Source organism: Pantoea graminicola (assembly GCF_048452665.1).
Classification (GTDB): Bacteria; Pseudomonadota; Gammaproteobacteria; order Enterobacterales; family Enterobacteriaceae; genus Pantoea.
Map to the genome: position 1 here is coordinate 57,672 of NZ_JBLWSJ010000010.1, position 57,671 is coordinate 115,342.

Below are 57,671 nucleotides of genomic sequence, written 5' to 3' on the forward strand. Positions count from 1 at the left end.
CTCTGCAAAGCGCTGAATATGCTCCACCCAGAAGAAGTAGTGCCAGAAATCGGGTGCCTGATGATGGATAGCCAGCGCCCAGGGAGCGCTGATCGCCGCTGCCGAGAGCAGCGCCAGCGGACCATAGCAGAAGAGTTCCCGCAGCCGCTGCCGCCAGATTGTCCAGGGCAGAATCGCCAGAACCGGCACCACCAGCGCCAGAAAACCTTTGGTCATAAAGCCCATGCCGCAGGCGAGGCCCAGCAGCAGATACCCCCCCGCGCGCCGGGCGCGGCCGCTGGCCTCCGTCGCCAGCCAGAAGCTGCACATCGCCGCTGCCAGCCAGAGCATCAGCATGGGATCAAGCACCGCATAAGTGCCGACACCGTAGACCAGCAGCGAACTGAGGAATATCACGCTGCCGACTACGGCGGTGCGTGCAGAACCAAACAGCCGCCTGCCGAGCCAGTAAATCAGTAGCGCGGTGACCGTCGTGGAGACGATCGATCCCGCCCGCACACCAAAATTGTTATGGCCAAACAGCCATTGTCCCAGCGAGTTGATCCAGTAACCGGCCACCGGTTTTTCGAAGTAACGCAGGCCGAAGAAGTGTGGCGTGATCCAGTTTCCGCTTGCCAGCATCTCCCGGCTGATCTCCGCATAGCGGGTCTCATCGGGCTGCCAGAGATCGCGGAACATCGGCGGGAGCAGGTAATAAAGGATAAAAAAGCTGAAAAAAAGTAACCACGTCGTGTTGTTACGTATCCGCACTAGTTCGCCTCTTCAGTGAGTTTCTGACAACCCAGCCACCCTTCCCGGCCGGCGATTTCTCCTCTGACAACCCGGCCCAGCGGCAGGGTGTTCAGATCGGCGGGCAGCAGCTCGCTTAACGGGCAGAACTGAATGCCGTGGCGGGCCGCCGCCGTCAGCAGCCGGTCAAAGTCCGGGGCGCCGATAATGCCTTCCACTTCAGCATGGATGGTGTAAACCGCCCCCTCATCCGCAGCCAGCATCTTCGCCAGAATATAGTCGTTGTAGCCTTCTGCGCTGACCTCGCGGCCAACCACTTCATCCCATGTCGGCAGCGTCACCGGGATCTGAACAGTGCCGATCTGTCCGTCCGGCAGCAGGGGCCGGAAGGGGCCGGTGCCGCGACAGTCGCTGTTATAGTGGAAGCAGAAATCCTGCTTGGCCGCGAGCACCCGGCCATCGGCGCGCCAGCCGGCCACCGCCGAGCAGCTGACCGGATGGCCCAGGATCTCACTCAGCGTCTCCGTTCCACGCGCGATCTGCTCAACCAGCTTATCCTGCGGCCAGACACCCGCCCACGTCTGCCAGGCAAAATGGTCCCAGGCGTGCAGCCCCATCTCGTGATAGCGGGCGGTATCCTGAATGATATGCCGCAGGCCGCGTCCCATCTGCTTGCCTGGCCAGGCCGTTCCGGCGAGCAGAATGTCCCAGCCATAGAGCGATGCTGCGCGGGAGCGCAGCATCTTGATGAGGAAAGCCGGTTTGATCAGCCGCCAGAGATGGCGGCCCATGTTGTCCGGCCCGACGCTGAAGAAAAAGCTGGCCCGCACCGCATGACGCTGAAACAGCGCCAGCAGCGTCGGCACACCCTGCTGCGTGCCGCGCCAGGTATCTACGTCAATCCGCAGACCAATCTTTTTCATCACTTGTCAGCCTGTTGCTCAATGGTACGCAGGAAGAAGTCCAGCGTATTGTCGATCGTGACATCCATCGTGACGGTTGGCGTCCAGCCGAGTAAGCGGCGGGCGTTGCGGATAGCCGGTTTACGGTGCTCCACATCCTGGTAGCCTTTGCCGTAGTAGCTGCTGCTCTCCACTTCGCGGAAACCGGCAAACGGCGGGAACTGACTGCGCAGCGGATGACGCTCGAAGCTCGACAGAAGCTGCTCGGCCAGCTCTTTGATACTGGCTTCGTTGTCCGGATTACCGATGTTGATGATCTGTCCGTCACAGTTCTGCTGCTTGTTTTCGATGATGCGGAACAGCGCTTCCACGCCATCCCGGATATCGGTGAAGCAGCGCTTCTGTTTGCCGCCATCAATCAGCTTGATGGGTGAGCCTTCCACCAGGTTCAGGATCAGCTGCGTAATCGCGCGGGAACTGCCGATGCGCGCCGCATTGAGGTTGTCCAGACGCGGCCCCATCCAGTTGAAAGGACGGAACAGGGTAAAACGCAGCCCCTCTTTTTCGCCGTAGGCCCAGATGACGCGGTCCAGCAGCTGTTTGGAAACCGAATAGATCCAGCGCTGCTTGTTAATCGGCCCCACCACCAGGTTAGAGGTGTCCTCATCGAAGCTGTCGTCCGTACACATGCCGTACACCTCAGAGGTGGACGGGAAAATGATACGCTTCTGGTACTTCACACAGTCGCGGATGATTTTCAGGTTCTCTTCGAAGTCGAGCTCAAAGACGCGCAGCGGATTACGGGTGTATTCGATCGGCGTGGCGATCGCCACCAGCGGCAGAATGACGTCACATTTTTTGATGTGATACTCAATCCATTCTGAGTGGATCGCGATATCCCCTTCCACAAAGTGGAAGCGCGGGTGATCGAGGAAGCGGCTGATGGCGTCGGAGCTGATATCCAGCCCGTAGACCTCAAAATGCTCATCCTGCAGCAGTCGCTCTGTAAGATGGTTGCCGATAAAGCCGTTGACGCCCAGGATCAGAACACGGGTACGACGCTGCAGAACGGATTGCGGTTTGGAATAGAGCAGCGCGCCCGGCACCATGCCTAGGCTCTGCGCCAGCTGGCTGCCGTTCATGTACACGCCATGCTCAGACTGCCCGGTCAGGATTTCAAGCGCGCCCTCACCACAGGCGATCAGGAACGGCTGTTTAGAGATCACCGTGCCAGGCTTCGCCTGATGCTGCTGAGGATGAACCTGGCTCTTCCAGACGATAAATTTGACCGAACCGGCAAAGGCGAACGCGCCAGGCCAGGGATCGGTGACCGCTCTGACCAGATTGTGGATGGCTTCGGCGGGCTGATTCCAGTCGATACGGCCATCTTCTGCCGTACGACGGCCCACGCGGGTCGCCTGGCTCTCATCCTGCGCCCACTCTGCGACGTCTCCCTGACGCAGGCGAGGCAGCACGTCGTCCAGCAACTGCTCCGCAGCCTGGGTCAGTTTACGGTGCAGCGTCAGCGCGTTGTCCTGCTCCGCAATGTCAACCTTCTGCTGAGCCAGAATATTCCCGGCATCGGCACGCTTCACCATGCGATGCAGCGTCACGCCCGTTTCGCGCTCGCCGTTCACCAGCGCCCAGTTCAGCGGAGCGCGGCCACGGTATTTCGGCAGCAGCGAGCCGTGCAGGTTAAAGGCCCCTTTTTCAGCACATTGCAGGATCTCATCGCTCAGCAGATTGCGATAGTAAAAGGAGAAGATCATCTCTGGCGCCATCGTGCGGATGCGGTCGAGCCAGATCGGATGATTTGCCTCGTCCGGTGCGTAGACCGGAATGCCGTGCTCTGCCGCCAGACGCGCTACCGAGCCGAAGAACGGATTTTCGGTCGCCACATCGTTGTGCGTAAAAATGGCGGTGATCTCGTAGCCTGCTTTCAGCAGTGCATTGATGCCGACACAGCCCATGTCGTGATAGGCGAAAACGAGGGTCTTCATGATTGAGTATCCTGTACTGAAGGCTCTTCAGGAGCCTGAACAATGCGTTGAACGAAATAGCGCGGACGCGCGCGAACATCGTTATAAATGCGCCCGATGTACTCTCCGAGCAGTCCCATACCCACAAACTGGGCGCCGATAAACATGAACAGCACAGCGAACAGGACGAAGACACCATCCCCCGCCCACGCCGCACCAAAGAAGAGTCGCAGGACGAGCAGCACCAGCGAGAAAGCGAAACCGGAGAGGGCGATCAGGCTGCCGACCACGCTGAGCAATCGCAGCGGCGTGGTGGTCAGGCAGGTCACCAGGTCGTACATCAGGTTGATGAGCCGCATAAAACTGTATTTCGAGTCACCAAAGGCGCGCTCGGCATGGATCACCGGCAGCTCAATCGTGTGACGGGCGAAAGTGTTGGCCAGAATCGGGATGAAGGTGCTGCGTTCATGGCAGTTCAGCATCGCATCGACGATGTGGCGGCGATAGGCGCGCAGCATGCAGCCGTAATCACCCATCGCTTTGCCGGTCACGCGCTGAATTAACCGGTTGAGCGTGCGCGAGGCCTTACGACGGAACCAGGTGTCCTGGCGCTGCTGCCGGACAGTGCCCACCACGTCATACCCCTGACAGGCGGCCTCGACCAGACGCGGGATCTCTTCCGGCGGATTCTGCAGGTCGGCATCGAGCGTAATGATCAGATCGCCGCGAACCTGGCTGAATCCGGCCATGATGGCGGAGTGCTGACCGTAGTTACGGTTAAGCAGCACGCCCTTTATCCGGCTATCGGGTACAGTGGCAGCCTGTTCGATCAGTTCGGCTGAACGGTCGCTGCTGCCGTCATCCACCAGCAGAATTTCATACGCCAGGTCGAGGGTGTCGCAGGCGGCGCCGGTGCGCTGTAACAGCTCCGGCAGACTCTCTTCTTCGTTGTAGACCGGGATCACCACGGAAAGCATATTAATAGGTTGAATATCGCGCATCTCAGGCTCCGGCAATGTCATGCAGAGCCTGAATCACACGCTCAACATCCTGATCCGTCATGGACGGGAACAGCGGGATCGAACACATCTGCTGACTGTTGCGTTCACTGGCGGGCAGCGACAGATCCGGATAGTGGTTGCGGTAATATTTATGGGTATGAGCGGCACGGAAATGCAGACCGCTGCCGATGTTTCGCGCTTTCAGCGCCTGCATCAGCGCATCGCGTGACAGGCCGCAACGCTGTTCATCTGCCCGGATAATAAACAGATGCCACGCATGCTCATGGGGCCAGTCGGGCAGTGACAGCGGCGTAAACGGCAGCGTGCGCAGCGCAGCCAGATAGCGTTCCGCAATCTCGCGACGGCGGGCGATAAAGCCCGGCAGTTTCTGCAGCTGCACCAGCGCGATCGCCGCGCTGATATCCGGCAGATTGTATTTGAAGCCCGGCATCATCACTTCCGCCTGCGGCAGCCGTCCCTGAGTCTGGCGATCGAAGGCATCGACCGCCAGGCCATGAAATTTCAGACTGCGAATGCGATCGGCGAGCGCGGCGTTATCCGTCACCACTAGGCCGCCTTCTGCGCAGGTGATGTTTTTGATGGCGTGAAAAGAGAATATCGCCGTGCCGCGATAGCCTATCGGCTGGCCATGATAGGTGGTGCCCACGGCGTGGGCGGCATCCTCAATAATGGCGATGCCATGCTGTTCAGCCAGCGCATAAATCGGGTCGAGATCGGCGGGGGCACCGGCATAATGCACCGGAATAATGGCGCGCGTCCGGGGGGTAATTGCCTGTGCAATCTGTTCCGGCGTCACCATCAGGTTGTCAGGATCGACATCAATCATAACCGGTGTGGCGCCGAGTAGCGTAATCAGGTTCAGGGTAGAGACCCAGGTCATGGAGGGGGTGATCACTTCATCGCCCGGCCCGATTCCCATGGCCATCAGTGTGACATGCATCCCCGCCGTGGCAGAGCTCACCGCAATGGCGTGCTGATTGCCGGTCAGCAGAACAAAAGCCTGCTCCAGTTCGGCGCATTTTGCTCCGGTGGTAATCCATCCCGACTCAAATACGGCCTTAACCGCAGCCAGCTCTTCATCACCGAACGAAGGGCGGGAAAAGGGCAAAAAATCCATGCTAAAACTCCTGCAGATCAAACCTATAAACTGTCGCGCGTTTTAATCAGGCACAACGCCGGAAAAAGGATTCAAATAGCGGTTTATTTACGCCCGGCAATTGTGTTATCAAACTCATACATCCCCGTTATGGAATTGAGGTTACCGAACTGCTAATACAAACTACCGCACGAAAGTTAACTGAACATTAAATGGATAGCGTGTATAACAATAAAATCAATGGGAAGTACATCAGGGATTTTCGAAAAAGTTCACTCACAGATTGCAGATAATCCCGCTTATCACCACTCTTTTTGTTTTATTGATAATGTGTTTATAAATCAGCAGATTTTACCGGTAACAGCCGCCGGAAAGGTGGCAGACGAAAAAGACCGCACCCGATACCGTGTTTCAGGTCACTGATTTTTATACGCCTGTCTGTGCCGGTGAGTCGCAACATGAGCGCCGGAAAGCAGCAGCATCGTGTGTGCCCGAAAGCCCCCCTTTAATACGAACGTCTTAATATAATCTTAATATTTACGATTATTCTTTTTATGACCTCACATGCATCGTCATTTTCTGGTGAAATGAGATGTCTCTCAGTTAATATCTTTCCAGTAAAATGTACCCGCAACGTAAAAACAGTGCTAAAAAATTGAATAGAATCGCGGAGTCAGGCGTTAACGTTGGGTCTGCCAGAAAAAGAGAAAATAGTGATGATACGTGCCGCCTGTTTATGCGCTCTGCTTGCCCTGTTAAGCCCGGTGATTTATGCCGCACCGAGGACCTATGCCATTATTCCGGATAAAACAACCATTGGTCTTTCCTGGCGTGCTTTCGGTCACGATTTTTCGCAGGCCAGGCTGCAGGGTGTAACCGGAACCGTGATACTCAATCCGGATGACGACCGTGATAACCATGTCGAAGTGAGTATTCCGGTCGGCACGCTGGTGGCGTCTAACAGCCTGCTCACCTGGCAGCTGAAGAGCGATCTGTTTTTTGATGCGGAGCACTATCCGCAGATTCACTTCGTCAGCAGCCGCGTCGTCGCGCTGGGTGGCGGTCAGTACCGGATTTTTGGCGTGCTGACGGTGAAAGATGTCAGCCGGCCGGTGATGATGCTCGCCTCGCTCGACAGCGGTGAGGCGATCGATCCGGCTTTACGCGCACTGGCTCTGCACGCATCGACCGCGATCTCCCGCACCGCGTTCCGGGTAGATCGGCTGGTCGGGGTGGTCGATGACCGGGTGAACATTGCGCTGGCGATTGCCGCGCAGGTAAACGCCCCGCTCCGCTGAAGGCGCAGCCAGACTAGGCGAGCGCAGCCTGCAGGGTGGTAGCGATGGCCGCCAGCTGGTGAGCCGGATTGCGGCCAATCAGCACATACTGGAAGCCATTCCGGTTCCACCAGGCCAGCGCCATTCCATGCCGCTGTTCACGCGCAATCGCCTCCCGGCCATGCGGGGCCGGTGAGATACAGAGCGCCATCGGGCCGTAATCCGCGTGCAGCCAGGCGATCTGCGCGATTGATGTCCGTTCATAGCGCAGGATCCTGACCATTTTCAGTTCAGCCCCCGGCAGGCGCAGCTGCTGCGGGTGCAGCTGTAAGCCTAAATCGAGCCGGGTCCGGTCCAGCCCCTTCTGCAACAGGGCGCCATCATCCGGCAGATCGGCCAGCGTTTCAGCACTGTAAAGCGACATATAGCGCGCTTCCAGATCGCGGATATTCTGGCTTTCATCTTCCCTCTCTTCGCCCGGTCTGGCCAGCAGACCGATGCCGCTGCCCACCAGCAGAAAACTCAGTGAAGCGGCAATCAGGGCGCGGCGGCTATAGGTTCTGGCAGGTGCCGGTGGCATGATGGCCGCCAGTCGTTCGGCCATTCTGGCCTGTGGCGCCTGCTCCAGCAGCGGGGCAAATGCCTGCCCGAAGTCGAGGCTGCTTTGCCGGAACTGCTCAACCCGCCGGATCAGTTCGGGATCACCAGCCAGTGCCTGTTCAAACTGTCCGGCTTCCTGCGGCGTCATCTCACCATCCAGCCAGGCGACAATGGCTTCATCGCGCCAGGGTGGCGTAAACGTTTCTCTGCTCATCGCCGTTTCTCCAGCGGTGCGGGCGCGATCGACGGCTGCCTGGCCAGTGTGGCCCGGGCGGCGGCCAGACGGCTCATAATGGTGCCAATCGGGACGCAGAGCGTTTCTGCCGCCTCCTGATAGGTCAGTCCTTCAACGTAAACCAGAAACAGCGCATTACGCTGCGCCTCCGGTAAGGTGTTAACCTGCTGCATAATGCGCCTGAACTGGCGGTTATCATCGCTGAGAGCGTGGGTGTCACTGGCCAGCAGTACATCGGGGTCGGCAAATCCCTGCCCCTGGCGGACCTTTCGCGCCCGCAGATCGCTGATCCAGATGGAGTGAAGGATTGAGAAGAGCCATCGATCCATGCGGGTGCCTGGCGTGAACTGCGCGCTGCGTTCCAGCGCGCGTACGCAGGTTGACTGCACCAGCTCTTCTGCCAGGTCACGATCGTGTGACAGCACATAGCCGTAACGCCAGAGCCGGGTCAGGTGCTCTGCGAGATGGTGACGGATGTCGCTGTGAGTGATTTTACGCTCCTCCCTGCCGGATCAGACCTCAGGATGGCCCTGAATGGCGGCCTGCAGATCGCGATACTCCTCGCACTCTGTGCCACAGATGCCGGCAATCGTTTTCAGCTGCTCGCGCGCCAGATCCGGACGCCCTTTGATCAGCCAGGCTTCACCCAGATATTCACGCACCTTAGCGTAACGGGGATCGAGTGCAATTGCGCGCTGATAATAGCCTATTCCTTCATCCGTGCGCCCCAGCTTACGGGTGGCATAGCCACGATAGTTCCACGCTTCACGGGTATCGGGATTTTTCAGCGTATCCAGCAGGTTCAGCGCCGCCTGATACTCACCCTTTTTCGCCAGATGATACGCGTAGCGCGTTTTATCGCTGTCACTCAGCCTGCTGGTCTTTTCGGGCACGCAGCTTTTAGTCTGACTGTCATAGACCTGGCCTTTAGGGCAATCGGGCGTTTTTTTCTCGCTGTCGTTATCGCCCATCGCCATGCTCAGCGGCGCGTGCAGCATCAGTAACAGTGCCGGGACAGCAAACAGAGAAATACCAGAGCGCGTTGTCATCATTTATCCTCATCGGGGCTGTGGGGCAGACGCTGACGCCTGCCGGATACCGTGCGCGGTTGCAGCACTCTGTAGTAAACAGCTCAGCAGCGATTTCTATTCGATAAAAACAGCACTATTTTTTTCAGCCTGCCTGGCCCGACTGCAATTGCCCTTCTTCTGGCAGAAGGCCATGCGTGAGAAACCGCTTCAGTTCAACGACCTCAGGGCTGACGTATCCGTCCCTGCCGCAGGCTGAGCGCCGTTCAGCGTGTCGTTATACAGCGCCCTGACACCGCTCATTCAACATTTAAAACTAAATTATTTGTAAATTTCAAAATATAAATCTATATGCAGTCCCATTAATATTTTAAAGTTTCACCGTAAGTGCAGCCTGTTATTATTTTTCTGAATATGAGAGGACAAAGACGTGCAGATGCCTGAAGCGACGTTTGCCTGCCGTGCCGATTACCGATAAATCAGCCGACCAGGAACATGGCGTTGTGATTGCCCGGACGACGAAAGATTACTCCGTCATTAAAAATTGGCGGCTATAAAAGTTGATAAATACTAATCAGAATCGCGATTTTAAGGGCGATCCCCCCCGGCCTTTCACATTCAGAAAAGGCGATGCTACATTCTCACCGTTTTGAAACAACGGTATTCGGGGTGTCTGTACAGCGTCATGTGACCACCGGGTTATTCTGCAACGCCGGGCATCCGTCGCAGAACCTGACTGATTTTTGAGAGTCTGATTTGGAATACGAGTCATTGCCGGTGCGTACCCGAACGGAAAGAGTGCTGTACGCGGTTATTTTTGAAGTCGTCGCTAATATTCTGGTTTTTATTATTCTGATGATCTGGGCCTCGGCTGCGCCTGCACAGTCAGCACTATTAACCCTGGCCTCATCTACGCTGGCGATGGGATGGAACTATCTGTTCAACCTGATGTTTGACAGCGTTCAGTTGCGAGTCGGATTTAAAAAAAACGGCTGGATACGCTGCCTGCATGCCGTTTTGTTTGAGGCGGGGCTGCTATGGGTGTTAATCCCCTTTGCCGCATGGTGGCTGGATATTTCGCTGCTCGCTGCGCTGAAACTGGAATGTGGCCTTGTGATCTTTTTTCTGGTTTATACGTGGCTGTTTACTCTGTTATGGGACTATGGTCGTGCTGCGCGCAGCAGAAGCTAGCCGCTTCAGGCCTGCGAATTACGCTTAGCTTCGATGAGTAAATATGAATTCACACTCTTCCATCTGATCGTTTCATTGAGATCTAAAAGGCAATCACAGACATCTGATGCCTTAATGGTGAGAGTGAACAGAAATATCGGCTGTCAGGAGTCACATTATTTTCTGATGGTTTAGATATTACCGCGAGTCAGCTTAGCCAAAGTGAAGACCGCGCTTCAGCTCATTTCTACAGGTTAAATTCAGCAAAATTTTATGAATAAAGTCTATTATCTGAATAAATTAAGAAATTGCCCGTCAACCGATATTCTGGAGATCGTAACCAGTTACATGCGGAAAAAACTGCCTTCTGATGATCTCTCCTCTTTCGAAGGGGCGTATGATCATCGCAAAGCGGAACTGATTATGAATGAGACTTACAGCGAAGTGCCGGCTGAAGTATGGCGGCTGGTGTGCTGAGTAGGGGTTGCGCTGCATAAAAAAACAGAGCATCACGCTGAACAGCGGTGATGCTCTGTGTTTAAAGCGCGGTATCAGAAATGCCAGGCCAGACCGACCTGACCGCTGTAATCCGTCTTAAATGTTCCGCCAAAACTGCTCTCAATGCTGGTGATGAGCGAGAGGCCAGGCGCAATCGCTCCCTGCACTCTCACGCTGCTGCGATAACGGTTGTCAGACCAGGCGCTGTAGTGACGGGTTGATTGCCGGTCCGAGAGCGTGGTGGTCGAACCGTTTTTGCCCGGTGAATATTGATACTCAATACTCGCGCTCAGATTGATCGCTGGCATCCAGGAACCCAGTCCGTGTTTCTGCGCCATAATCCCGGTTGTGGTGAAATAAGGCGTTGATGAACTTAGCGAAACATCGGCATCTTTGCCTTTGAGCGTATAGCCGGACATCACACCGCCATTGACGCCCACGTAAGGTGAAATAAACAACGTATCGCCAGCCAGCCCGAACCGGTAGCCGCTGCGCAGACTGCCAGCGAGCATATGGCTCTCTTTCCTGATGCCGCTGATGTTCAGCGTCGGATCCAGCGATAACGTCTGGCCGAGATAGAGATAGCGACTGGCCGCATCGATAAATCCCCCGCTATCAGACTGCCAGGCATAATAGAGGCCGACTGTACCCAGCCGGTGTTTTTCATGGCCCTCCCCTTTCACCTCACCCTGGGTGTAGCTGGCGCTGATACCTGCAGTCTGCGTCTCACTGCGGGTATCCCAGCCGATATTCAGGGTCTGCTGAGGGGTTTCCAGCCCGAGAAAGCGGCCTTTCCGCTGTTCAATAGAAGCCCATGAACCTGGGCTGTCTGGTGAGGCGCGCAGAGTGTCGGTGCGTTTATGTAACTGGCTGACAGCTTCGCTAAATATGTACTGACGTGATGCCATCAGGGCACGCGTGCGCTGGATCAGTGGCTGATTATCGTAAATAGTGAACCAGTCATCCGGGTTAAAAGCCGCTTTCCGTGCTTCCTCTTCGGCTTTTTTCCGGGCTTCCGCTTCTGCTTTTGCTTTCTCATTAGCTTCGGCTTTTTCTTTTGTTTCTGCCTCACCTTTCGCCTTTTCTTCAGCGTTTACTGCAGCTCCGGCTTCGGTGTTTTCGGCGGCATTCGCATTCTCAGCCTCCTGGTTTTCTGCTGGTGAAGAGGGAGCGTCAGGATCAGCCGTGACGTCCGGTGCAGGGGTCGCTTCGGGCTCCGGTGCTGGCTCAGGGGTTACCTCAGGCACTGGCTCAGGCGCTGGTTCTGGTTCAGGCGCTGGCTCCGGGATCGGTTCGGGCGCGGGCGTTGGTTCCGGCGCTGGCTCTGGTACCGGGGTCGGTTCGGGCTCGGGGGCTGGCACTGGCTCAGGCGCGGGCGTCGGTTCCGGCGCTGGCTCTGGTAACGGAGTCGGTTCGGGCACGGGGGCTGGTTCAGGTTCTGCCGCTTTGTTACTTTTGAGCACCCACTTCACCCGGTCGCTTTCCTCTTTCACCTGATAATTGGGCGTGTAAATGCTAAAACCGCTGTAACGGTCTGCAAAAGCGAAGTAACTGTGCGGAGTGCCCGCCGGTGCATCGACCATCACCAAATCCTGCGTCAGTGCAACCTGCTCTTCGTTGCCAATCAGCAGACTGACATCCAGCAGATTGTCGCTGCCTGTCGCCTTATGGTTAATGGTGAGCCTGTCGCTTTCCAGCGCAGACGGTTTAACGCCTAACGCCAGGTTCATCCCGGTCGCATCCAGCGTGTCGACGTTCAGATTTTTAGCGTACCAGTTACCCTCAGGCACCATGGAAAGCGTCGACCCGCGCTTCGCCAGTAACGAGGTGACATGACTGTTGCCTGTCATCATCCAGTTGGCATTTGCATCCATTGTCATCATGCTACTGCTGGCACCGGTCACGGCACCCTGGTAGTTCACTTTACCCAGGTAGAGTGACGCGTTGTTGCCCAACGTAACATCGCCGTCGACTTCACTGGCGGGCAGCTTTGCCAGTGCATCTGCATGGCGGACTGGCTGACTACAGCTGACATCACTCGTATAAATCACGGAATAGCAGCGCCAGCTTTTCTCCACCTTCCGCTGACTGTCGTTATAACCAAAAGAGAGCGTGGCTGCGTCCGCCGCAGTGACATTCGCTTTAACCCCCGCATACTCTCCTACCTGAAGATGAGCGCCTGCCCCCACATTGATATGATCGGCGGCAAACAGGGAGGTGTCCCAGTCATCATCAATGACGACGCCGTTTGCATGCGGAACCGGCTGACCGGAGAGAATCACCGTGCCATTCTTAACATCAAGAATGCCATTCAAATTCATCCCGCCCGTCAGCGCCAGAAGCGCGGTAGTATTGCGCGGCATGATATTAACGTTCATGACGCCATTAAGCCTCTTTTTCAGCGTCTCACCCAGAAAGCCGCGGAATACCTGAACATTCAACTGTGTCAGCCGATGATCGATGGCCTTATCAGGATCGGTGCCGAGATAAGTCCAGGTAGACGTCGACGATTTATCCGTGGGGTAATACCAGTATGATGTTTTATTTAACTGAAAATACTCGGTTTCTTTGGTGTAGGGATTGTTATACACATAGATGGAACCGGGTGTACCTTTAGGATTACTACTCTGAAAGGTGTTAAAGGGGACGTCTGCCGCGCTGTATCCCGTAATGTTTAGGGTGGATGAGGAATCGCGATGGTTAACCAGCCTGGCGCCATCATCGGTATGGTTGATTTTTTTAACGCTGACTGTGTTGCCGTTCAAATCCAGGCGGCCACCACGATAACCAAAATAGATTTTATCGACAGAAATCTGACCCGGATCATTCAGCACAACAGTAGGCCGACCGCTGACCACGGTTATCGAAGAGAAAGCCCTTTTTTTGCCTTTGGCATCGGCACGCTGATCCAGAATCACGGTCCCATCACCCACGTTCAGCGAGCCCGGGTTTATTCCTTCGGCATTCACATGCAGAGTGCCCGCGCCGATTTTATGCAGGGAGTCGCCGGCTAATCCATTAACCTGCCACAGAACTTTTTTATCCTTATCCACGTCCACACCACCGCCTGCCCAGGTAGCATTGATGCCTTCGGCTGAGGTCAGCGTGTAATCATTCGAAAACTGTAATTTACCCGCACCCAGGTTTACCGGCGTGTTCAGTGAAATCACGCCACCTGCCCCATTGAACCGGAGATCTTTAGTCGCATCCAGTTCACTGAGGGTGGCGACAGAAGGCGCTGAACTTTCATACTTCTTAGCCAGTCCCTGCCATGTCCAGCTCTTCGCGTCCTGCGTAATAGCATCGCTGCCCCAGTTGATGAGCGCGTGGGGATCGCTGTCCGTCACATCTGGTGAGGTATTAGCGGTCTGAACGGAATTGACAAAATCTCCCTGAATATAAATGGCTGTTGCACGCTTTAAGTAGAGGCCGGCATCTCTGTCATAGCCCTGATGCACCGCGACAAGCTTCCACTGCTTTTCAACAGAATCGTACGCAAAAACCGGGCTGCCGCTATCGCCGCCATTGGCACCGATAGAGAGCGGTGTCGTGTCGGGATCGTCAGGTCCCAGATTGTAGTAGCGCAACACGCTGTTATTAGAAGTTTCGCGTACGCTCTCCGGGCTGATTGTGCCGCCTGACTTCCATTTATAGGCATTAGCCAGATGCACACGTTCTGTCTGGTCATCGTTAATCTGTTCCTGTGTTCCTGTGCCCAGGCGTGTATACCAGGCGTAGCGTGATTTGAAATCGGTCCGAAAGTCCGCTTCTGCGGCATAGTTATAGGGAACCGCCTCCGTTACCACCTTATTCAGACGCGGTACATGAAAATCTTTTGCACTGTCCTCATTGCGATTGATTAGCTTATATGTGGTGCTGTACGAAGCTCCATTGCCAAATGATACCGTTTTATAGCCGGTATTATGTTTCACACTGACGATATAAGAAGGAGAGATCAGGGTGGCATACCCTAAACTGGCGACCCCGCCAAAGTCCGGCATGGGAAAATCAAGAGTGCCAGAGAGAGAGCCCTTCTTGTTGTAGACGGGAATATTCTCCATGCCGACTCTATATTTCCCCAGGTTTTCAGCAAAATCACGATACTGCTGAACATCAATATTGTTGAGCATGATGCCAGCATAAGATTTGGTGCAGATAAAGAAGGTGCAGCAGATCGCTGCGCTTCCAAAGTGTCTCAATGGTTCGCCCCCATAAAAATCTTATCTTTTAAGAAATCCCTTAATTAATTGAATTCTTAATTCGGGGCAATGCTTAAATTATCGCAAACGCTCTTTATAAATTGATGCAAATCAAAGAACACACTTTCAGCCCTTTAAAAGAGCAACTAAAATATTGTTTTACAAGCAAATATAAATAAAAAATCAAATCGGCACGGATATAAATATTTAATAAAAAATCAAAAGCAGTACTTATAAGGCAATGTCAGATGAGCTTTAAATAAATCAGAGAAAACATCTGATGCTAAAAAAATTATTATTATTCGGTGTAAATGTCCTGGCCCACCCGGAGCTTATATCCCGGAGGATGAGTCTGAATCTGATCAGACAAAAAAGCGCCAGCCTTCATCATCAGGTTACGCTGGCATCAGGCCAGCCGGATAGCATAGATCCGGCGTCCTGTTTTTCTGACTTCTGAGCTGTAGATCAGGTGGGGGTATCAGACTCCAGATCAGGGCTGACCGTGCGCTAGCAGTTTTTATTGATGCTGGAGAATAAGAGCAGTGTGCTGAAGAGATCCCGCTCGCGGGCAACAGACAGAGACAGAGCCTGGGAGTTATTGCGGATGATCACGATGGAACAGCGCCCACTGCTCAACGCGTTCACCATCAGGCAGCAGACAGTAGTGTGTACTATCACTATCACCTTGTGCTGATGACTGTATCAGCTCTCCGCCGCGCTGGAGGCACCACACGCTGGCCGGATTACGCATTGCCAGTCTCTGTTGTCCGTCGCTGTGCGGTGCACAAGCCTGAAGGATAAGCACCATCAGCGAAAGAGTGATTAACCTGATACCTGTTTGCATAGAAGCCTCTTAGTCAGCATAAACCTGAATCGTAAAGCAGAAATTAACTGTCCTGCCAACACTGACGATCGTAAAACCGTCCAATGCCGGGACTACAATAGCCAGCATTTTATTTTCAGCGCATGACAGGCCCCTCAGCTTTATCTTAAATCAAGCATAAGACATTACGTTTAAACAGCCATTTAACAGGGCTATTTTAATTTTATTACCCAATAGATATCCGGCCCAGCCGTCCATTAATAACAAAATGATACTGAACATTCACAAACTTAATCAGAAAATTCGACATCAGCCCGGCTGCCATAACCGGAATTGCATTATGGCAAAAAGCAGCTCTGCCATGCGTTGCAATTCTGTTGCGGGCACTCAGACAAATCAGCGCATCAAATCGCGGTCATTATCCTCATGGTTTTAGCTGGAAAGGGTAAAAGCCAGCAGCGCTGGCTTTTGGTTATCGGCTCGCAGGCGTCAACCTGCGATATAACTCTGCTCCTGCTCACTCATCAGGCAATACAAGTTAAGAGTGATTTTTCCAGTAAACTTCATGCTGCGTTGAGGCAGAAGGATGCTGCTCAGCCGCAGATGAGAAATAATTACCGTAGATATAGCTAAAAAGTAAAAAAACAATGCCCAGCAGAATGCCAGTAACAATACCAAAAGGAAAAATCAGCGTCCTGTTTCCTTTCTGTTCCTTTTTACTCATGAAAAGATTCCGGTTATAACTGTAAAATTTTTGTTACTTATAGCGCAACGCTTGTCATTAGAGATGACTGTCCTTAATTTACACTTCAGTTGAGCAGATCACGCCTTTATAAAGCTCAAGAAGAGAGATGTCGTTAATAAACGCATTGAACTCCATGTCTCCGCGAAGAGAAAACTTTTTCATAACATTATATTTATGTGCGTAGATGGTCTTGGCAGACAGATCCAGACGCTTTGCAGTCTGCCTTACACTGTAGCCTTTTTTCAAAAAACTCAGCACCTGCAGCTGAACGACAGTTATTCGGGCAAAATCACAATGCACACAGTCTGATGGCTCAAAACCCCGCACCCTATCCTGCAGATTAAGCCAGGCATGCAATAGCTTTCCTGCTATTTTTTTTACCGGGTCAAGACGAGAGACCACAACGAGAGATCGATAACATAAAGGGAGCTGTTCCATAATAATATCTTCAGACTCATCGACAAAAACTATTATGATGCTCCCGGGTTTGCGATCACGATATGCTGGCTGGCACATATAAAGACGCCATTGCGAAACGTTGATCAGGATAAAATCTGCTTTCTCCAGACACTGTCTGTCAGATCCTGATAAAAATTTCACTTTAGCATCAGACTGAAGTGCCTCCTCAATTACTTTTGAAATGCCTAGTCTGAAGAAGTAGTTCTCATCTGTACAAAAAACTTTAAAATCCATTTTTTCCCTTAGGCATCTCAAAAATAAAATATAATCAGGTGAATTTTCCGTTGATCAAAACCAGCTCACCTTTTTCTTTCAGTTCTTTCAACACTCTGCAAATGGAGCTTTTCGAAAGATGCGAACTGTGCTCTATCAGATACAGCGCTGAGAAACGTTTCTTAAGATGTGGTGGCAGCTTTTTCCATCGACCAATTAAAGAAACAACCTCATCGTGTGAATTACCTTTTGGTAATTGGATGTAGCTCATCAGGTCTGAATATTGCCCCGACAGAATAGACATAGCATCATTGAAAATGTCTTTTTCAAAAATCAGACGCCAGAAGACATCATAATCAATGTAACTGATCTTACCGTAATCAATCCTTTCAAGATAAACCGGCGGCTCATCCAGCGCTGGCGTAACGCCCACAACAAAGGGAGCAGACAGGATATTCAGAACCTTATTTTCACCTTTTATTTTGAGCAAAAAATCGCCATCAAGAATGAACATAACACGCCGTACATTATCTTTTGTTAAATGATAACGGCGCTTACCTCGTGAAATCTCATCCGGATTGGCAACCTGTGCATATTCTGCTAAGGCACTGATAACTCGCTCATGATTTTCAGTCACTCTATACATAATAATCAACTCAATCTGACTAATACAAAATCAGTATTAGGAATAAATTTAATAAAATCTGTTTGTAATAGTGTCTTCTTTCGCCTGGTGTACTGCAAAGCTTTACTCGCCTCCAGAGTTCGAGCAAAATAACGTTGTTATGGGTTTCACTATAATAAAACCACTGCAGTAAAATTCAATACCACAAACAGGCAAAAAGGAAGCCGATAAAACCAACAATTGACATATCAACCAGATTTTACACCTTATAAAAATCAATTAATCAGCATATCAATCCAGGATGTGGCGACTTACTGATAGTGTTATAATTATTTTCTAAAAAAGGGAATATATCATTACCATTTGCAATCCAATGTTATAATACTGCTAATTTAGCCCTCCTTACCTGAAAAAAAATCCTTAGTCGGTTTTTATAAAGAAATGATTATTACCATATCGGAACCATTGTTAACTCTCTTCGTGAAAATAAAAAAACGCCTTACATCTTTTGTGAGAAGAATTAAAACACAACGATGTCAATCTGGACATTTAAATTGCAATTAACCATTTAATTAGTTTTTTATGCTGCTTAAAATAATATTTATACTTCTTTACTCCAGAGATGAGCCGCGCGTTTTGTCGCAGGATGGGGCCAGTACCTGCCATCCATGGTGGTTTCATACCCCCATGTTATTTAAGAAGAGTCTGGATCTTCTGGCAGCCAGCTTTATAGCCCACTCGCTCTGTGCGTTAACATCGTCGTTTGTTGATAACGCACGACGAAAACTGGCCTTACTGACTGAATTTTTCGATAACTATAAAGGCAGCGATAGCCTTCAGAACCCTGTCATTTTCTCACTATTGATTAATGCCTGACTTTAACGCTCTCGTATGCAGCTATCCTGCTCTTACGTTTTTCACATTCCACAGTGTCGGGAAACAGACCTGAGGTTGCTTATGGATAGAACAGAGCTCTTACTCTGAATAAGTCCGGGAAACCTTCAGGTAAAAGCAGGTCATCAGGTAAAAACCCTTATCTAACACTCTTCATTTGAGGATCATTACTGCATACATGCCCCGCTGTTACACCACGCCAGACAGAAAAAGCGCATCAGCGATTGACGCAGTTAGTATAGATTTCGGATGCGTTTTTTATTTCATCTATTACAAAAATAAAACTGGCCGTTCTGATTAACCTGCCAGGACCTTAAAGAAAATAATTCTGCAATATGCACACTTTTTCTTAACTTCCTATCTATTTTTGTAATGCGACCGAATCCCCAACCTGATACTGATTTCTTTCATCAATAAAACAGAGAGTTACCCCACCGCTGACACTCAACAAATAAACAGCAATAATGACTACATGGATTACAAAATAGGAAGCTTTAAAATGTGAACGGGTTGAATTAAGGATTGTTAAGATTACTTCATAAGCACCACAGCATACCTGGCCTTATCCTTCGCTCGCTGGAATAATTTTTATCCTGGCGGTTAGCGTGCGTTGTTAATTCGCATTGTTATAAACAGTCCAATTTAATAGGGAAATTTCATAATGAAAAAACTGGCTTTTTTATCCGCATCTTTAATGTCTGTTCTGTTTGCGTCTCAGGCATATGCAGTTTCAAATAATACTATCACCTTCCAGGGTGAAGTTACGTCCGAAACCTGCTCTGTAACAGTAAATGGTAATACCGCGAAACCTACGGTGCTGCTGCCGTCTGTTAATGTTTCAGCGCTGGATGCCAGCGGTAAAGTTGCAGGTCAGACTACGTTTGATATCGGTGTAACAGGTTGTACGGGAAGTGAGACAACAAGCACTGTCATCTCAACCGTATTCACCGGCAACAACGTGAGCGAGAAAGGTAACCTGAGCAACCTGGCTGCAACGGATGCGGCCGATAATGTTGAAATCCAGATTCTGGACACCAAAGGCACAGAAATTAACTTTAATGACGGTGCCTTCACGGGTGCTGGCGATCTGACTCTGGCTGCCGGTAAGAAAGATGCATCCGCAACCTATACAGCACAATACTACGCAACCGACGTTGCCACTGCCGGTGCGGTTGAAGCCACCATGCAGTACGCTGTTAGCTACAACTAATAATTATAGCCGCAGGGATGAAGATTTCTTCTGAAATATCCCGGATTAAATCGGGCCAGGGAAGGCCCACTTTTTCTGTTTGTCCAGGGTTGGCATTAAATTTTTATGGATAGCTATTATGTCTCGATTACTTAATAAAGATTCATCATTTTGCCAGATTTGGGTTCTTTTGTTTTCTTTGCTTATTTGCCAGTCGGTGTACGGAAGTGTCGTCATGACAGGGTCGCGCGTAATTTATCCTTCAGAAGCAAAGTCTGTCGATGTCCAGTTAAGAAATAATGATGACTTCCCTTATATCATCCAGGCATGGTTTGACAGTGGTGACAATAAATCCACACCGGCCACGGGTAAGGCCCCGTTTGTTGTAGCACCGCCTGCTTTCAGGATTGCGCAAAAAGAGGGGCAGGTATTGCGTATTTTCTTTACCGGTGAAAAAGGCTTACCTCAGGATCGGGAATCTATTTTTTACTTTAACTTTCTCCAGGTCCCACCGGGTAATGTTGCGGGTGACAAAGGAAATCAAATGGTGGTTATGCTGAAAAACAGAATGAAACTGTTTTACCGCCCCGCCTCACTTAAAAGTAATCCAAAAAAAATATTTGACTATTTAACGTTCAGCAATATTTCATCATCCGGCATCCGTATTACCAATAACTCACCTTACTACGTTTCACTGAGCAAGGTTGCAGTCAGAGGGGCAGTAGCTAAAAAAGAACCCCCTATGCTCGCCCCGTTTACAACAACCGAAGTGGCATTGAAGGAAGGTAAGGCAAAACGTAGCGCCCAGGGAATTGAAATCGGTTTAATTAATGATTATGGGGCAGTGGTGACGCATGAATATCCAATTCAACACTAAAAAAACAGGATTTCGCCTGGCTGTCATCAGTTGCCTTGTTAAAGTCTCAGTGTTAACTCAGCATGTGCATGCTGAAGAATACCGTTTTGACAGTAATTTGCTGGCGGGTTCCGGCTTCTCGGAAGGCGTTGATCTTGAGCAATTCAATGAAAAACAGACCATCATCCCTGAAGGTCAGCAGATCCTTGATATCAGTCTGAACGGTACGATCATTAAGAGCCGGGTGCCGGTGAATTTCCGTAAAAAGAAAGCCGCCGACAAAAGTGCCCAGCCCTGCATTGATTCGGATATGAAAAAATTGCTTCAGCTGAAATCCGGGCTGCCAGAATCCGCTAATAATCAGTGTCTGTTACTTTCGGATCTGACTAAGCAGGGAAAATGGAATATCAAACAGTCCACGCTGACGCTTAACTTCCTGATCCCTCAGATCTTACTCAATCATCAGCCTCGTGACTATATTCCTGTTTCTGAGTGGGATGCCGGTACCCCACTGGTATTTTTACGCCATAACACAAGCTTTACCCGTAATATCCGTCGGGATACTCACTATAACTATTTATGGAGTCTGATTAATGCAGGCGGCAATCTCGGCATGTGGCAACTGCGCCATCAGGCTAATATGCGCTATATGGAGAGCAATTCCGGCGGTGCTCAGTACAAGTGGAACTCAGTACGCACCTGGGTACAGCGTCCATTGCCAGCTCTGTCCAGCGAACTCATGGTCGGCGATACTTTTACTGACGGTTCCATGTTCGGATCGATCTCTTTTAACGGGGTAAAACTCGCTACCGATCAACGCATGTGGCCGCAGGGTCGTCGTGGGTATGCGCCAGAAGTACGTGGCGTGGCGGCCAGTGATGCCCGTGTTCTGATAAGCCAGGCGGGTAATGTAATCTATGAAACCCAGGTGCCACCCGGACCGTTCCTGATTAACGATCTTTACAACACCCGCAGTCAGGGTGATCTGAAAGTCCAGATCATCGAAGCCGACGGCAAATCTTCATTTTTCACTGTGCCCTACGCTGCCGTTCCTGACTCAATGCGTCCGGGTAATGTGAGTTATCAGTTTGCCGCAGGTAAAGTCAGGAATTATTACGCCGTCCAGAACGCCTTCACGGAGGGTGTGCTGCAGTATGGTCTCAGCAACAGTTTCACTTATAACACCGGGGCGCGCCTTGCCAGTAATTATCAGGCATGGCTGCTGGGCGGCGTATACGCCTCCGAATTGGGTGCCCTGTCGTTAAACACCACCTGGTCGCACGCAAGGGTAGAAAATGATCTGACCCGAAGTGGCTGGCGCGCAGAAGCGTCATACAGCAAAACCTTCTCCACCAATACCAATCTGGTTCTGGCAGCCTATCGCTACTCCACCTCGGGCTATCGTGATCTTGAAGATGTACTGGGCATACGGCGCCAGCAGAAGAGTGGAACACATTACTACTCCGATACGCTTAAACAGCGTAACCGCTTTACGGCGACCATCAGTCAGAACATGGCTGATTACGGCACCTTAGCACTGAGCGGAAGCAGCACTGATTATTACAACAATCGTTCACGTATCAGCGAATTACAGCTTTCCTATAACAATATGTGGCGTTCGGTAAGTTACAGCATCAACGCCGGAAGACAGCGCTCAAGCTGGAACAGCAACGATTTGTATAGCGTAAAGGATAGCGACTACGATTCAGGCCGTTATCAGAAATATACGGAGAACGTCGTCTCTGTCGGTATCTCCATCCCACTCGACTGGCGCGATAGCCGCTCAACCATCGCGCTGGATATGACGCGGGATAAAAATACCACGTCAGCAATGACCACGCTGTCAGGTTCGGCAGGTGAAAACAGTGACTTTACTTATGCACTCTATGCCGGTTACGACCGCTATCGTGATGACGCTCAGCGTAAAAACCATGACATGCGCTGGGGAAGTAACGTACAGGAACGCACGCGGGTGGGGACACTTCGCGCTTCCTATGCCCGCGGTGATAATTATCACCAGCTCGGTCTGGGCACGGCGGGTACCCTCGCGCTTCATGGCGGCGGCGTAACCTATGGCCCCTACGCCAGCGACACGTTTGCGCTGGTCGAGGCTAAAGGTGCCAGCGGCGCTCGCGTCAACAATGCGCAGGGGGCAAAAATCGATCCCTTCGGCTATGCCATCGTGCCTTCTCTGGCTCCCTATCGCCATAACACCATCAGCCTGGACAGCAACTCAATGTCCAGAGACGTCGAACTCGAAGGCGGCAATGTACGCGTCGTGCCGGTATTTGGCGGCGTACCAAAAGTGACATTCAAAACGCTGAGCGGTTCACCCGCCCTGATTTCGGCCACCCTGCATGATGGCATGCCCCTGCCGATGGGCGCTGAAGTCAAAGACAGCCAGGGCAACAGCATTGGAATGGCCGGTCAAAATGGTCAGATCTACGCCCGACTTCCTGATGCGTCTGGCACGCTGTTTGTGAGCTGGGGCAGCGGCAGGAAATGCCGCATCAACTACCAGTTACCGTCCGGAAAAGTGAGTGATGGCAGCTTCGTGCGTTTGAACGGCGTCTGCATCAAGTGAACTTCTTTCAATGAGAACCCCTATGAGACTCAACATCACTAAATCAAGACCCTGGCTGGTCGCCGGCCTCTTCATGGCCTGCGCAACAGATGTGCAGGCATTCTGCTCCAAGGTCACAGGTATTGGTACCGGCACTTCATCGATCCCGCAGGACGTGGCTGATATGGGCTATACCGCCGCACCCTGGGGGAACGGGGTATTGAATGCCGCAGCAGGCGTTATCTCCTTCGGAACCATTATTATGGGCACGGGCGCTGAAGCGCTGGTACCTGCCGGAACAGTGATCGCCTCTGCTGACCTGCCGTTTATCGATAAAGGGCTGAAAGAGCCGTACGCGGCCAATCAGATCGTGTTTAAGTGCGCGCTGAGTGATGCCGACGAGTTGTACGAGATATACGCCCTGGCGGGAGGATCAGGAATGTTTTATGGGGGCAAGGCCGTTTCGGATGTCGAAGGGGCTTATCAGACGCCAGCGACCGGAATCGCTTATCGGATTACCAATCAAAAGACCGGGCTTTACTACACCGGCTACTGGCAGGAACGCAAGATGACTCCCGATGACTATGTTGTTGTCGGTTCCACCCTCTACATACCCGCTTCGTCTTTCGATAGCGCCACCTTTGAGTTGCTCAAAACCGATGATATCTACGGCACGCCTACACGCAATGCCTTCTCTCAGATTGTTACCCCACAGGCCTATGAGGCACTCAGAGCGCCTAACATCAATAACAACGCCGCGACGGGCAGTCTGGCTTACTCCCCCACGCCAGCCATGACATCGGCAGTCTGGAGTATGCGAGGAGGATCAACGACCATCATCCACGGCAATGCCTGCACGCTGGCAGATTTTGATCAGGTCGTTAAGTTGCCGCCCATCAGCACTGGCGGTCTGCGCGACGGTGAGAAGAGCAGTAATACCTTTAATGTTGCAATCAGCTGCGAAAAAGGTGCGTACTCAGGCACCGATTCCAGCGTCAGCAATGCACCTGTGGCGGTAGGGTTTCTGGTGACGCAGCCCACCGCGCTCTCTCAGGCGAGTGCACTTGGTCTTCAGACTAGCGCTGGCGGCATCACGCATCTTCTGGACAACAATTACGGTGCCAGCGGTGTCGCTTCAGGTGTCGGGATTCGCCTTTATTCCTCAGCGGGCGCCGCGCTGAATCTGCTGTCCAGCACCGCGACTACAGGCACCGGGGCAGCTGCAGGCTGGTATGGCTATGCAGACCTGATGGGGGAGACCGGCGTAACGCCCGAGGGCGGCACTGAATATGCTGGAACCTTTACCGCTTCACTTGAACAACTTCCGGGATTAACCGCTCAGGCAGGATCAGTTAATGCGCAAGCACAGATTATTGTCAGCCTTCAGTAACCTGCTGATGACCGGTGCTCTCACGCTCTGCACAGGCCCCGTCTCTGCGGTTGTTAACAGCACACAAAGCCGGCTGGTATTTAATGAAAACAGTGAAGTGCAATCGCTGACCGTGGTGAACTCTTTAAGAGCGCCAGCGCTGGTACAGATGTGGACCGACGACAGCGATCCACTGAGTCCGCCAGAACGCATAAGTACCCCGCTGGTCGTCGTTCCACCACTGTTTAAATTAGCCCCGGCTGAATCCCGCACTCTGCGTGTAATGCTGCTTTCGCGGAAGGATATGCCCCAGGATCGTGAACGGCTGTACTGGCTGAATATTTATCAGATTCCGCCATATACCCGGCAGCAGACAGCACAGGAAAAGAAAGTCATTTTTCCGGTTCGTATTCGACTGAAGATTTTTATACGTCCAACAGGCGTGAAAGCACCGGACGAGGAAATTGGTGAGCAACTGAAATTTTCAATTAATAAACTGAACACTAAAAATAGCGAATTGCAGGTTCAAAACCCGACCCCCTATTATATGAATATCGGAAGTATCAGACTGGGTAACGAAACGCTGAAATCAGAGATGATTGCGCCCTTCTCTTCCCGTTCGTTTGCCCTGAAACAAACGACCGACAGTCATATTTTGAGCTGGTCTGTCATTGACGACTATGGCACACAGAAATCATATAAAAGAGAGCTGAGCAGCCCGTGAAATCTGATACGCTCAAAACGATAAATATGACATATTTTCACAAGTATCATATGTCATACGACTTGATAGCTTCATTCATCCGACATGAAATGAACATTGAGAATATTAATCTGCAACACTTCCCAAAACTGGAGGATCTTTTAACTGCCGTAGAAAAAAATAGCATTGACATCATCATTATCAACTCTTCATGTTTGTTTGATGGCTCTTTTCGCGAAAAAGAGATCAGACAAGTTCTGGCCGCATCGTGTGGTAACAAACATATCATCACGGTTTTTTTCGCTCAGAACATGAAATCTGCGCTGCTGAAAAAAATGCTCGGTGCGGGTGTCAATATTATCATCAGCCTGCAGGACAGGCCGCAGGAGCTGATTAAAGCACTGACTGACAGAATGGTCTCCTCAGACGAAAAAGCCTATATTTCTCAGTCTGTCTGTGAAAACTTACAGCAGGAGTGCACTGAACTGACGCCTAAAGAGTGGGAGGTCATTAACCTTATCCGGGAAGGATATTCACTGTCAGAAATTGCCTCTAAAAAATGTCGCGCCATGAGCACAATTTCAACACAGAAAAGAAATGCAATGAATAAACTTCATCTTCGGAATGAAAACGAGCTATTACGCTTTTTGCACCAGAACGAACTATTTTAATTTTTATCTTATTTTTTGGAAATTCATGTTTATTAAATTTATCATGCCACTGGCAGGAGGGCTCCTGCTGTCAACCTATGCCTGCGCACTGTCGCTGCAGGAATCGCTGATAGCGGCCAATATCTATAATGCCGAGATTAATGCTGCCCGAAGCGTCCATGATGCCGATGGACAGAAAAAATATCAGGGTTTTGCCGGGCTGTTACCCGCAGTATCGCTCGACGGATCATGGAGTAAAAGCGATCAGCCCGATGCGGCTTACTCTGCAGGTGTCACCCGCCATAACTACAGTGTCAATCTGACACAGCCCGTTTTTGACCTGGCAAAATATGCGACCTGGCGCAGAAGCGTAGTAACCGGTGATTTAGCCGATGTGAATTTGCTGATTGCTCAGCAAAAACTGATCGGTAATGTGACCAATGCTTTTTACGGTGTCGTTTATCAGCGCAGTGTACTTAATACTAAGCAGCGGATCCTTACCGCATTCAGTGCCAGACTGAAACAAACTCAGAAAGCACTTGAAGTGGGTGATGGTACTCGCCTTGATGTTGCAGAAGCACAGGCTAATTATGATAAAGCGGTCGCCGATGAGCTTGCGGCTGAAAACGATCTCAATGATGCCAGCGTCTATTTCCGTCATTTAACCGGCCGGGACCCGCAGGGTATTTCAGACAGCACTCTGCGCTGCGTGCGTTTTCAAGAGAGAATTATACCTGAACAATTAAAACGTGACGCCGCAGTCAATAATCTCGACGTTCTGGCCGCTATCGAAAGTCTTAAATCCAGCGAAGCTGACATTCTGACGGCGACTTCTGCTCATTTACCGGTCGTCACCTTTCAGGCTGGCTACGGCAAAAACTGGAGTCGCGCCGAAAATGGAAACTATCTCGACACCCTGTTTGGCACCACATCTAAAACGGATAATACGCAAATCAGTATTAATGTTTCAGTTCCGCTTTTTGCCGGAGGTGGGCAGATTTCTCAAAGTCTGGAAGCCGCACATCGCTATGAACAGAATAAAGATTTAGTCATTGAAGCCCGACGCAAAGCTGAACAGCAGGCAATACAGGCTGCATCCGGCATTCAGAATAGCCAGTCACGCATTAAAGCGTATGAACGCGCCATTGTCTCAGCCAGTAAACGACTGACGGCAACCCGGTATGGTCGTGAGATTGGCCAGCGGACCTTAATTGACGAGTTTAATGCGGAAAAAGATTACTTCCAGGCGATTGAGGATCTGGCTCATTCTCAGAATGCATTAATCCAGTCGATTGTTAATTTGAAGACAGCAACCGGCTCGCTGGATTACGCCGCGATGAAAGTTTTTAACTGTGGTACGGCATAATCGGGAGTTTCAACGTATGAGTAACGACTTATTTCGTAAAGAATCGCTGGATGCAAAAAGGACACGGGTATTAGGTTCTGTCGCGCTCTATTGTCCGCCCTTCCGCTGGGTGGTCATTATGCTGATTTGTTTGCTGGTAGCTGTCCTTATCGCTTTTTGCCTGTTTGGCAGTTATACCAAACGGGAAACAGCGCAGGGTGTATTAGTGCCTGAAAATGGCATGATGAATATCACCGCAATGAGTGCCGGTACGGTAATTTCCCTTCCCATTCGTGAAGGCGAGAGTCTGCAGAAAAACAGCCTAATCGCGACCGTTTCTTCCGAAATCTCCACTCGCTATGGTCAGACCCGCGAGGCGATCGCTACCCAGCTTGAGTTTCAGAAAGCCGGACTGAACAGCCAGCTGGTTAATCTGGCTCAGCTTAATAGCGAAACTATCAAATCGCTGCAGGAGAAGGTCAGTCTGCTCGGCCAGCAGGCGAAAGAACTGGACACCATATACCGTCAGCGTGCGCAGCAGATTGAATTGTCGAAAACCCAGCATCGCAAGATGAGTGCGATGCGCAGGGAAGGTTACGCCTCGAATACCCAGGTAGAACAGCTACAGAATGATCTCCTCGATGCCAGCGTACGCCTGCAAGACGTTGCACGTCAGAGGATTGATGTCCGGCAGCAACTGGCTCAGGCTCGGCAACAGTTACGCGAACAGCCGATCAGTTACGACCGGCAGAAGAATGAACTGCAGCAAAAGCTCTCAGAGATTACGCAGTCGATTGTTGAGAACGAATCGCGTCGCTCAATTGAACTGCGCACACCCGAAAATGGCACCGTCAGCGCCGTTCTGGTTAAGCAGGGACAGGTAGTCACTGCCGGCCAGACACTGGCGACGGTACTCCCGGACAACGTCCGCCTTCAGGCACGCATCATGCTCAGCAGCCGCGCGATCGGTTTTATCCAGCCCGGTCAGCGTGTAGTGCTGCGCTATCAATCCTTTCCCTGGCAGAAATTTGGACAGCAGTACGGGACGGTACTGGAAATTTCCAAATCTGCGCTTTCACCACAGGAAGTGGCCTCCATCACGGGTGATAACCAGGTTAAAGAGTCGATGTATCAGGTGAAAGTCAGGCTGGATAAGCAGACGATTCAGGCTTATGGCAGACAGAGCAGCCTTCGCGCCGGAAGCGGGCTTGAAGCGGACTTCATTATAGATAAGCGCCGCATCTACGAATGGGTTCTGGAACCGCTTAATGCACTTGGCAAGATGACGTCATTATAATTTCTATATTTTATCAGGTTTATCATGGATTTATTTCACAAACTCAATTTATCTTTTCACCAGAAGTTACCTGTTTTACGGCAGACACAGGCCGCAGAGTGTGGCCTGGCCTGTATTGGCATGATCGCCGGATTTTACGGTCATCATATCGACATGATTTCGCTGCGCCAGCGGTTTCCTACCTCTCTGAAAGGCAGCACGCTGGCGAATGTTATGTCATTCGCACAGAACTTAGGTCTGGGTTGCCGCGCCGTCAGACTGGAACTGGAAGAGCTCAATAAACTGAATACGCCCTGTGTGCTGCACTGGGACATGAATCATTTCGTGGTGCTCAAAGGGATCGCCGGAAACAAACTTATTATCCATGACCCGGCGCGCGGAGTGCGCAAAGTTTCTATGGATGAGGTTTCAGACTCTTTTACCGGCGTGGCGCTGGAACTCTATCCGGCAGCAACCTTTGAGAGGAAGAATGAAAAAAAATCTATCTCAATGCTCAGCCTGATAAGGAACGTCTCTGGGATAGGTTCAGCCTTCATCCAGGTCGCCCTGCTCTCACTGGCGCTGGAATTTTTCGGCATCATTACACCCTTTTATATGCAGTGGGTGATCGACCAGGTTCTGGTGTCGGCGGATCGCGATTTACTGACGCTGCTCGGCGTCGCGTTTATCTGCGTCACCCTATTCCAGAATCTTATTTCAGCCTTACGCAGCTGGGTGACTACCTGGTTCTCCAGCATGCTGAGCGTGCAATGGTCATCCAATCTTTGTGCGCATCTGCTGGGTCTGCCGCTCAGTTATTTTGAGGATCGCCATGTCGGCGACATTCTTTCACGCTTTGGCTCCATCAGTAATATTCAGAGCACGCTGACAGGCCGCTTTATATCATCCATTTTTGATGGCGTGATGGCCATCATAACACTTGCCATGATTTTTACCTACAACGCTACTCTGACCTTTGTAGTCATCGGCTTTTTCCTGCTGTATGCGCTGATACGCTGGATCTCATTTGAACCCTTTCGTCGGGCCAACGAAGACCAGCTGATGGCTTCCGCCGTGGTCCAGTCACAATTGCTGGAATCTATCCGCGGCGTTCAGGCGATCAAACTGAATAACAAACAGGATTTTCGTGTCTCTGCTTACACCAATGAGACAGTGGAATCGACCAACAAAGGGATCACCACCCAGAAGCTTTCGATCGGCTTCAGTACATTGCAGGGCACGATTTCAGGCGTGGGCAAAATTATACTTATCTGGCTGGCAGCGGCGCAGGTGCTGGATGGCAACTTTACCAGCGGTATGCTGGTGGCGTTTATCTCCTTCTCCGATCAGTTCATGTCACGCTCTGCCGGACTGATCAACGCACTTATCGAATTCAAAATGCTTCGCTTACATGGCGAACGTCTGTCCGATATTGTCCTGAGTGAGAAGGAGCAAAATATGGAAAGCCACGTCGAACTGGCGGAACAGAAAGGCCCTGTTCGCCTTGATATCAGCGATCTCTCCTTCCGCTACTCAGCCACAGACGAAGAGATCTTTTCTGGTTTTAACCTGAGCATCGAGGCCGGGGAATCTGTCGCGATCATTGGCCCATCCGGACAGGGAAAAACAACGCTGGCAAAACTGATGCTGGGCCTTCTGAAGCCTACCGCTGGCGTTATCAGTGTGAATGGCATCGATCACATCAAACTGGGCATGACCTGCTACAGGGATCTGATCGGCAGCGTCATGCAGAGCGACATGATGTTTGCCGGTTCTATCATGGACAATATCAGTTTCTTTGACGCCAGCCTCGACAAAGCTCAGGTCGAGCGAGCTGCCCGCATCGCCCAGATTCATGCCGACATTATGGCAATGCCTATGGGCTATAACAGCATGGTCGGCGACATGGGATCATCGCTCTCCGGCGGTCAGATACAGCGCGTCATTCTGGCCCGTGCGCTTTACCGCCAGCCACGGCTGCTCATCCTTGACGAGGCGACCAGCCACCTGGATGTGGTCAGGGAGGGTGCCATTAATGACGCCATCAGGCATATGAGTATGACGCGCGTCATTATTGCGCATCGCCCAGAGACGATTCTGAGCGCGGACCGCATCATTCATATCCATCGCCACGGTGTTAAGGAGATATCCAAAGCGGATTTTGCAGCATTAATTAACTCTTCACAGCTTCGTTCAGAAGCCAATAAAACAGACAGCACTGCGGCTGCCTGACCATTACCTCAAGGAGCAATTATGAATAACCGTTTAATCTGCCTGGAAGGCACACTTCATTTTGAAGAAGAAATTAAAACTCAGACGATTAACATGATCACGTTTAAAAATGGGCAGCAAATTACCCTTAACCGGGACATCCTTCCGGCTGGGAGTACCTTTTTCGGCCACATTTCTCAGCAGATAGGTAATGCCGAAAGGATTCTCAATAATTTTAACCTTGTCAAAATGGATGAAGTCAAAGACGGGACCTTTTTTACAGATACTATCCAGCTCATCTATAGCTTCTCCGCGGGTTCGGGTAGTGACAAACGCGTCTGGCAGGCCACCTACTCCTGTCTGATTTCAGAAAATGAGATCATTAACTTTGGTTCGATGTACCCTGACGAAACATCAATGAAAAATGAAATGCACCGGTTACATCACTGCGCAAGAAATTTCGAACCAAATACAACTAAATTACCTTAAAATTTTACGAAAATGGCTTTAAATTAAATGACATAAGGTCACCACCTTCTTAAGTGTAGAAACAATCCTATTTAAATTCATTCACACCAGATGCATAATTAACGCGACCAGTTAATGGCACAAACACTAACTGATCACGATAATTAATTTAAAGAAAGCAACGTGCGTGATTTAAATATGATAACAATTGAGGCTGTATCAGCAGCGGGCTTTTGAGATGAAATCAACAGTAAAATCATCGGCGGCACACATGGCAGCGACGGCGGCGACATTCCGGATGCCGGCCCAATCGGTAAGCTGGCAGGTATAGTGAACGGCGGCTTGTCGCCGGAACTGTCGATGACTTGATGGTGAGCTCGAATGGCGCGTCTGCAGTACTTGCGCTGGCACTCAATTTTAGCTAAACCCTGCCGGTACTTTATGTGACGGTCAGGCGGTTAAGTAAGCTGAGCAAAGGGGGGCTGACTAAGCCCCCCTTTTTATTATCCGTAACGCTGCGGCTGATAGTTACCCATATGCTGGAAATCACGAGCAGTGAAAGGCGGTAATCGGTCCATCGCTTCTTCGCCTGAAACCGTGTAGTTTCGACAATGTTATTCAGATAAGAACAGTTAAAACCTGATGATTTCCGAGGAGATAAAAAGTGCGCCATACTCTCAAAAAGCAGAAGATTTCGTTCAGGCATCCTGAATTCCTCTTATCTGATGCATGATCTGTAGAGCCAATTATCGGCTGCTTTACAGCCTCCGGAGTGAAATATTTCCAGAACCGGTGATAGTGCCATACTGTTCCCAGGCAAAAAACGTTCTCAAATGAGAATGGATTATTTAAGATAATATCTCTTTAAGATAACTTCATAAGCATAAAAAAGTTAAAATCTTTTTTTATTCTGAGCACAGACAAATGCATAACTATTACATCATTAATGGCTTTATTGAGTTTCATCCGGCAGCCAGTACACTGCGAAACCTCAATGATCCGGAAAAGGTGGTGGTTCTGAACTCTCCTGCAGGACGCTGTCTGTTATTATTAATCAACCGGAATGATACGATCGTAACGCAACAAGAGTTTATGGAGATTGTCTGGGAAAAAAATGGCATGATGGTATCGCCGAATACCTTCTACCAGAATATTTCAATTCTGCGTAAAGGGTTAAGGAAAGCGGGTCTGATTGAAGATCCTGTCGTTACTATTCCTCGGGTCGGACTTACGCTGGCCAGTGGCACCGAAATCATAAAACGCAGCAGTGTAGAACCTGAACCTGATAGCTCCCGAAACTCACTTTCTGATGAAAAGCGCTCTTCTGAAGCTGCATTACGGGAGGAAAAGGGTCCGTTGCATTCCCCTGAAGCGGAAAAGGTCGACACGCCCCCTGAACAGCCGCTTTCCGCCCGTCGCGAAAATAGTCCCCAATCTGAAATCGCTCTTCATCGAAACACATCCGGCATGCTGCTGTGGACTGTGGGGCTTTTAATCGCCATTTTACTGACGGTGACAGTGAATTTTTACAGAAGCAGTGACAATAACCGACACTACTTCAGTAAATATTTTTTTCTGGCCAATATTCATGGTTGCCACGTCTTTTTCAGCAATAAGAATGCAACGCCGGATGCCCGAATCAGAATGAGGTCTCTGGCTGAAAATCTGAAGACAAGCTGTAGCCATTACCCCTGGATGTATATCACTTACTATTATATGCTGCCGAGGATATCTGTCATCCGTTGCAATAAACAGATGGATGAACCTAACATCTGCATTTCAGAATACTATTTCAGAGGCTTAGAACAAAGTGATTAAGAAACTAGCAGGCGCTCTGCTCTGCGTTATTATAATTTCTGAGAGCACTTATTTATTTTACGCTTACCTCCAGCTTCAGCGGATTGATAACTTTAACTGCACAGCCAATCTGCTCCAACATTACAGTGACGAAACATATTACCTCACCCTTAATTTTATTGTTAACGATAACTTTGGCGTCGTTCATATAACCGGACGCTCGGACAAACACCCCAAAAAAATCGTTAATCGAAAAATATCCTTTAAACTACAGCGCAATCGCGATCTTTATTATATGACTTCGCAAAAAAACATCAGCCTGCCGGATGACAACATCAGCGATGAAGATTTAAGCCATTATGTTCCTGCTTTTTTTGTCACCACTGAAAAGGATATTTATATGCAGATTCAACAACAGCATAATAAGAACTTCCTCTTTAAGATAGAATCGATTCCTACCTATGTGTGCAATGCGAATTCCGGCAAAAACCGCTGAAAACTGTCCCGCACCAGGTATCACAGCATGGCGAAGGCGAACCATTAAACCGTCAAAACGCTTATGCTGTTTGCTTTTTACAACAGATACGTTTGTCGTCAGTTTTGCCTCAATAACGCTCACAGGTAAACAGATAGGAGAGCGGCCCGCTGATAAGATAACTCTTTTCATCGACCCTGGTGAGATCGAGTTGCAGGTAGGTCGGGTCCAGCGTAATTTCCGAAAACAGCAAATTAAATATGGCATCCGGTGTTGTATCGTTGGTTGCGGTTACAATCGTTCTGATCTTATAGCGGTAGGTATTTTTTTCTATTCTGTTACCATTACTCAACGCAATACGTCGGTTAAGTACCGTTACCGTATCTCCGGCCGTGACCTGACCATTCAGCAAAAGATAACCCGAATGCGGATCGATAAAGCGCAGGTCCTGCGAAACATAAAAGTCTAACCGTTTGCCTTCATGACGACTGAGGTCATAACGGCTGAATGCTGAGCAGCGAAAAGGCAGGTCATTATCCTGACGTTTAAACATCACACCTGCGACAAGGGTCACAAACAGGGTCAGTGACAGCGTTATTGTCAGAATGAGGTTCCGTTTCAATTCATTCTCCAGTCAAGATAGTAGAAGTTATCACAGGAAATAATGTGACCAGCACTGTTCAGGTTGCAGGAAGAGAGAATGGTTCTGCCATAATTGGTGGTATTGAAAGAGGGATTCTTATCAAAATAAATTCGCCTTCCCGGCACGCAGGATTGATTATTTTCTCTCAGCATCTGCAGAATCTGTTTATCCAGCGACTGCTTCTCAAAGACATCCAGGCCCTGGATAATAACGGCCTCGCAGCCGCCGTCCAGTCTGATTGTACTCATTGATGCACCTCTGGCGGGCAGATTATGCGTAGTGTAATACCCGTAAGCTCCCCCCAGAACAGCCAGCACCACTAAGACAAATAGTGTCGTTCTCAAAGAGAGTAAAGACTTTTTAACTACCGGGCGGGTTATCACCGGCGCCGTAACGACCACATCCTCGCGATGAACGACTTCCTGCGCCTGTTCTTCACTCTGATCTTCCACGACCGCGCATGCAGGAGAAGATTCCCGTTCGATTTTGATTTCGCTGTTTAACCGGATGCCAATCTTCGGAATAGTGATAATCAGATTGTCGCACCCATACGCCGCCAGCGCTCTGCGCAGAATACTGAGGTACTGATTCAGATTACTGTTTGAACCACGTAAACCATATTTATCCCAGACCTCCGTCAGCAGAGTCTCGCGCGCCAGTATTTCGCCCTGAGAATTCAGCAGCTGCTCAAACAATCTGCCGGCTGAAATGCTCAGGCTCAGCGTTTCCTCAGTAGGAATATGGCTCAGCGTGCAGTCATCAGAATTGTAAGCAATCTGGTCATCGATAATGTAAATCATTAAGAATTCACTGAATTTATGCTCATTCCCGACAGTATAATTCAGCTTATTTAAAGAAGCACCAGGCAGACACCTTAGGTGAAAAGGCGCATGAGTGGGCTGCTCAGGCCAGATAAGCAGGTTGTTGAGGCAGATCAAATTTAACAGAGATAACGTCTTCACCGACTGACGCCTGAATGCGCATGTCAGGTAACCCGACAAATCACGACGGCTCAGCTGACAGAGAAATCCCGAAGGATCTGCACCTTTCCTGACAAAAATGGCCAGCGCCGCGCTGCCTGACAATTTTCAGCAGCACTACAATTAATCGGGAGAAAATCACCTCCGGGGACATCAATGAAAATAGCAGCTTTCGATATTGGCGGGACCTCATTAAAAATGGGCGTGGTGGACGATCAGGGCAACATTCTTGTCAGCGACAGTGCAGATATTTCGCATAACGCACGCGACAGGATACTTGATGAAATCCTGGTCTGGCTGGAAAAGAATCCCGGCTGTGCGGGGATCGCTGTCAGCACGCCCGGTTATGTCGACGCCGCCGCCGGATATATCGCCATGGGCGGCACGATCCGTGAATTTGACCGGTTTCATCTGAGCCAGTGGCTGTCTGAAAAAACGTCGCTGCCTGCCACGGTGGAAAATGATGCACACTGCGCTTTGCTGGCGGAGCAGTGGCTGGGTAAAGCCAGAAAGCTGGATGATTTTCTGATGTTAACGATCGGTACCGGACTAGGCGGCGCGGCTTTCTGTAACGGCGCACTGATTCGGGGTGGCCGGAATCGGGCGGGTGAGTTTGGCTGCCTGCTCACTTCGCGCCCCACCAGCAGCGATATTGAACGCCACACCATGAGCCAGAGTTGTACCATGACGGCCCTGCGAAAACATTACAGTCAGCGGCGAGGAGTGCCCATTGATGACGTCACGGGTAAAGATGTTTTCGATGCGTATGACAGAAACGAAGACGCTGCCCGGAAGACCGTCACTCAGTTTTACCAGGATCTTGCAGCCTGCTTATATAACCTGTTCAGCGTCTTTGATCCGCAGATGATTTTTATCGGGGGAGGAATAACAGCCCGCGAACCGTTTCTGGAGGAGTTGGGTGAACAGCTGGCGAAATGTGATCTCGATATTCACATCGATGCCGCAACCTATGGCAATGACTCTGGCATGCTGGGCGCGACCTGGAATTTCCTGCAGCGACAGCCATCCACCAAAAGTTAAAGGATGGCTGAAATGTTGATATCGGGATAACCGGACCAGCTCAGGCTCAGTGCCGGAGTTTTGCCAGCTCGTCTGACGTCAGGCCCGTCATCTCCATAATGGTTTTATACTCCAGACCATTCTGTAACATGGCGCGCGCAATTTTCAGGGTGGCTTCGCGTTCACCTTCCGCGCGCCCTTTCTTCATCCCCTTCTCCATCCCTATATCAACGCCTTTCTGCTCGAGCTGCTGTGCAATGGTCATCAGTGCATCTCCGTGTTGTGGCACCCGTAGTGCCAGTTCGCGAACGAAAGCTTCATAGTCAGCTGACTCGCCAGCCTGCAGTAAATAGTTTATCAGCGTCAATACCTGGGGTGAAGAGAGATAATCGGCCATCAGCAAAGAGGAGAGACGGTCTGTCAGCGTTGCCATGTCACGTTGACGAATATGTTTCTGTAACAGCGTCAGCGCCGCCATACTGCGATGCGTCATGATCTCGTCATCCGGGATCACCGAAACGTCAACCAGCGGGAACGCGCCGCTATACAGCGCTTCGGCCACATGGGGATCCTCGAACTCGTCAAACCAGCAGGTTGACCAGGGATAGGGGGAGCGCTTTCCGGCATAGAACAAGATCGGGATCACCAGAGGCAGACGTTTATGCCCTGCATCAAGATGACGCTGCATCGCTGCCACCGCATAACGCAGCAGACGAAAGGCCATATGCCTGTCCGGTGTAGACTGATGCTCAATCAGAACGTGGATATACCCGTCACCATTCAGGGTTCTGAGACTATAAAGAATGTCACTGTAGTACTGGCGCAGATCCTCTTCCACAAAAGAGCCTGACTCAAGTTTCAGGGTGTTAAGGTCACAGATCGCGAGCAGATTCTCCGGGAGATGAAGTTGCATAAAATCCCGCGCAACATCAGGATGCGTCAGAAACTGCCGGAAGGTGGCATCATGTGGTGTGGGATTATTTTTCTTTTCCATGTCCATATTTTGTGTTCCTTTTGTACGTTATTAACATCACAAAGTGAAAATAACCCACACATGACCAGCATCGTGACATTGCGCGGCTATTCATTTACCTGACACGAAGGCCTCTATTATTCATCGATGATGCTGGACGAACCCGATACTCGCGCCCCCCGGTAAGTAATGAGTCATAAAGACAATAAAATCAGAATGATGAAGAAAGCGATCTTATTGAAAGATTAAGTTCAGACATGAGGAGTGACAATATCGATACCGGTAAATAACGCCTGAAAGGCGCAGAATAATTATGCTCAAATGAAAACGCACACATATAAAAAACTTATTCGCGCGCCTGTTAACCCGATCTTTAAATTCAATAACGGTTATCGCCGACAGCCATTTCTGGCTGCCGTATCTGGAAGTTTGGTTTCGGCTAACGCTGCGGTGGGCTAGAGAAGTATTAATATGGCAGCCTGTTTTTTCCTGCTGAAAAACTTCAGACAGGGCACATGATGCCCTGCCGGCTAATACAGGCAGGATAAGCCTGGCAGCAACGCATTCGGATGGTGTCAGAAGGGTGGTCAGAACGAGTAGCTCAGTGCCAGCGTCGCGGATGCGTTGTTGCGCCGGGCAACGACAGGGCTATCTGAAGCGTGTTTATCCAGCCATGTGTAATCGCCGATGACGCTGGCAGCCCAGGCAGGCGTAAACTGATGGCTCCATGTCAGCGTGGTGTCGGTGCCATAAAACCCACCCGCCGCATCATAACGCTCAAACCCGCTCTGTGCGCTTTGCTGGCGGCTGACGCCATACCAGGTGTTCATATAGCGTCCATCGCCTGATAATGCCGCGACCTGAAGGGCCACGGTGTCGCTGCTGGTCTGCCAGGGAATCAGCGTTACCGAGGTCCGGTACTGTACCCCCTGGCTGTCACTCAGCGGCAGCGTCGCTTTCTCCTCCAGCACCAGCCAGGGGGTAACTGACCATCCCAGCGCCAGCGAGGTGTTCAGCGTCGGATCGATCTTCCCCATCCCTCTGAGCCGATCGTCACCGTCCCGCCAGGAGGAATTCCGGTCAGAACGCCCCAGCCCGTAGCCCAGGGTATGTTCAAGATAGAAGCCATTGTCCGTCTGCAGGTCATAACCCACTCCTTTCTGCGAATCGAAAAAGAGTGCGCCATCGCGAGCCTGGACCAGCGGCATCAGCTGCCAGTGCTGTTTATCTGCGCCGCTGTAACGCGGTGCATTGATCGCGGCGATGCCCAGCGTCACGCTGGGGGGCGGCGTCGCTGACGCATCCGCAATCGCATCAGCCGTCAACCAGCCCAGCGAAAAACAGACCATGTGAAGCGTTATTTTTCCGGTTATCATCACATCTCCTCATTATCACATCAGGGGCGGAGCTGAGGGATCCAGTGCCGCATCACCGCCCGGAGTATGCGCGGCGAGTGTCAATGAACGGCCAGGGATTTATGAAGAAACAGTCAAGGTGATCCGGAAATGCAGTCAAAACGTATACTGATTATTGAAGATGACGCCGATGCCGCGGGCGTGCTTGAGGCTTACCTGAAACGTGAAAATTATGAGGTCATGATTGCCGGTGACGGTCCGGGTGGGCTGGATATTGCCAGACGCTGGCAGCCTGATCTGATCCTGCTGGATATCATGCTGCCGGGCATGAACGGCACCGAAGTGCTGACTGCGCTGCGGCGGCGTGATGACACACCGGTGATCATGGTGACGGCGATGGGCGATGCGCCGGATCGCATCGGCGCTCTGCGCTATGGCGCAGATGACTATGTGGTCAAACCCTACCATCCGGGTGAAGTGGTGGCGCGCGTGCAGGCTGTGCTGCGCCGCAGCCAGAGCCATGCACCGGTCAGTGAGACCCTGCGCTGGGCCGATCTCGTGGTAGATCCGGTGGCGCTCACCGCCGTGGTCGACAGCGGCAGTGCCACGCCGCGCCGTCTGGATCTGACGCCCACCGAATTTTCCCTGCTGGTCACCCTGATGCGCGCCCCGACGCGCCCGTTTACCCGCCTGTTCCTGCTGGAGCAGTGCCTGCCGGAGAGCGATGCGCTGGAGCGGGTGGTCGACACCCATGTCTATAACCTGCGCCGCAAACTGGAAGCCGCAGGCATCTCCGACGTTTTACCGGCGGTACGCAGCGTTGGCTATCGGTTCAGACAGCCATGAAGAGCGATACCCATACCTCGCTGTGGCGCTGGATCTGCCTGCGGGTGCTGTTTCTGGCCATCGGCAGCGTCATCCTGATCGCCATCTGTATGTGGCTGCGCTTTGCGATGCAGGCCTGGTGGGTTTATCACCGGATGCCCGCTGCGGTGGCAGAGGAGTTTACCCGGCTGCGTCTCCATCCCGCCAGCGATCCGACGCGTTTTCACCAGATTGTCGATCGCTGGTGGGGAATTACCTTTTCCGATCCCTCCCTGGCCTCTTCTGACTGGCTGACCGTGCTGGTGCTGGTCATGGTGGCCATTCCGTTTATGGTCCTGATGGCGCTGCGGTTTGCCCGTCCACTTTCGGCACAGTTCAGCCAGCTGGCTGGCGCAGCGCGCGCCGTATCGAAAGGCGAATTTGGCCGGACGGCCGCAGTAGTGAAAGAAGCCCCGCAGGAGCTGGTGCGCTTCACGGAGGACTTTAACCAGATGACGCAGCAGCTGGCCCGCTATGAGCGCGAGCTGCGCACCTCGCATGTGGCGATGGCCCACGAACTCCGCTCGCCCCTGACGGCGGCGATGGGCCGTCTGCAGGGCATTCTGGATGGCGTTTTTCCGGCCGAGCCGCAGCAGCTGGCAATGATCATGAAGCAGCTGACGCAGCTCAGTCGCCTGACCGACGAACTGCATCTGCTCTCACTGGCGGATGCGGGGCAGCTTACCCTGAACCGCGAGTGGATTGATCCCGGCGAGCTGCTGCGCGAGCGCAGCGGCTGGCTGCTGCCGCAGGCGGAACAGGCGGGGGTAACTATCAGCGTCAACTCGCCGGAAGATTTGCTGCTTTCTGGTGATCCCTTCCGCCTGGGTCAGGTCGTCACCATCCTCATTGAGAATGCGCTGCGCTACGCGGCAGAGGGTGGCGCATTACAGATCACGGCCAGCGCGCGCGATCGGGCGATTGTGCTGACCTTCCGTGATTACGGTCAGGGCGTGGAACCGGCGTTTCTGCCCCGGCTGTTTGACCGCTTTACCCGCGCCGACTCCTCCCGTGCCCGTCACTCCGGCGGCAGCGGCCTGGGATTGTCGATCGCCAAAGCGATCGTCGAGGCGCACGGCGGGTCACTTGAGGCCACGCTGCCTGCTGACGGCGGGCTGCTGATTAGGATCACGCTGCCAGTGGAATAAATCGTTCTGGCTTGACCGTTTCTTGATGGTTCATGGAACGTTTCTGGACACAAGCCGGGTTCAATGAGCACAACGCATTAAAGGAACCCGGTTATGACAGACTTCTTATCTGATGCTGCCCGTCAGGTGTGGCGTCATCTCTTCACCGTTCACATCGTTGCGCCCGTGGTGTTTGTCCTGCTCGGCGTGTTCATTCTGGCGGGCTGCCGGGATAATAATCCGCCGCCCGCCGCTGCGCCGATCCGCCCCGTCAGAACCACGATCGCCCCGCCGCCCAGTACCGATGCGTCACAGGTGCTGACCGGCGAAATCCGCGCCCATGAGGAGGTTGCGCTGGCGTTCCGGCTGGATGGCCGGGTTATCAGCCGCACGGCGGAACTGGGCGATCGCGTCAGCGTCGGCCAGCCACTGGCAGCACTGGAAAATGGTCAGTCCCGTAATGAACTGAGCAGTGCACAGGCCGACCTGGACAGCGCCCGCGCTGCTGAACAGGTCGCTGCGCTCAATCTGCACCGTATGGTGCTGCTGATGCCAGGCGGTGCCATCGCCCGCAGCCAGCTGGACAGCGCCCGGGCAGACTGGCAGAGCGCGCAGTCGCGCCGTGTCAGCAGCGAGGCTGCGCTGAAAAATGCCCGGGATAAACTCAGCTGGACGCAGCTTAACGCACCCGTTGCAGGCCGGATCACGTCGGTTTCAGTTCAGCCCGGTCAGGTGGTCAGCGCCGGGCAAACGGTGATGGCCCTGGCCGCAGATGATGCGCGCGATGCGGTGTTTGACCTGACCACGCCCGCCCTGCTACGCCCGGAGCAGGGCACGCCGCTGAAGGTAACGCTGCTCGCCGATCCGGGTGTTCAGGCCAGTGGCACGGTGCGCGATATCAGCCCGCAGGCCGACCCACAGACCCGCACCTGGCGGCTGCGGATCGCTCTTCATCAGCCGCCTGAGGCGATGGCACCCGGATCCACGGTCATCGTCAGCCTGCCTGATGCGCAACCCCCGGTCATCGCCCTGCCCGCCAGCGCCCTGACCCGCTCAGCCGACCAACCCGCGCTGCTGGTGGTTGATGCCACTTCACGCTTACAGCTCCGGCCGATCGTACTGGCACGTTTCAGTGCTGAGCAGATCTTCGTCGCGTCGGGGCTACAACCAGGTGAACGCGTTGTCACCGCCGGTATCAGTACGCTGCAGCCCGGTGAAAAAGTGAAAGTGATGCAGGAGGCGTTATGAACAGACCGGCGGGCGTCAATCTCTCTGGCTGGGCGCTGACCCATCAGCAGCTGGTGATCTTTTTCATGTTGCTGATCATGGCTACAGGTGTCCTGAGTTACGAGCATCTGTCTCGCAATGAAGATCCGGCGTTCACCATCAAAACGGCGGTGATCTCGGCGCAGTGGCCCGGTGCAGATGTGAACACCACGGTGCAACTGCTCACTGACGTGCTGGAACAAAAAGTACAGGAGATCCCCTCACTGGATGCGGTTGAGAGCGAAACCCGCGCCGGACGGACGGTCATCTACGTCAACCTGCGAGATGACACACCGCCCTCGCAGGTGGCGGGCATCTGGTATCAGCTGCGCAAAAAGATGCAGGATGTCGCCCCCTCGCTGCCGCAGGGCGTGGTGGGTCCGGCAGTTAACGACGAATTTGATGATACCTTTGGCACGATTTATGGCTTTACCGCAGAGGGGTTTAGCGCCAGAGAGTTGCGCGATCGGGTCGATGCGCTGCGCCGGAGTCTCGCCAGTCTGCCCGACATCGGCAAAACGCGTCTGCTGGGCGTACAGGAGCAGCAGATCGTTATCGCCTTTTCTCCGCGCAAGCTCAACGGTATGGGGCTGGATTTGCAGCAGGTCAGCGATGCCATCCGGGCGCAGAACGACGTTGTTCCGGCAGGCAGCCTGCGCACCGATCGCGAGAATATCGCGCTGCGGGTCAGCGGCACCCTGACCTCCGTGGAGAGCCTGCAGGCGATAACCCTGCATATTGGCGACCGCTTTATACCGCTCACCGACCTGGCCACGATCACTCTGCAACCGGCCACCCCCCCGACACCAACGTTCCGGGTTAACGGCCAGCCCGCTATCGGGCTGGCGATCTCCATGGCTGCCAGCGGCAATATGCTCGATTTCGGTAAACAACTGAATCAACGCATGCAGACGCTGGCCGAACAGCTGCCGCACGGCATTACCCTCACCCGCGTGGCGGACCAGTCTTCTGTAGTGAAGAGTGCGGTCAGCGGGTTTGTGCGGATACTGGGCGAGGCGGTGGTCATCGTCCTGGCCGTCTCCTTTGTCTCGCTGGGTCTGCGTGCCGGGCTGGTGGTGGCCGCAGCTATCCCGCTGGTGCTGGCGATGACCTTTACCGGCATGTTACTGGCAGGCATCGGCCTGCAACGGATCTCACTCGGCGCACTGATCATCGCGCTGGGGCTGCTGGTGGATGATGCCATGATCACCGTCGAGACGATGGTGGCGCGGCTGGAAGCGGGCGACAGCCGATGGCAGGCTGCAACCTGGGCCTTTAAAACCACCGCATTCCCGATGCTGACGGGGACGCTGGTGATGATCGCCGGTTTTATTCCGGTCGGATTCGCCGCCTCCAGCGCGGGCGAGTATTGCTACTCCCTGTTTGTGGTGATCACCCTGGCGCTGCTCTGCTCCTGGGTCGTCGCGGTGATCTTCTCGCCGCTGACTGGCTGCTGGCTGCTGTCCGCGACGTCAATCAAGGCCCATCAGCCGGGCTGGCTGATGCGCGGCTATCATCGTCTGCTGGAGCGTATCCTGCGCTACCGGCTGGTGACGATTGGCGCGGCCCTGGGGATGCTGCTGGTCAGCCTTTACGCCACCAGCTTTATGCAGGGTGAATTTTTTCCTGCCTCCGATCGGCCGGAACTGCTGGTCAGCCTGACGCTGCCTGCCAGCGCGGCCCAGGCGGAAACCACCCGCCGTACCGCCCGGCTGGAACAGATATTGCGCGGCGATCGGGATGTGGCAAACTTCACCAGTTACGTGGGCTCGGGAGCGATACGCTTCTATCTGCCGATGGATGTGCTGCCTGACAATGAGAACATCGCGCAGCTGGTGGTGGTGGCGAAGGATCTGGCGGCGCGCGATCGACTGCGCAGCAGGCTGGAACAGACGCTGGCGGCGGATTTCGGTGACATCACCACCCGCGTCTCGCCGCTGGAGCTGGGCCCGCCGGTGGGCTGGCCGCTGAAATATCGCATCACCGGCCCGGACAATGCCCGGGTGCGGCAGGCTGCCAGCCAGCTGGCGGCGCGGCTTGCCCGCTCTCCGCTGACCCGCGACGTCAATCTCACCGCGGGCGAGCCGGAGCGGGTCATGACGCTGGCTGTTAATCAGACCGCCGCGCGCGCCGCCGGACTCGCCTCCGACACGATAGCCCAGGCGCTGAACACCCTGCTGTCCGGCAGCGTGGTGACCACCCTGCGCGATCGCAACCGGCTGATCGATGTGGTGCTGCGCAGCAATGACGCAGAGCGCCAGGATACTGATACGCTGGCCGGACTCATGATCACCAATGCCAGCGGAAAAAAGATCCCGCTGCGGCAGGTGGCGACGCTTAACTGGGGCGTGGATGATCCGGTCATCTGGCGACGTCAGCGGCTGGCCGCCATCACCGTACAGACGGATATTGCGCCCGGCCAGCGGGCGGAACAGGTTTCACAGCAGCTTGCTCCGGCCGTTGCCTCGCTGCGTGCCACGCTGCCCGCCGGATACCGCATCGAAGAGGGGGGCGTGGTGGCGGAGTCGGACAAAGGCAACGGTTCGGTGTTTGCGCTGCTGCCGATCACGCTCTGCGCCATGCTGCTCCTGCTGATGCTCCAGCTGCAGCGCTTTTCCGGCATGCTGCTGGCGCTGAGCATGGCGCCGTTTGGTCTGCCCGGTATTGTGCTGGCGATGCTTCCGGCGGGAACACCGCTGGGATTTGTGGCGCTGCTGGGCATTATTGCGCTGGCAGGCATTATCATCCGCAATGCGGTGATCATGATCAGTGAAGTAGATGCCAACCGACGCGCCGGACTGCCCGCCAGTGACGCGATCAGAGAAGCCGCGCATCACCGTGCGCGGCCTATTGTGCTGACCGCCTGTGCGGCTATCCTCGGCATGATCCCGATTGCCCATCAGGTGTTCTGGGGACCGATGGCGCTGGCGATTATCGGGGGACTGATCAGCGCAACGCTGGTGACGCTCACGGTACTGCCTGCGGCGTTAAGCCTGCTGTTGCAGCGCAGTGCGCGCTGAACCGCCGCCAGCGGGATCGCTGGCGGCAGTCAGTTCATCACCTCGACCAGTATCAGCGGGCACTTTCTGACTTTGCAGGCCTGACTGTAGGCCAGCGAGCAGACCGAACAGAGGTCGCGCACGTCAGACTGGTACTCATACTCCATGAAATAGCGGAACCGGCCGCCGGCAGAGTCTGTTCGCCAGAATCGCTGCGGCTCAAGAATTTCGTCCAGTTGCCTGAATGTCAGGGCTGACGGGTTATGAAACCCGACTCTTACGCGGTATGTTGTCATGCCCCGATTATTGGCATCTCGGCACCCTGCCGCCAGCTGATTATTGTTTTCAGTACGATAGCTGCCGCTTATCAACCGGCGTCGCCCGGGGCAGTTGGTGAGTCCGGCAACAGCGCCAGCAGATGCAGAACCGCCTTTGACGGATGATGGCGACGCCAGGCAAAGGCAACATCCGTAAACAGCGTGTTGTTTTCAATGTCGCTGAAGCGGACCTCGGGGTTATCGACGCAGCGCATCGACTCCGGAACCAGCGCGATGCCGCAGCCCGCCGCAACCATCCCCAGCGAAGTGGTGATCTGCGGCGCCTGCTGAAAAGTATGACGGGCGAACCCGGCCCGCAGACAGGCCGTTACGATCAGCTCATAAAGGCTGGGTGAAACGTCGCGCGGAAAGATAATCAGCGTCTCATCCGCCAGCGCGGAGAGCGCCAGCACAGGCGTGCCGCTGAGGGGATGGCTGCGCGGCAGGGCAATGAGCATTTTTTCCGTGGAGATGACGCGCAGATTAAATGCCTTGCTGCTTTCACATGGCAGCCGGATAAAGGCGGCATCCAGCAATCCCTCCTGCAGATCCTGCATCAGCAGGGCCATGTTCTCTTCCCGCGTCAGCAGCGTCATCGCCGGATAACGCGCCGTAAACTGACGGATCAGGGTAAAGATGCGCGGATTAAACGCCACCGAGCTGGCAAACCCCAGCGAGAGCTGACCGCTGATCCCACGCGCGATGCCGCGCGCATTCTCCAGCGCCTGGTCGGCAAGCTGCACGATCTGCACCGCATCCGCCAGAAAGGCTTCCCCCGCTTCCGTCAGCTCTACCCCGCGTGTCAGCCGCTTTAACAGCGGCGTGCCAATCTCCTGCTCCAGCCGCAGTATCTGCTGACTCAGGGGCGGCTGCGAAATCCCCAGCATTTCGGCGGCCCGGGTAAAGTGAAGCGTCTCAGCAACGGCAACAAAATAACGCAGATGGCGCAGTTCCATATCAAAAACGTCTCAAAGTTAACAGGTTTCGCTATTGGACCCGACAGCGGAATCGGTTCACCATTAGGTTAACACGGCTTAACGGTTATTCGATGAGGCATCAAATGAGCAATTATGTAACTGATTGTTCCTGTGAGGATCAACTCAAACACACCGTCCTGAAACTTTCTCAGGATGCACCAGAAAGTGTTATCTATCAGACCTCTCTGATGAGTGCGCTGCTGAGCGGCGTGTACGACGGTAATGTCAGAATCGCTGACCTGTTGCGCAAAGGTGACTTCGGTCTGGGCACCTTTAACCGGCTGGATGGCGAGATGATCGCGTTCGACAGCAAGGTCTATCAGCTGCATGCCGACGGCAGCGCTCATCCGGCCGACCCGGCACAGAAAACCCCGTTTGCGGTGATGACCTTTTTCCGACCGCAGCACCGCTATGAGTTTGACCAGCCGCTGTCACGTGAGGCGATTCATCAGGTGATCGATCGCCAGATCACCTCTGATAACCAGTTCTGCGCGCTGCGTATCAGCGGTCATTTCAGCCGCGTCGACACCCGCACCGTGCCGTGCCAGTGCCGTCCCTATCGCTCAATGCCGGAAGTCCTGGGCGACCAGCCCACCTTTGCTTTTCGCCAGCGCGCGGGCGAGCTGATTGGTTTCCGCACGCCGCAGTATATGCAGGGGATCAACGTCGCGGGCTATCATGAACATTTCATTACCGACGATCGCCAGGGAGGGGGTCACATTCTCGACTACGCGCTGGAGCGGGGCACCCTCACCTTCGGTGCCATCAGCAAGCTGGTCGTGGATTTACCGCAGGACAGCGACTTTCTGAATGCCGACCTGAACCCCGCCAATCTTGACGCCGCGATTCGCGCGGTAGAAAGCTAATCAGAGGAAAGACGATGAAAACTCCAACCGATACCACGCTCTGGACCTGCGGCGCTGACCTGGTGGTTGCGCAGCTGGAAGCGCAGGGCGTGCAGCATGTCTTTGGTATTCCTGGCGCAAAAATCGACAAGGTTTTTGATTCGCTGCTGGACTCCTCTATCCGGACCATTCCGGTTCGCCATGAAGCTAACGCCGCGTTTATGGCCGCTGCGGTAGGCCGTCTCACCGGTAATGCGGGCGTGGCGCTGGTCACCTCCGGGCCGGGCTGCTCCAACCTGATCACCGGTATGGCCACCGCCACCAGCGAAGGGGATCCGGTGGTCGCCCTCGGCGGCCAGGTCAAACGCTCCGACAGTGCCAAGCAGGTCCATCAGAGCATGGACACGGTGGCGATGTTTCGCCCGGTCACCAAATATGCCGTTGAGGTCACCGATCCCGCGGCGCTTTCTGAATGTCTGTCGAACGCCTTTCGTCACGCCGAACATGGCCGGGGCGGCGGTGCCTTTATCAGCCTGCCGCAGGATATTGTCGACCAGCCGGTGACCGGCAAGGCGCTGAGCAGCAAAGGCCGCCCGGTGCTGGGTGCCGCGCCCGATGCGATGATCGACGCGGTCAGCCGGGCGATTGCCGGGGCAAAAAATCCGGTCATCCTGCTGGGCCTGATGGCGAGTCAGCCAGAGAACAGCGAGGCGATCCACGACCTGCTGACCCGCAGTCATATTCCGGTGACCAGCACCTATCAGGCAGCAGGGGCGGTCAGACAGGAGCACTTCTCACGTTTCGCCGGACGCGTCGGCCTGTTTAACAACCAGGCGGGCGATCGGCTGCTGCAACAGGCTGACCTCGTCATCACCATCGGCTACAGCCCGGTGGAATATGAACCGGCGATGTGGAACAGCGGCAGCGCCACCCTGATCCATATCGACGTTATCCCGGCTGAGGCCGACAACCGTTATCTGCCGGATGCCGAACTGGTGGGCGACATCGCCGCCACGGTGCGCAAACTGGCGGCACGGATCACCACCCCGCTGCAGCTGACCCCGGAAGCGGCCAGCATCCTGGAGGATCGGCAGCAGCAGCGTAAATTACTGGCGATGCAGGGGGCCAGCCTCAACCAGTTCGCCCTGCATCCCCTGCGCATCGTGCGCGCCATGCAGGACATCATCAACAGCGACGTGAGCCTGACGGTCGATATGGGCAGCTTCCACATCTGGATCGCCCGCTACCTCTACAGCTTCCGTGCCCGTCAGATCATGATCTCGAACGGTCAGCAGACGATGGGCGTGGCACTGCCGTGGGCGATTGGGGCCTGGCTGGTCGATCCGCAGCGCAAGGTGGTGTCGGTCTCCGGCGACGGCGGCTTCCTGCAGTCCAGCATGGAGCTGGAAACGGCCGTGCGCCTGAAAGCCAATATTCTGCATATCGTCTGGGTGGATAACGCTTACAACATGGTGGCGATGCAGGAGGAGAAAAAGTATCAGCGCGTCTCAGGCGTCAACTTTGGCCCGATCGATTTCAAAGCCTACGCCGAAGCGTTTGGCGCGGCGGGCTTTGCCGTAACCCGGGCAGCCGAACTGGAACCGATGCTGCGTCAGGCGATGGATGTTCAGGGTCCAGCGGTCGTGGCCGTGCCGGTCGATTACGCCGACAACCCGCTCCTGATGGGTCAGCTGCATCTGAGCCAGATTCTTTAATTTTACGTGAATAAGGAAAGGACGATGAAAAACAGAGTGGCACTGGTGACTGGCGCAGGCCAGGGGATTGGCGAAGCGATCGCCCTGCGCCTGGCCAGAGATGGCCTGGCCGTGGCGGTGGCCGATTTTAACGAGGAGACCGCCCACCAGGTGGCGGAGAAGATCAACCAGCAGGGCGGCAAAGCGATCGCCCTGAAGGTGGATGTCTCGCAGCGTGATCAGGTTATGGCCGCGGTTGAAGAGGCGCGTCTCGCCCTGGGCGGGTTTGATGTTATCGTCAACAACGCCGGTATCGCCCCCTCCACGCCCATTGCGGAGATCACCGAAGCGGTGGTCGACAAAGTCTATAACGTCAATGTCAAAGGGGTGATCTGGGGTATGCAGGCGGCGATTCAGGCTTTCGCCGCAGAGGGGCACGGCGGCAAAATCATCAACGCCTGTTCCCAGGCGGGTCACGTCGGCAACCCGGATCTGGCGGTTTACAGCTCCAGTAAGTTTGCAGTGCGCGGCCTGACACAGACCGCTGCCCGCGATTTGGCCCCGGCCGGTATCACGGTCAATGCCTTCTGTCCGGGTATTGTCAGAACGCCGATGTGGGAAGAGATAGACCGGCAGATCTCCGAAGCGGCCGGGAAACCGGCCGGTTATGGCACCGAGTCCTTTGCGAAACGCATTACGCTGGGTCGCCTCTCTGAGCCGGAGGATGTGGCCGCCTGCGTAGCCTATCTCGCCAGCTCCGACTCCGACTATATGACCGGTCAGTCGCTGCTGATCGACGGCGGCATGGTGTTTAACTGATGCTCATCGCCTGTTGCACCTTGACGCAACAGGCGCCCTTTCCGTTCAGGTAAACGTTAATTTTTTTTATCTGAAAAGCGGTTAATCATCAGCATGTTGCCCTTTTTCTGCGCATTCTGCTGCCTCAGCGATTAAAGCTGCTTATCACCCTGCCGATAAATCAGAGACTCCTCTCCCTGTCCGAAGCGACTATGTTAACCATCAATCATAACGAAGCCGCCGCTAACCTGAACAATGCGCGGTACAGCACTGAGTCGATTCTTGGACGAACGATTGAACGCTTATCATCAGGGATGCGGATTAACAGTGCAAAAGATGACGCGGCGGGTCAGGCGATTGCCAACCGCATGACGGCCAACATCAACGCCGATGCGGTGGTGGCGCGTGGCCTTAATGACGCGATCAGCTACTCCCAGACCGCCGATGGCGGCCTGAGCAGTATCGTCAATATGCTGGTCCAGGCTCGCGCACTTTCCGTTCAGGCCGCGAACGGTACACTGTCCGACGCCGACAGGCAAAGCGTCAACGACCAGTATCAGCAGATCCTGGCTGGCATCAACGACATCGCCGATCAGACCGAAATTTTTGGCCGCTACCCGCTGGCGACCAATAATCCCGATCTGCCACCCGCTAAACTGGGTAACGTCGACCCGATAAACACAAAATTCCCGGTGGCGGGCAAAAGCTACTCGTTTACCTCCGGCGTTATTCCGCTGGCCTATATTCCGGCAGGATCGACGGGCATATCCATCACCATCGACTCTCTGGGACAGGATGATGACCTTCAGCTGTTTACCCGTGATGGAAAGCATCTGGCCGGAACGCCGCTTGATGGTTCCGCGCCCGACTACACCTGGAGCAGCAAAGGCATAAACGATGCAGCAACCGCGGACGCCCGGCTGCTGACCAGCAAGAACGGTTTCACCCCCGGCGCGACCTATGACAGCTCGCAGCTGCTGGAAGGGGGGACGAGCTGGGCGCTGGCGGGCAGTAACAGCAGCAGCTACAACGGCATGAATATCACCTACAGCGGTGACGGCGATCGCTATGAAGATGTCGCCAGCGGCGATTTCAATGACGGCACCAACACCGGTACCCGGCTGGAGCGTATTTCCCTGGATACCGTCACTGAAGATCTGATTGTGGTTGTTGTGGGCAACGGCTCCTTCACCGCGAACCTGACCTGGGGAAACCTGCCGGAGCCCAAAGGCGTGCCCGCCACTCCGCCCCATGAGAGCCGCCCGCTGGAAGTTATCACCAGCGCCGATTATGGTCAGCCGGTGCAGTCGGATAGCATTCCCGCAACGCCGTCAGACACCAAAGCACTGGGGCTGAACAACACGACGCTGCTGACCAGTGGTGATATCACTGTCACGATGACGGCGCTGGATGGCGCGCTGGCGAAGGTCAGCGGCTATCAGTCCCTCTATGGCGCTAAGATCAATCGCTACGAGTCGAACCGTAACGTGTTAGCGCAGCAGGGTGTGGATACCGCCGCCGCACGCAGCCGTATTCAGGATGCCGATTATGCTGAAGAAGCAAGCCAGCTGGCGCGCAGCCAGATCATCCAGCAGGGTCAGACGGCCGTCAGTAAGATGACCAGTAAAACGCCGGAGATGATTATCCAGTTGTTAGGCAGCTAACCTTCTGAAAGGGCTGAGCATTCCGCTTCAGCCTTTTTCCCTCACCCGCATCACCACTTCTGATCCCACGCTGTGCTGGCCCTGGAGGCCGGATAACGCTGTCGTTCCCTTTGATCCCGATCACACATTCTCGTTTAAGATTCGTTTAAGAATGATGGCGATCACCTTTTTTTGTTAAATAAATGCTAAATCCTGATAACTCTTTACTATCAGCTTTCTGTGCAGGGTTAACTAAAACAATAGCTTAATCGTTATCAGGCTAAGTAATTACCTGAATTCTCCTGCCTGAAGATAACTTTTCTATAACTTTTACACCATTGTGAGGGCTGTTACTTTGCTGACGATACTGGGTTTTTCCATGGTGGTCTGCTTCATGTACCTGATCATGACCAGGCGCATGTCCGCCCTGATTGCGCTGATCCTGATCCCCACCCTGTTTGCGCTGATAGGCGGTTTTCACGCGGGCCTGGGTGCCATGATGCTGGATGGCGTCAAAAAACTGGCCCCCACCGGCGTGATGCTGACCTTCTCCATACTCTATTTCGGTCTGATGATCGATGCCGGACTGTTTGATCCGCTGGTGCGTTTTATTCTCCGGCTGGTGCGCGGAGACCCGCTCAAAGTGCTGGTGGGAACGGCGATTTTAACCCTGCTGGTCTCGCTGGATGGTGACAGTTCGACCACCTATATGATCGCCATTGCCGCTTTCCTGCCGCTCTATCACCGGCTGGGTATGAACGTACTGATGATGACCTGCCTGGTCAATCTCGCCAGCGGTATCATGAACCTCTCACCCTGGGGCGGACCGACGGCCCGTGCTGCCGCGGCGCTGCGCATCGACGCTCTCGACATCTTTATTCCAATGCTGCCTGCCATGCTGCTGGCGTGCGCCAGTCTGGTGGCGATGGCGGTGCTGTTTGGTCTGCGTGAGCGTAAGCGTTTAGGCGTGATGAGCATGAAAGAGCATCATCTGGACAACATTGAGCTGGGGCTGGGCGACGCCGAAGAGTGCGCCGCCAACCGCCGTCCAAAGATGTTCTGGCCGAACTTCATTCTGACCACCGTGCTGCTGGTGCTGCTGGTCATCGGCTTAATGCCGATTCAGATCCTGTTTATGCTGGCGTTTGCGATTGCCGTCATGCTCAACTATCCGACGCTGGAGGAGCAGAAAGCCCGCATCAGCGCGCACGCCGGAAACGTGCTGGCAGTGACCTCGCTGATTTTTGCCGCAGGTATTTTCACCGGGATCCTCTCCGGGACCGGCATGGTCGATGCGATGGCGAAGAGCCTGCTGGCGGTGATCCCACACAGCTTCGGGCCTTACCTGGCGCTCTTTACCGCGCTGGTCAGCCTGCCTTTCACCTTCTTTATGTCGAATGACGCCTTTTACTTCGGCATTCTCCCGGTGATCGCCCAGACGGCGGCCAGCTACGGCATTACCGCAGAAGAGATCGCCCGCGCATCTATCGTCGGTCAGCCATTCCACCTGCTGAGCCCGCTGGTGCCATCCGTTTACCTGCTGGTTGGCCTGGCGAAGGTTGATATCGGTGACCACCAGCGTTTTGCCATCAAGTGGGGAATTCTGGTCAGTCTCGTCCTGATGGCGGGCGGCCTGATCACCGGCGCTTTCCCGCTGTTCCACCGTTAATCTTCCGTTTTCTGGCGGATAACCGACAATCCTGACCGGTTATCCGCTTCACCGCTCCGCCTACTGCTCCAACCCTCTCTACACTCTATAGCCAGGCTGAGATCTGTGTGCCGGACGGCACCCGCCTCGGATCATTTCCCGTTAACGCAATGGAGCTTCGATGAAAATTCACCATCTTAACTGCGGCTGTATGTGCCCGCTGGGCGGCGCGTTCTACGATGGATTCAGCAAAGGCCTCAGGGCGCATCTGGTCTGCCACTGTCTGCTAATCGAGACCGACCGCGATGGGCTGGTGCTGGTGGATACCGGATTCGGACGGCAGGATGTCCATGCGCCCGGCAGCCGTCTGTCCGGCTTTTTTCGTGCGCTGAACAATATTCAGCGACGCGACGATCTCACTGCGCTGTCCCAGATCACGGCGCGGGGATTCCGGGCGGAAGATGTACGCCATATCATCCTGACCCATCTCGATTTTGACCATGCCGGCGGGCTGACCGATTTTCCGCAGGCGCGCCTCCATCTGTTGCAGCAGGAGGTTGATACCGCCCATCGCCGTCATAGCTGGCTGTCGCGTGAACGTTACCGTCCAGGACAATGGGGCGGGATCAGCCAGTGGGAAACCTATCAGCCGCAGGGAGAAACCTGGTTTGGTTTTGAGGCCGTCAATCGCCTGCGTGACCTGCCGCCAGAGATTCTGCTGGTGCCGCTGGCAGGCCATACACCCGGTCACGCGGGTATCGCCATCCGGCAGCCCGATGGCTGGCTGTTGCACGGCGGCGATGCCTGGTTTTATCGCGGTGAGATGCGCCAGCAGACGCGACACTGCACGCCGGGGCTGCGCTTTTACCAGTGGATGATGGGAATGGATAACCGGGCCAGGCGGCATAATCAGCAGCGACTGCGGGATCTCTCCTGCCAGCATGGAGGTGAGATTACCTTTTTCTGCAGTCATGACGTCCGCGAACTGGATGGATTGCAGGCTAATGCACCACTGCGCTGATAAAATCCCGGTCTCCACTGATCAGGGCAGCAGGATGAACGGGGCAGACAGGCCGTCAGTGCGAACGCGCTGTTAACCGCCTCCTGCCGGGATCATTACTGACGGGCTCAGAAGCTGACTTCCGGGCCCTTCTGCTACTGCCGTTTCAGCCGCGGCGTCCGGTGCTGTGAGCTTATGCCGGATCGCCCGTCCGCTTTTTCAGCTGCGCAGCCAGCCAGGGGGCGGTAAGACTCTGTTTCGCGCGGCTGACCGCCTCCGGTGACCCGGCTGAGACAACCCGCCCGCCCTTCAGCCCGGAACCGGGCCCCAGATCGATGACCCAGTCCGCCTCGGCCACAATCCGCATCGTGTGTTCCGCCATCACCACGGTATGGCCGCGCATCACCAGCTCATCCAGCACGACCAGCAGTTTATCCATGTCCGACGGATGCAGACCTGTCGAAGGCTCATCCAGCAGATAGAGCGTGGCGGTGCGCTGCACGCGCTGTAGTTCCCAGGCGAGCTTGATGCGCTGACACTCGCCACCGGAGAGTTCCGTGACGGGCTGCCCCAGCGTCAGATAGCCCAGGCCCAGGGACGTCAGCGCCGTCAGGGAACGCTGGATCCCGTCATATTCCCGGAACAGTTCGCTGGCCTCATCGACGGTAAGATCGAGCACGTCGGCGATCGTGAGGTTATTCCATGTCACCTCAAGCGTTTCAGGATTATAACGGCGTCCCTCACAGACCGAGCAGGTTGCCGTCGCGCTCGGCATAAAGAGCAGCTCAATGGAAATCTGCCCCTGCCCTTCACACGCCGGACAGCGCCCGGCGGGCAGGTTGAATGAAAAGCGGCTGGCGCTGAACCCTCTGGCTTTCGCGGCGGGCGTGTCGGCAAAGAGCCGGCGGATGATGTCGAAAAATCCGGTGTAGGTGGCAAGATTCGAGCGTGGCGTCCGACCGATCGGACGCTGATCGATCCTCACCAGCCGGCCGATGGCATCACCGCCACTGGTTATCTGGCCTGTCACATCAGGCACCGGCTCCTCTTCCTCGCCCTCCTGGCTGTCAGTTGGCGTATCAAAACGTCCGAGCAATTCCGGCAGTACGCGATTCAGCAGGGTGGATTTGCCCGATCCCGAAATCCCGGTGACAGCGGTCATTCTCGCCAGCGGGATAGCAATATCGACGCCGACGATATTGTTGCAGACGATCTGCGCCAGCCTGAGCCAGTGCTCAGCAGGCCGACGCTGACGCAGCCCGCTGTAGCTGCGGGCAAAGAGATATTCCGCGGTCGGCGAGGCGCTGACCGCTTCCAGTCCGGCTGGCACCCCGTTATAGACGATCGCGCCGCCGTGACTGCCCGGACCCGGCCCGACCTCCACCAGCCAGTCCGCCCCGGCAATCAGGTCCGTATTATGCTCGACGACAACCAGTGAGTTGCCTGCCCGGACCAGGTTTTTCAGTGAGACCTGCAGCGATCGGACATCGTCGGGATGCAGCCCCGCTGAAGGCTCATCCAGCACGTAGAGTACGCCGAACAGATGGGAAATCAGCTGGGTGGCCAGACGTACGCGCTGCAGCTCACCAGAGGAAAGCTGCGTGGTACGGCGTCCCGGCGCGAGATGTCCCAGCCCCAGCGTCTCCAGCTGACCAAGCCGCGTGCAGATATCGGCGGTCATGCGGAGCACCGCCTCGCGCAGCGCCGCTTCGGCGGGCATATCCGGCGAGACGCCCTGTGCATAGGGTTTCAGCCGCTCACGCAGTTCAGAGACCGGAAGCTCACTCAGGCTGGCGATATCCTCTCCGGCAAAAGTGACGGAGAGCGCATCCCGGTTAAGCCTTTTGCCGTGGCATTCCGGACAGGGCGCGACCGTCACAAAGCGCGCCAGCCGTTTCTTCGTGGTTTCGCTGCCACCCGCATAGCCCTGCAGCACAATTTTTGCCGCACTGGTGTAGGTGCCGGTATAGGCGGGCTCTTCGCCCGTCGCCAGCGCTTTTTCCCGCTGCGCCGCGTTCAGCCCGACAAAAATCGGCACGGAGGGTTGTTCATCGGTCAGCAGTATCCACTGCCGATCGCGGGATGAAAGCGTGTGCCAGGGCGCATCGACGTCATAGCCGAGCGTCTCCAGAATGCTGCGCAGATTCTTGTTGTGCCAGCCTCTGGGCCATGAGGCAATCGCGCCTTCGCGGATGCTGAGTGATTCATCCGGCACCATCGCTTCGGTTCTGACGGTATGCACCCGGCCAAGTCCCTGACAATGCGGACAGGCGCCTTTGGGATGGTTGGGGGAAAAATAGTCGGCCGTCATGAAGGGCACGCCCTCTGGCCTTACGCCTGCACGGGAAAACAGCAGGCGCAGCGTGACGGAAATGCCGGTCAGGCTGCCCACCGTTGAGCGTTCCTGGGCACCCGTCCGGCTCTGCTGAAGCGCCACCGCGGGCGGAAGCCCGTCGATATTGTCCACATCCGGCGCAGCGGCCTGATCGATCAGACGGCGGGCGTGAGGCGAAACCGACTCAATAAACCGGCGCTGCGCTTCCGCGTAGAGGGTATCAAAAGCGAGTGAGGACTTACCCGAGCCGGAGACCCCGGTAAAGACCACCAGCGCATTCCGGGGGAACCGCAGCGACACATCTTTAAGATTGTGTGTTCTGGCACCCTGAACCGAGACATAAGGGTCAATGTGCTCATCAGCGCGGTAAGGATCGGTGGAGCTTTTTTCTCTCATGATGTCCCTGCTTGATCATCTCCGGCAGGCTAAGAGCCGCCTGCCGATAGTTGCTGAAAGTGGTGATGGCCGATTGGGTGTTCAGGCGATGCGGCCCGATCCGGCCCCCAGGCAAGGGTAGTCAGGGATCCTGGGATGTACAACGCAGTGGGGAGGTATTTGATGCGGGAGGAGAGGTGCCGCATTAACCGGCCCTCATCTCAGGAGGCGGGGGATTTCCTGAACGGACCCGGAACCGGTATTCTGGCTGGCTCTTCTTCCGCACCTGACACAAGGGGGGGCGGATCATCGGAAGCGGCAGCTCGCGCCTGTTGTTCAGCCCTTCATGAACGCAATCAGGGTGCCCGGTTGCCGGTAACAGATCTCATACGATCAGTCTCAGCTGCTCCCTGCAAATTTTAATCGCGTCTGCCGGATCGGATGTCCTGATGAGAAAAGGTTTCTGCGCATAGTGTTCGATAAGCAGAATCATCACTGTCAGCTCCCCTTACGGATTAATCCACTCGCTTGCCAGTAATGCCCCCTCAGCGGCATAGCGAAACAGCGCGCGCTGGTTGTCATTTCGCTGAAGCTGATAAGCGTCAAGCCTGCTGGTGTGAAGGATCACCACGCCGAAGCGGGATTCTCCGGCTTCCGGGTCCGTTAATTCATCTGGCTGATGCGCTGTTACCCGCACCCCGCCAGGCGCTCCACCGCTGTATGTCTGCCGGGTATGCGACGGCAGCGCACGCCAGGTGCTCCGGGCAATCTCACTGCCTGCCGCATAAAGGTGAACCTGCCCGGCCAGGCGCAGTTGCAGGCGGCGCTCATGGCAATATCCCAGTACGGTGACCTGCGGGTTCGCCGCCATCTCCTGCCATTTCGGGCTGCGGACATCGGTATGAAATGAGAGCCTCCGTCGCTCATCATCACACTCGCGCAGTACCACGATGCGCGCCTGAGGCTGCTGCGCAGTATCGACCGTGCAGAGCGTCACATAGCGGAATCCGGCGTGCGGATCGGCGGCCGCGTCCATGAGTTCCGTCCAGGCGGCAGCTTCAAACGTTTTCAGATCCATAGGGCTACTCTCATCAGCGTCAACATTCAGCTATCGGACTAAGCGTAGCAATGAAGCGGGAAGATGACCTGCCAGCACAGTTATGAATAACCCCTGTGAGCAGTCGCCAGCAGAGGCGAATGCGAAAAACAGGAAAATATCCCGACCTTGCGTGGCGCTTCGCATCGTGACGCGATCGCCTGCCGTTCGTCTTTAATAGTGTGGTATTTTTGCTCCATCACCTCACTAATCCGATTCCCAGGAAGTGACCGCATGTCAACGGACGCGTCTGAAACCCCGCCACAGGTAATCTCGCCCCGCCTCACCTACCGTCCGCTGCGTCAGCAGGACTGGCCTTT

At 54.0% G+C, this 57,671-nt stretch carries 48 protein-coding genes (2 of these 48 cut by a window edge); 27 read left to right on the forward strand and 21 right to left on the reverse strand.

Translation table 11 applies throughout. The annotated features are described in order from the left end of the window. The 5 genes in view from arnT to arnB are tightly spaced (at most 1 nt apart) and all read right to left on the reverse strand, a layout consistent with a single transcriptional unit that may run on beyond the window. Window positions 1-750: the beginning of a lipid IV(A) 4-amino-4-deoxy-L-arabinosyltransferase gene (arnT, locus tag ACNY69_RS19405; protein ID WP_418799655.1), read on the reverse strand. 918 nt of this gene lie to the left of the window's left edge; 750 of the gene's 1,668 nt are visible here — the first part of the coding sequence; its start codon is at window positions 748-750; the stop codon falls past the left edge of the window. Then, on the reverse strand, window positions 750-1,652 hold the full coding sequence (gene arnD / locus ACNY69_RS19410) for a 4-deoxy-4-formamido-L-arabinose-phosphoundecaprenol deformylase (protein ID WP_111138297.1): 903 nt from the start codon (window positions 1,650-1,652) through the stop codon (window positions 750-752). The genes arnT and arnD overlap by 1 nt, the downstream gene beginning before the upstream one ends. Beyond that, window positions 1,652-3,631, reverse strand: coding sequence for a bifunctional UDP-4-amino-4-deoxy-L-arabinose formyltransferase/UDP-glucuronic acid oxidase ArnA (arnA, locus tag ACNY69_RS19415; RefSeq protein WP_367396390.1), 1,980 nt, complete (start codon window positions 3,629-3,631; stop codon window positions 1,652-1,654). Before arnA ends, arnD begins: the two co-directional genes overlap by 1 nt. Continuing rightward, window positions 3,628-4,611, reverse strand: a complete 984-nt coding sequence (gene arnC, locus ACNY69_RS19420) for an undecaprenyl-phosphate 4-deoxy-4-formamido-L-arabinose transferase (protein WP_111138295.1) — start codon at window positions 4,609-4,611, stop codon at window positions 3,628-3,630. The genes arnA and arnC overlap by 4 nt, the downstream gene beginning before the upstream one ends. 1 nt (window position 4,612) lies before the next feature. After that, the gene (gene arnB / locus ACNY69_RS19425; RefSeq protein WP_418799659.1) at window positions 4,613-5,749 is read right to left on the reverse strand and encodes a UDP-4-amino-4-deoxy-L-arabinose aminotransferase; all 1,137 of its coding nucleotides are present in this window, start codon (window positions 5,747-5,749) and stop codon (window positions 4,613-4,615) included. A 695-nt stretch (window positions 5,750-6,444) separates the two neighbouring features. Between arnB and ACNY69_RS19430 the strand changes: the two genes are divergently transcribed. Beyond that, on the forward strand, window positions 6,445-7,026 hold the full coding sequence (locus ACNY69_RS19430) for a YceI family protein (RefSeq protein ID WP_418799730.1): 582 nt from the start codon (window positions 6,445-6,447) through the stop codon (window positions 7,024-7,026). 13 nt (window positions 7,027-7,039) lie between these two features. On the opposite strand, the gene ACNY69_RS19435 is transcribed toward ACNY69_RS19430, so the two are convergent. The 3 genes from ACNY69_RS19435 to ACNY69_RS19445 form a co-directional block, all read right to left on the reverse strand. Continuing rightward, window positions 7,040-7,819 carry an anti-sigma factor family protein gene (locus ACNY69_RS19435; protein WP_111138293.1) on the reverse strand — a complete coding sequence of 260 codons (780 nt, stop codon included), beginning with the start codon at window positions 7,817-7,819 and terminating at the stop codon, window positions 7,040-7,042. Further along, entirely contained in the window at window positions 7,816-8,265 is a 450-nt protein-coding gene (locus tag ACNY69_RS19440) for a sigma-70 family RNA polymerase sigma factor (RefSeq protein WP_233498939.1), read from the reverse strand. The genes ACNY69_RS19435 and ACNY69_RS19440 overlap by 4 nt, the downstream gene beginning before the upstream one ends. Window positions 8,266-8,352: 87 nt before the next feature. Beyond that, window positions 8,353-8,889 (reverse strand): tetratricopeptide repeat protein, encoded by a 537-nt coding sequence (locus tag ACNY69_RS19445; protein ID WP_111138291.1) that lies wholly within the window; start codon window positions 8,887-8,889, stop codon window positions 8,353-8,355. 756 nt (window positions 8,890-9,645) lie between these two features. On the opposite strand from ACNY69_RS19445, the gene ACNY69_RS19450 reads away from it, so the two are divergent. Next, entirely contained in the window at window positions 9,646-10,059 is a 414-nt protein-coding gene (locus ACNY69_RS19450) for a PACE efflux transporter (protein WP_233498944.1), read from the forward strand. A gap of 252 nt (window positions 10,060-10,311) precedes the next feature. Further along, on the forward strand, window positions 10,312-10,515 hold the full coding sequence (locus tag ACNY69_RS19455) for an Hha/YmoA family nucleoid-associated regulatory protein (protein WP_111138289.1): 204 nt from the start codon (window positions 10,312-10,314) through the stop codon (window positions 10,513-10,515). Window positions 10,516-10,589: 74 nt separating this feature from the next. Here ACNY69_RS19455 and ACNY69_RS19460 read toward each other — a convergent pair whose 3' ends face one another. From ACNY69_RS19460 to ACNY69_RS19480, 5 genes are all read right to left on the reverse strand, one after another. After that, the gene (locus ACNY69_RS19460) at window positions 10,590-14,735 is read right to left on the reverse strand and encodes a S6 family peptidase (protein WP_418799663.1); all 4,146 of its coding nucleotides are present in this window, start codon (window positions 14,733-14,735) and stop codon (window positions 10,590-10,592) included. 595 nt (window positions 14,736-15,330) lie between these two features. Beyond that, the gene (locus tag ACNY69_RS19465) at window positions 15,331-15,579 is read right to left on the reverse strand and encodes a putative hemolysin (protein WP_111138288.1); all 249 of its coding nucleotides are present in this window, start codon (window positions 15,577-15,579) and stop codon (window positions 15,331-15,333) included. A 517-nt stretch (window positions 15,580-16,096) separates the two neighbouring features. Further along, complete coding sequence (locus ACNY69_RS19470; RefSeq protein ID WP_367396386.1) at window positions 16,097-16,282, reverse strand: hypothetical protein; 186 nt, start codon at window positions 16,280-16,282, stop codon at window positions 16,097-16,099. 78 nt (window positions 16,283-16,360) lie between these two features. Continuing rightward, window positions 16,361-16,996 (reverse strand): helix-turn-helix transcriptional regulator, encoded by a 636-nt coding sequence (locus ACNY69_RS19475; protein ID WP_111138286.1) that lies wholly within the window; start codon window positions 16,994-16,996, stop codon window positions 16,361-16,363. Between the two features lie 34 nt (window positions 16,997-17,030). After that, the gene (locus tag ACNY69_RS19480; protein WP_111138285.1) at window positions 17,031-17,621 is read right to left on the reverse strand and encodes a transcriptional regulator; all 591 of its coding nucleotides are present in this window, start codon (window positions 17,619-17,621) and stop codon (window positions 17,031-17,033) included. Window positions 17,622-19,155: 1,534 nt separating this feature from the next. On the opposite strand from ACNY69_RS19480, the gene ACNY69_RS19485 reads away from it, so the two are divergent. The 12 genes from ACNY69_RS19485 (at window position 19,156) to ACNY69_RS19540 (ending at window position 33,417) form a co-directional block, all read left to right on the forward strand. Beyond that, a complete protein-coding gene (locus tag ACNY69_RS19485; protein WP_111138284.1) occupies window positions 19,156-19,704 on the forward strand; it encodes a fimbrial protein in 549 nt (182 codons plus the stop codon). 118 nt (window positions 19,705-19,822) lie between these two features. Next, window positions 19,823-20,560, forward strand: a complete 738-nt coding sequence (locus tag ACNY69_RS19490) for a fimbria/pilus periplasmic chaperone (RefSeq protein ID WP_111138283.1) — start codon at window positions 19,823-19,825, stop codon at window positions 20,558-20,560. Next, a complete protein-coding gene (locus ACNY69_RS19495) occupies window positions 20,538-23,123 on the forward strand; it encodes a fimbrial outer membrane usher protein (protein ID WP_418799668.1) in 2,586 nt (861 codons plus the stop codon). The genes ACNY69_RS19490 and ACNY69_RS19495 overlap by 23 nt, the downstream gene beginning before the upstream one ends. Before the next feature lie 22 nt (window positions 23,124-23,145). After that, window positions 23,146-24,492, forward strand: a complete 1,347-nt coding sequence (locus tag ACNY69_RS19500) for a fimbrial protein (RefSeq protein WP_158527478.1) — start codon at window positions 23,146-23,148, stop codon at window positions 24,490-24,492. Beyond that, window positions 24,458-25,195, forward strand: a complete 738-nt coding sequence (locus ACNY69_RS19505) for a fimbria/pilus periplasmic chaperone (protein ID WP_418799672.1) — start codon at window positions 24,458-24,460, stop codon at window positions 25,193-25,195. The genes ACNY69_RS19500 and ACNY69_RS19505 overlap by 35 nt, the downstream gene beginning before the upstream one ends. An 89-nt stretch (window positions 25,196-25,284) precedes the next feature. After that, on the forward strand, window positions 25,285-25,845 hold the full coding sequence (locus ACNY69_RS19510; RefSeq protein WP_158527477.1) for a LuxR C-terminal-related transcriptional regulator: 561 nt from the start codon (window positions 25,285-25,287) through the stop codon (window positions 25,843-25,845). A 25-nt stretch (window positions 25,846-25,870) separates the two neighbouring features. Further along, complete coding sequence (locus tag ACNY69_RS19515) at window positions 25,871-27,190, forward strand: TolC family outer membrane protein (protein ID WP_418799675.1); 1,320 nt, start codon at window positions 25,871-25,873, stop codon at window positions 27,188-27,190. 16 nt (window positions 27,191-27,206) lie between these two features. Continuing rightward, window positions 27,207-28,466 carry an HlyD family secretion protein gene (locus tag ACNY69_RS19520; RefSeq protein ID WP_111138277.1) on the forward strand — a complete coding sequence of 420 codons (1,260 nt, stop codon included), beginning with the start codon at window positions 27,207-27,209 and terminating at the stop codon, window positions 28,464-28,466. Between the two features lie 24 nt (window positions 28,467-28,490). Next, entirely contained in the window at window positions 28,491-30,677 is a 2,187-nt protein-coding gene (locus ACNY69_RS19525; RefSeq protein ID WP_418799678.1) for a peptidase domain-containing ABC transporter, read from the forward strand. 21 nt (window positions 30,678-30,698) lie between these two features. Then, a complete protein-coding gene (locus ACNY69_RS19530; protein ID WP_418799680.1) occupies window positions 30,699-31,145 on the forward strand; it encodes a DcrB-related protein in 447 nt (148 codons plus the stop codon). A 903-nt stretch (window positions 31,146-32,048) separates the two neighbouring features. Beyond that, a complete protein-coding gene (locus tag ACNY69_RS19535) occupies window positions 32,049-32,942 on the forward strand; it encodes a winged helix-turn-helix domain-containing protein (RefSeq protein ID WP_418799682.1) in 894 nt (297 codons plus the stop codon). After that, a complete protein-coding gene (locus tag ACNY69_RS19540; protein WP_418799685.1) occupies window positions 32,935-33,417 on the forward strand; it encodes a hypothetical protein in 483 nt (160 codons plus the stop codon). Before ACNY69_RS19535 ends, ACNY69_RS19540 begins: the two co-directional genes overlap by 8 nt. Window positions 33,418-33,526: 109 nt before the next feature. On the opposite strand, the gene ACNY69_RS19545 is transcribed toward ACNY69_RS19540, so the two are convergent. Beyond that, the gene (locus ACNY69_RS19545) at window positions 33,527-33,949 is read right to left on the reverse strand and encodes a FidL-like protein (protein ID WP_367396381.1); all 423 of its coding nucleotides are present in this window, start codon (window positions 33,947-33,949) and stop codon (window positions 33,527-33,529) included. A gap of 65 nt (window positions 33,950-34,014) precedes the next feature. Next, window positions 34,015-34,839, reverse strand: coding sequence for a winged helix-turn-helix domain-containing protein (locus ACNY69_RS19550; RefSeq protein ID WP_111138271.1), 825 nt, complete (start codon window positions 34,837-34,839; stop codon window positions 34,015-34,017). A 336-nt stretch (window positions 34,840-35,175) separates the two neighbouring features. On the opposite strand from ACNY69_RS19550, the gene ACNY69_RS19555 reads away from it, so the two are divergent. Next, entirely contained in the window at window positions 35,176-36,060 is an 885-nt protein-coding gene (locus ACNY69_RS19555; protein WP_418799688.1) for an ROK family protein, read from the forward strand. A 46-nt stretch (window positions 36,061-36,106) separates the two neighbouring features. On the opposite strand, the gene ACNY69_RS19560 is transcribed toward ACNY69_RS19555, so the two are convergent. Continuing rightward, a complete protein-coding gene (locus ACNY69_RS19560; protein WP_111138359.1) occupies window positions 36,107-37,033 on the reverse strand; it encodes an Rpn family recombination-promoting nuclease/putative transposase in 927 nt (308 codons plus the stop codon). Window positions 37,034-37,599: 566 nt separating this feature from the next. Then, window positions 37,600-38,388: a MipA/OmpV family protein gene (locus ACNY69_RS19565; RefSeq protein ID WP_367396378.1), complete on the reverse strand. Its 789-nt coding sequence runs from the start codon at window positions 38,386-38,388 to the stop codon at window positions 37,600-37,602. A 129-nt stretch (window positions 38,389-38,517) separates the two neighbouring features. Between ACNY69_RS19565 and ACNY69_RS19570 the strand changes: the two genes are divergently transcribed. The 4 genes from ACNY69_RS19570 (at window position 38,518) to ACNY69_RS19585 (ending at window position 44,644) form a co-directional block, all read left to right on the forward strand. Continuing rightward, window positions 38,518-39,213 (forward strand): response regulator, encoded by a 696-nt coding sequence (locus ACNY69_RS19570; RefSeq protein WP_418799691.1) that lies wholly within the window; start codon window positions 38,518-38,520, stop codon window positions 39,211-39,213. After that, on the forward strand, window positions 39,210-40,379 hold the full coding sequence (locus tag ACNY69_RS19575; RefSeq protein ID WP_367396377.1) for a sensor histidine kinase: 1,170 nt from the start codon (window positions 39,210-39,212) through the stop codon (window positions 40,377-40,379). Before ACNY69_RS19570 ends, ACNY69_RS19575 begins: the two co-directional genes overlap by 4 nt. A 93-nt stretch (window positions 40,380-40,472) precedes the next feature. After that, complete coding sequence (locus tag ACNY69_RS19580) at window positions 40,473-41,606, forward strand: efflux RND transporter periplasmic adaptor subunit (RefSeq protein WP_111138266.1); 1,134 nt, start codon at window positions 40,473-40,475, stop codon at window positions 41,604-41,606. Beyond that, window positions 41,603-44,644, forward strand: a complete 3,042-nt coding sequence (locus tag ACNY69_RS19585) for an efflux RND transporter permease subunit (RefSeq protein ID WP_418799695.1) — start codon at window positions 41,603-41,605, stop codon at window positions 44,642-44,644. The genes ACNY69_RS19580 and ACNY69_RS19585 overlap by 4 nt, the downstream gene beginning before the upstream one ends. Before the next feature lie 29 nt (window positions 44,645-44,673). Here the strand turns inward: ACNY69_RS19585 and ACNY69_RS19590 are convergent, their stop codons facing one another. Continuing rightward, complete coding sequence (locus ACNY69_RS19590) at window positions 44,674-44,919, reverse strand: hypothetical protein (protein WP_111138264.1); 246 nt, start codon at window positions 44,917-44,919, stop codon at window positions 44,674-44,676. A 71-nt stretch (window positions 44,920-44,990) separates the two neighbouring features. Beyond that, complete coding sequence (locus tag ACNY69_RS19595) at window positions 44,991-45,896, reverse strand: LysR family transcriptional regulator (protein WP_418799700.1); 906 nt, start codon at window positions 45,894-45,896, stop codon at window positions 44,991-44,993. 104 nt (window positions 45,897-46,000) lie between these two features. Here ACNY69_RS19595 and budA point away from each other — a divergent pair, with 104 nt between their 5' ends. The 6 genes from budA to ACNY69_RS19625 all read left to right on the forward strand — a co-directional run bounded on the left by budA (window position 46,001) and on the right by ACNY69_RS19625 (window position 53,566). Continuing rightward, complete coding sequence (budA, locus tag ACNY69_RS19600; RefSeq protein WP_367396374.1) at window positions 46,001-46,783, forward strand: acetolactate decarboxylase; 783 nt, start codon at window positions 46,001-46,003, stop codon at window positions 46,781-46,783. 14 nt (window positions 46,784-46,797) lie between these two features. Beyond that, window positions 46,798-48,477: an acetolactate synthase AlsS gene (alsS, locus tag ACNY69_RS19605; RefSeq protein ID WP_418799703.1), complete on the forward strand. Its 1,680-nt coding sequence runs from the start codon at window positions 46,798-46,800 to the stop codon at window positions 48,475-48,477. Window positions 48,478-48,501: 24 nt separating this feature from the next. Further along, window positions 48,502-49,275 carry a (S)-acetoin forming diacetyl reductase gene (locus ACNY69_RS19610; protein WP_367396372.1) on the forward strand — a complete coding sequence of 258 codons (774 nt, stop codon included), beginning with the start codon at window positions 48,502-48,504 and terminating at the stop codon, window positions 49,273-49,275. A 191-nt stretch (window positions 49,276-49,466) separates the two neighbouring features. After that, on the forward strand, window positions 49,467-50,918 hold the full coding sequence (locus ACNY69_RS19615) for a flagellin N-terminal helical domain-containing protein (RefSeq protein ID WP_418799706.1): 1,452 nt from the start codon (window positions 49,467-49,469) through the stop codon (window positions 50,916-50,918). A 334-nt stretch (window positions 50,919-51,252) separates the two neighbouring features. Next, on the forward strand, window positions 51,253-52,566 hold the full coding sequence (locus tag ACNY69_RS19620; RefSeq protein ID WP_367396370.1) for a CitMHS family transporter: 1,314 nt from the start codon (window positions 51,253-51,255) through the stop codon (window positions 52,564-52,566). A gap of 160 nt (window positions 52,567-52,726) precedes the next feature. Beyond that, a complete protein-coding gene (locus tag ACNY69_RS19625) occupies window positions 52,727-53,566 on the forward strand; it encodes an MBL fold metallo-hydrolase (protein ID WP_111138358.1) in 840 nt (279 codons plus the stop codon). Between the two features lie 172 nt (window positions 53,567-53,738). Here ACNY69_RS19625 and ACNY69_RS19630 read toward each other — a convergent pair whose 3' ends face one another. Beyond that, a complete protein-coding gene (locus ACNY69_RS19630) occupies window positions 53,739-56,276 on the reverse strand; it encodes an excinuclease ABC subunit UvrA (protein ID WP_418799709.1) in 2,538 nt (845 codons plus the stop codon). A gap of 487 nt (window positions 56,277-56,763) precedes the next feature. Further along, window positions 56,764-57,333, reverse strand: coding sequence for a pyridoxamine 5'-phosphate oxidase family protein (locus ACNY69_RS19635; RefSeq protein WP_418799711.1), 570 nt, complete (start codon window positions 57,331-57,333; stop codon window positions 56,764-56,766). Window positions 57,334-57,585: 252 nt separating this feature from the next. Here ACNY69_RS19635 and ACNY69_RS19640 point away from each other — a divergent pair, with 252 nt between their 5' ends. Beyond that, on the forward strand, window positions 57,586-57,671 hold the 5' portion of the coding sequence (locus ACNY69_RS19640; protein ID WP_111138355.1) for a GNAT family N-acetyltransferase. It continues 481 nt past the right edge of the window; only the first 86 of its 567 coding nucleotides appear in the window; it begins with the start codon at window positions 57,586-57,588; its stop codon lies off the right edge, out of view.

Coding starts and splice junctions, on each gene's coding strand:
- arnD (WP_111138297.1), bottom strand. CDS start 1,652: ATGAAAAAGATTGGTCTGCGGATTGACGTAGATACCTGGCGCGGCACG.
- arnA (WP_367396390.1), bottom strand. CDS start 3,631: ATGAAGACCCTCGTTTTCGCCTATCACGACATGGGCTGTGTCGGCATC.
- arnC (WP_111138295.1), bottom strand. CDS start 4,611: ATGCGCGATATTCAACCTATTAATATGCTTTCCGTGGTGATCCCGGTC.
- arnB (WP_418799659.1), bottom strand. CDS start 5,749: ATGGATTTTTTGCCCTTTTCCCGCCCTTCGTTCGGTGATGAAGAGCTG.
- ACNY69_RS19430 (WP_418799730.1), top strand. CDS start 6,445: ATGATACGTGCCGCCTGTTTATGCGCTCTGCTTGCCCTGTTAAGCCCG.
- ACNY69_RS19435 (WP_111138293.1), bottom strand. CDS start 7,819: ATGAGCAGAGAAACGTTTACGCCACCCTGGCGCGATGAAGCCATTGTC.
- ACNY69_RS19445 (WP_111138291.1), bottom strand. CDS start 8,889: ATGACAACGCGCTCTGGTATTTCTCTGTTTGCTGTCCCGGCACTGTTA.
- ACNY69_RS19455 (WP_111138289.1), top strand. CDS start 10,312: ATGAATAAAGTCTATTATCTGAATAAATTAAGAAATTGCCCGTCAACC.
- ACNY69_RS19465 (WP_111138288.1), bottom strand. CDS start 15,579: ATGCAAACAGGTATCAGGTTAATCACTCTTTCGCTGATGGTGCTTATC.
- ACNY69_RS19470 (WP_367396386.1), bottom strand. CDS start 16,282: ATGAGTAAAAAGGAACAGAAAGGAAACAGGACGCTGATTTTTCCTTTT.
- ACNY69_RS19475 (WP_111138286.1), bottom strand. CDS start 16,996: ATGGATTTTAAAGTTTTTTGTACAGATGAGAACTACTTCTTCAGACTA.
- ACNY69_RS19480 (WP_111138285.1), bottom strand. CDS start 17,621: ATGTATAGAGTGACTGAAAATCATGAGCGAGTTATCAGTGCCTTAGCA.
- ACNY69_RS19485 (WP_111138284.1), top strand. CDS start 19,156: ATGAAAAAACTGGCTTTTTTATCCGCATCTTTAATGTCTGTTCTGTTT.
- ACNY69_RS19490 (WP_111138283.1), top strand. CDS start 19,823: ATGTCTCGATTACTTAATAAAGATTCATCATTTTGCCAGATTTGGGTT.
- ACNY69_RS19495 (WP_418799668.1), top strand. CDS start 20,538: ATGAATATCCAATTCAACACTAAAAAAACAGGATTTCGCCTGGCTGTC.
- ACNY69_RS19500 (WP_158527478.1), top strand. CDS start 23,146: ATGAGACTCAACATCACTAAATCAAGACCCTGGCTGGTCGCCGGCCTC.
- ACNY69_RS19505 (WP_418799672.1), top strand. CDS start 24,458: ATGCGCAAGCACAGATTATTGTCAGCCTTCAGTAACCTGCTGATGACC.
- ACNY69_RS19510 (WP_158527477.1), top strand. CDS start 25,285: ATGAACATTGAGAATATTAATCTGCAACACTTCCCAAAACTGGAGGAT.
- ACNY69_RS19515 (WP_418799675.1), top strand. CDS start 25,871: ATGTTTATTAAATTTATCATGCCACTGGCAGGAGGGCTCCTGCTGTCA.
- ACNY69_RS19520 (WP_111138277.1), top strand. CDS start 27,207: ATGAGTAACGACTTATTTCGTAAAGAATCGCTGGATGCAAAAAGGACA.
- ACNY69_RS19525 (WP_418799678.1), top strand. CDS start 28,491: ATGGATTTATTTCACAAACTCAATTTATCTTTTCACCAGAAGTTACCT.
- ACNY69_RS19530 (WP_418799680.1), top strand. CDS start 30,699: ATGAATAACCGTTTAATCTGCCTGGAAGGCACACTTCATTTTGAAGAA.
- ACNY69_RS19535 (WP_418799682.1), top strand. CDS start 32,049: ATGCATAACTATTACATCATTAATGGCTTTATTGAGTTTCATCCGGCA.
- ACNY69_RS19545 (WP_367396381.1), bottom strand. CDS start 33,949: ATGTTTAAACGTCAGGATAATGACCTGCCTTTTCGCTGCTCAGCATTC.
- ACNY69_RS19550 (WP_111138271.1), bottom strand. CDS start 34,839: ATGATTTACATTATCGATGACCAGATTGCTTACAATTCTGATGACTGC.
- ACNY69_RS19555 (WP_418799688.1), top strand. CDS start 35,176: ATGAAAATAGCAGCTTTCGATATTGGCGGGACCTCATTAAAAATGGGC.
- ACNY69_RS19560 (WP_111138359.1), bottom strand. CDS start 37,033: ATGGAAAAGAAAAATAATCCCACACCACATGATGCCACCTTCCGGCAG.
- ACNY69_RS19565 (WP_367396378.1), bottom strand. CDS start 38,388: ATGATAACCGGAAAAATAACGCTTCACATGGTCTGTTTTTCGCTGGGC.
- ACNY69_RS19570 (WP_418799691.1), top strand. CDS start 38,518: ATGCAGTCAAAACGTATACTGATTATTGAAGATGACGCCGATGCCGCG.
- ACNY69_RS19575 (WP_367396377.1), top strand. CDS start 39,210: ATGAAGAGCGATACCCATACCTCGCTGTGGCGCTGGATCTGCCTGCGG.
- ACNY69_RS19580 (WP_111138266.1), top strand. CDS start 40,473: ATGACAGACTTCTTATCTGATGCTGCCCGTCAGGTGTGGCGTCATCTC.
- ACNY69_RS19585 (WP_418799695.1), top strand. CDS start 41,603: ATGAACAGACCGGCGGGCGTCAATCTCTCTGGCTGGGCGCTGACCCAT.
- ACNY69_RS19590 (WP_111138264.1), bottom strand. CDS start 44,919: ATGACAACATACCGCGTAAGAGTCGGGTTTCATAACCCGTCAGCCCTG.
- ACNY69_RS19595 (WP_418799700.1), bottom strand. CDS start 45,896: ATGGAACTGCGCCATCTGCGTTATTTTGTTGCCGTTGCTGAGACGCTT.
- budA (WP_367396374.1), top strand. CDS start 46,001: ATGAGCAATTATGTAACTGATTGTTCCTGTGAGGATCAACTCAAACAC.
- alsS (WP_418799703.1), top strand. CDS start 46,798: ATGAAAACTCCAACCGATACCACGCTCTGGACCTGCGGCGCTGACCTG.
- ACNY69_RS19610 (WP_367396372.1), top strand. CDS start 48,502: ATGAAAAACAGAGTGGCACTGGTGACTGGCGCAGGCCAGGGGATTGGC.
- ACNY69_RS19615 (WP_418799706.1), top strand. CDS start 49,467: ATGTTAACCATCAATCATAACGAAGCCGCCGCTAACCTGAACAATGCG.
- ACNY69_RS19625 (WP_111138358.1), top strand. CDS start 52,727: ATGAAAATTCACCATCTTAACTGCGGCTGTATGTGCCCGCTGGGCGGC.
- ACNY69_RS19630 (WP_418799709.1), bottom strand. CDS start 56,276: ATGAGAGAAAAAAGCTCCACCGATCCTTACCGCGCTGATGAGCACATT.
- ACNY69_RS19635 (WP_418799711.1), bottom strand. CDS start 57,333: ATGGATCTGAAAACGTTTGAAGCTGCCGCCTGGACGGAACTCATGGAC.